The sequence below is a fragment of the Caldicellulosiruptor kronotskyensis 2002 genome (assembly GCF_000166775.1).
Lineage (GTDB): Bacteria > Bacillota > Thermoanaerobacteria > Caldicellulosiruptorales > Caldicellulosiruptoraceae > Caldicellulosiruptor > Caldicellulosiruptor kronotskyensis.
This window is the reverse complement of the sequence record NC_014720.1, coordinates 2383602-2441272: the sequence shown is the minus strand read 5'-3', so window position 1 is coordinate 2441272 and position 57671 is coordinate 2383602. Positions and strand designations below refer to the sequence as shown.

Below are 57671 nucleotides of genomic sequence, written 5' to 3'. Positions count from 1 at the left end.
AAACTACTCAGCGGTTTTAAATGTAGAAAGTTTTATCGATGCCAATACCATGAACTCCAAGGATATTCCAAACGATAGAGTAAAACATTATGAAGTAGAAGATAAAAAGGATTGCAAAAGCTGTATATTCCTTGGCATTACAACAAAGGATAAAAGATACAAAGTGGGAATAGCAAGTTCTACAGAGGTTTTATTAGATAGCCAGAAATGTTATTTTAATAGATTTGTAAAAGATTTAGGAAGCGTTATTACTGAAAACCTTGAGGTTGAAGCAAAAGAAGGAAAAAGTTATGAGATTGTAAAGCTGAGTGTATTGGTGTCCTCAAGAGAAAATGTTGATGATATTTTTAGAAGTTCTACAATCAAGCTTGAAAGAGCAAAAGAATTAGGTGTTGAGAGGCTGCTTTCTGAGCATATAGAAGAGTATGATAAGCTCTGGGATGTTGCCAAGGTTGAGGTAATTGGTGATGAGGTTGCAGATAGAAGTCTTAAATTTAATGTTTTCCATCTACTTAGTATGGCAAATCCAGAAGATGAACATGTAAGCCTTGGTGCAAAAGGCCTTCACGGAGAAGGCTACAAAGGACATGTTTTTTGGGACACAGAGATTTTTATGCTCCCGTTTTACATTTACACAAATCCGAAAGCTGCAAGGTCAATGCTGATGTACAGGTACAATCTTTTGGACGGTGCAAGAGAGAATGCAAGGAAAAATGGATACAAAGGTGCGCAGTTCCCCTGGGAGTCTGCAGACACCGGTCAAGAGGAGACGCCAAAGTGGGGGTACGATTATCTTGGCAAACCTGTTCGAATATGGACAGGGGATATAGAATATCATATCTCAGCAGATATAGCCTTTGCAGTTTTAGAATATGTGCGTGCAACAGATGATATAGAGTTTCTTTTAAACTATGGTGCGGAAATTGTGATTGAAACAGCAAGGTTTTGGGCTTCTATTTGTAAATATAATGAAGAAAAGGATAGATATGAAATAAATGATGTGATAGGTCCGGATGAGTTCCATGAACATTGTAACAACAATGCCTATACCAATTATCTTGCAAAGTGGAACTTAGAAAAGGCTTATGAAGTATTGAAATGCTTAGAGGAAAATTACCCAAGCCATTTTGAAAGGTTAGTAAAAAAAATAAACTTATCAGAAGATGAACCTTTGAACTGGCTAAAAGTTGCATCAAAGATTTATATTCCATACCATCCTGAAACAAAGCTAATTGAACAGTTTGAAGGATATTTTAATCTTAAAGATTTTGTTATTAAAGAATACGACAGCAACAATATGCCAGTCTGGCCAGAAGGTGTTGAGCTTGACAAGCTAAATAGCTATCAGCTCATTAAACAAGCAGACGTTGTGATGCTTTTGTATTTGCTTGGCGACCAGTTTGATGAAGAGGTCATGAAAATAAACTATGATTACTATGAAAAAAGGACAATGCACAAATCGTCTTTAAGTCCGAGCATTTATGCTTTGATGGGAGTAAGAGTGGGTGAGACAAAAAGAGCATATATAAATTTTATGCGTACCGCTTTGACAGACATTGAAGACAATCAAGGCAACACAGCTTTGGGGATACACGCTGCGTCTTTGGGCGGCACATGGCAAGCTTTGATATTTGGTTTTGGAGGTTTAAAAGTAGAAAAGGATGATGTTCTCTCTGTCAATCCGTGGCTTTTTGAAAAGTGGGAAGCTTTGAAATTTAGCATTTGGTGGAAAGGAAACTTGCTGGATTTTGTCATAACCAAGGAAAATGTTGAGGTCAAAAAAAGAGTTGACAGGAGCAAAGTAAAAATCAAGATAAGAAGCAAAGAAGTTGTTTTATAGCTTTTTTTGCTTATAAGGGGCTGTCCAAAAAGATAATTGGATAGCCCTTTTCTCACAATATATAGTTTAATTATTTGATTTTGCCTATATATTGTGGCATGAAATCTTTAAAATTTTGTTTTTAGACAGCTCCTTTGATTTTACGAAAACATTTCGAAAAAAGTTTGAAAGCTTGAAATATATAAGACAGCATTACTTATACTTAATAAACAAAATCTAAAAATTAATTAAAAAACCTGTAGACAAAATTACTAACTTGTTGTATAATAAAATCATCGAAAACATTTCCGAAATATTTAATTCAAAAAGGAGGTTTGTTTTATGAAAAAATTTCTAACAATTTTATTAACGTTAATTTTCCTACTTTCCTTGGTTGCAGGAATAGGTGCTGCGCAAAAAGATGTTTTTGCCACTTCCAAGATAACTTTAAAGCTTGGTGCGTGGGCATCTTCCCCTGCTGAGAAGAAGATTGTTCAAAACCAAATTGCAGCGTTCAAAAAGCTGTATCCAAATGTTGATGTAAAAATTACTGAAATTGTCGGTGACTATAACCAAAAGATGCAGCTTCTCATGGCATCTAAAACAGAACCAGATATCTTTTACATGGATTCAATGCCAGCTTGGCAGTACATTGCAAAGAATGTCTTAGAGCCGCTTGACAGCTGGATGAAAAAGTACAATGTCAAAACAATTGGTTATGAGTCATCACTTCTCCAGCCATTCATATACAAAGGAAAAGTGTATGGACTTCCAAAAGACTACAATACATTAGTTTTGTTCTACAACAAAGAGATGTTCAAACAGGCAGGTCTTACACAGGCACCAAAGACATGGCAGGAGTTGAAAGAGTATGCTAAAAAACTTACAACAGACAAGGTTGTAGGTCTTACAATGAATCTTGAGCTTGCAAGAATTCAACCTTTTGCATATCAAAATGGTGGTAAAGTATTTGACGGTAGTAAGCCAGTCTTTACTGACCCGAAAGCCTTGGAAGGCTTAAAATTTGCACTTGACCTTTTCAAAGAAGGAATATGCAAGACTCCGAAGGATTTAGGCGCTGGCTGGGTTGGAGATGCATTTGCTGACAAGAAAGCTGCTATGACAATTGAAGGCGGCTGGATGATTCCATTCTTAAACGACAGAAAGATACCAAAAGATCAATATGGAATTGCAGAACTTCCCGCAGGACCAGCTGGCAAGTCAACAATGGCATTCACCGTTGCATATGTAATGAGCAAGAATTCTAAGCACAAACCTGAAGCGTTCAAACTTATAAGATTCTTAACTGGAGAAGGTGGTCAAAAGTACGTGGTTGAAGCAGGTTTGGCACTTCCTTCATTAAAGAGTGCAGGTGTAAACTTTGCTAAGACTTATCCAGAGAGAAAAGCGCTTGTTGATGGTGCAAAATATGCACAGGTCTACTTCTATGGTCTGGATGGCACAAAAGTTGTGGATGTCTTCAACAAAGCATTTGAAGACTATGTAATTGGCAAAAAGTATGACCTTAAGAAGAACATTGAGGAAAGAGTAAAGCAAATCATGAAGTAAAATAGAAGATACTACCTGGAAAATAATCAAGGCAGGTAAAAAAGCCTGCCTTGATTTATAAGAATATAACTGTAAGTTATAGGGGGATGTGAATAAAAAATGAGAAATAGAACAAAAACGCAAGAATACTTGACAGCTTTTGTCATGCTGCTTCCTTATATACTGTCTTTTTGTGTATTTTTTGCTTACCCGCTTGTAAAAGCTTTTATGATAAGTTTTCAGAACTTTTCATTCTTAGGAGATGCTCCACCTAAATTTGTAGGCCTTGCTAACTATAAAGAAGCGCTGACAAACAAGATGTTTTTAGATTCTATCCTTAACACACTTTATTATTCGGTTTTAGTTGTTCCTACTCAGCTTATTATTGCTCTCATTTTAGCTGTGATAGTAAATGACAAGGTAAAATTCAAGGAGTTTTTCAGAACAACATATTATCTTCCCACGGTTACATCACCTGTAGCAGTATCGATTATATTTCTGTTTTTGTACAAAACAGATGGGCTTGTGAATCAGATTTTAAGTCATATTGGGATTACTCCTCGAAATTGGTTCAATGAACCTTCTTTTGTGATGCCCGCAATTGTGAGTGTTGCTGTTTGGGGATCTGTAGGGTTTTATATGGTTACATTTTTGTCTGGACTTTCAACAATTCCAGACCAGCTTTATGAAGCTGCAGAAGTTGAAGGTGCAGGAGAATTTATTAAGCTTATTAAAATCACAATACCTCTTTTAAAACCGATGATATTTTTCAACACAGTTGTATCTTTTATTAGTACTCTCCAGATGTTTGATTTGTCATACATTATAGGCGGTTCTGATGGTGGTCCCATGGGAAAAGCAATGACAATGGTTGTGATGATATACAGAACAGCTTTTAAAGAGTTCAACATGGGAGTTGCCTCGGCTATGGCGTTTGTTGTGTTTGGGATTATCTTTGTATTGACATTAATTCAGCGAAAATTTTTTGGCGAGGAAATGTCATATTAAGTAATGATTTTTCTGGATTATCAAAAAAGGAGATGAGAAAAAGGTGTGGATGAAGGAAAATACCTATGGGATTGGAGTCAAAATAGTGCTATATACAATCTGCATTTTATGGGCGCTGATAACCTTGGTACCATACCTTATTGCTGTTATAACTTCTTTAAAACCTGTAGAAGATGTGACAAAATTCTCAGTTGACTTTGGAAAGCTGAGCTTTAGTAGCTATAAATACATCACGACAGAGTTTCCGTTTATGAGATGGCTTTTTAACAGCTTTGTGGTTGCAGTAGCTGTGACAGCTGGCAATCTGCTTTTCAATTCCATGGCAGCATATGCTCTTGCAAGGCTAAGTTTCCCATTTAAGAAGGTTGTTTTTTACATTATCATAGGTACAATGATGATACCTGGGCAGGTACTCTTGATTCCTATTTACCTTATTCTAAACAAACTTGGCTGGATTGATTCGTACAAGGGATTAATTATTCCGTGGCTTGTGAGTGCATTCTATATATTTTTCATGCGCCAGTACTTTTTGACAATTCCTAAGGATTTAGAAGAAGCTGCATTGATTGACGGACTGTCGCGGTTTGGTATATTCTTCAAGATATTTTTACCACTATCGCTGCCGGCTTTGGCAACTCAGGCTATATTCATATTTGTAGGCAACTGGAACAGTTTCATGTGGCCAAGCATCATAGCTTCGTCTGAAGAGCTGTATACCCTGCCGGTAGGCCTCAACTCGTTTTACGGCCAGTATTATCAATTTTGGAACCAAGTTTTAGCAGGAGCAATTCTTCTTTCTTTACCAACCATAATAGTTTTCGTAGCATTTCAGAAATATTTCGTCAGGGGGATAGTCACAACAGGGCTTAAAGAGTAATAAAAATGTTGAAACAGAAGACAAAGAAAGTGTATAATTAATTTCAAGGTTTTAGTGAAATATTTCAAAAACAGAAGGTGAAAAGAAAGAATGAGAAAGAACAAGAATGTGACAATAAAGGATATTGCAAAAGCTTTGGGACTGTCGCCAAGCACTGTTTCAAGGGCGCTCAATAATTACTCAGATATAAACCCGGAGACAAGAGACAAAGTAATAGAGATGGCCAAAAAACTAAACTACACACCAAACATCTTTGCAAAAAGCCTTGTCACAAACAAGACAAAAAGAGTTGGACTGTTCATTGAAGACATGGAGAGAGAAGGCATATACGGTGTTTTCTATTATGAAATACTTATAAGTTTTAGGAAAGCTGCAATGGACAATGGTTATGAGGTTGTTTTGCTCTCAACATCTTCAGAGGAGCAAAAAAGAATCTCTTTTGATGCAGTTATGCAGGAAAAAGGGCTTGAAGGTGCATTCATTATGGGACTAAAAATGGACGATGAGTATCTGAATGAAATACAAAAAAGTACCTATCCTGTTGTTTTGCTTGACATTCCAATAAAAAACTCAAATGTAGGTTATGTGACAACAAACAATCTAAAAGGTGCACAGCTTGCAACAGAACACTTGATTAACCTTGGACACAAAAGAATAGGGTTTTTGAATGGTCACAAAAAAGCATATGTCAGCCAAGAAAGATTAAACGGTTATATATTGGCACTGAGCAAAAACGGACTTCAGGTTGACAGTGAACTTATTTACGAAGGTGATTTTACAGAGGCAAGCGGGTTTAAGGCAGCAGACTATTTTGTCCAGAAGGGTGTCACAGCAGTTTTTGCTGCATCAGACATGATGGCAATCGGTCTTATAAAAAGATTAAAGGAACTTGGTGTGGATGTGCCTAAAAAAGTTTCGGTTGTGGGATTTGACGATATATCCTTGGCACGTTACATCACCCCCACTCTTACAACAATAAGACAGAACAAGAGTGAGATGGGCAAATCAGCCTTTTATTTGCTTTTGAACCTGATTTCAAAGCAGCCAATAAACCACATTATTTTAGAGCCAGAGCTTGTAAAAAGAGAATCAACAGCAAGGCTGCGCTAAATATCTTTTTGTAAGCTCAACAAAAACGGCTGTGAGGAGAAAACACAAATCTTCTCACAGCCTTTAAAATTTTAATTGACAAGGATAAATTCTTTAGTCTGTCCTCTTTTCAATTCAAAACTGCTACCATGGTGTGAAAGCTGAATACTTTCACCATCCAAAAGTGTATAGGAAGCTATGCTTTTTGTTATTTCCACTTTCAAAACTTTTCCTTTGTATCTTACTTTGAACGATAAATATTCAAGTCTTTCAGGAAGCTTTGGAGCAAAGGAAAGTACACCTTTGTTTGTTCTCATTCCACCAAAACCGAATACCAAAGCTTGCCAAGCACCGCCCATACAAGCAGCGTGAATTCCATCTTTTGTGTTGTCATTTAAATCGTCAAGGTCCATTCTTGCTGTATATACAAAGTATTCGTATGCTTTGTCTAAGTACCCAAGCTCTGCTGCAAGGATGCTAAAAATTGCAGGTGAGAGTGATGAGTCATGTGTTGTGATTGGTTCATAATATTCATAGTTATTTTTTAAATCCTCAAATGAAAAATTTTCTCTCAAAAGGTAAATGAGCAAAAGAACATCTGGCTGTTTGCAAACTTGATATCTATAAATGTCTAAATAATGCCAGTTCAAAAGAAGAGGAAACTGATTCTCTGGGATTTTTGACAAATCAAGCCTCTTTTTATAGATGAATGAATCGTCCTGAGGAATAATTTTCAGCTCTGGATTGTACGGCAAATACATGTTATCAGCAATGTTTTTCCACAGCAAGACTTCATTCTGTGAGAGCTCAATTTTTCTGCAAAGCTTTTCAAAAGCATCGCTGTCTTTTTCTTTCAAGAGAGTATAAAGATTTGTAGCAAACTCAAGGGTCATCTTTACCATGTAGTTTGTATAAGCGTTGTTGTCAACAAGTGCAGTATACTCATCAGGGCCGGTGACACAGAATATGCAGAACTTTCCGTCCTTTGCTTCACTGAAATGGCCAAGTTCTGCATAGAATCTTGCAACTTCAAATACAATTTCTGCACCATAGTTTTTTATAAATTCTAAATCATCTGTTGCCTCAAAATACTTTTTTATGGCATACACAATATCAGCGTTTATGTGGTATTGGGCAGTCCCTGCGGGAAAATATGCTGAACACTCTTTTCCTGCAATTGTTCGCCAGGGATATAGTGCTCCTCTGTGGTGAAGCTCTCTTGCTCGCTTTCTTGCTGCATCTAAAATGTTGTATCTGTACAAAAGTAGCATTTTTGCAATTTCTGGCTGAGTATATATGAAAAACGGCATTATATAAATTTCAGAGTCCCAGAAATAATGTCCACCGTAACCTTCGCCTGTGAGACCTTTTGCGGCAATATTTGAAATACCGTTTCTACCTGTTGATTGAAGCAGCGAAAATAGACTAAATCTTATAGCTTGCTGAATCTTAGGATCCCCTTTTACCACAACATCAGCATTTTCCCAAAAGGTTTCTAAAAATTCTCTTTGTTCTTTCAAAAGGTTATTAAAACCTATCTTTTTTGCTTCAAGTATTTCAGCAGCGCAGTGCTCTTCAATCAAATCTTCTTCAACATCTCTTTGTGTAAAATATGAAAAATATTTTGTCAAGCTATATTCCATATCTTGTTTAGCATCAAATTCAATTTCAAATATAACAAGATTTTTCTCTTTGTCGGCAAAAGATTTGCAGAAAAATTCTTTGATGCTCAAAACATGATCTACCATGCAGCCATACGAGAGTATACTCTTTTTAGTTTTCTGCATCAAAAAACCATTAAGTTTATTACAGTAAGCTTTAATTGTCTCAAAAGGAAATTTTTCTATTCCAGAACCAACCCTCACATCTTCTGTCTCAAGCAGATTTGAAGAGTTTCCATCTATTTTACTTACAATTTTTATTCTGCCAGAAAAATTGAGAAGTTTTATTCTAATATTAATTGCTCCTAAATGCTGCCTTTTAAAACATGCAAGTCGTTCAAAAGATATATAAATTTTTCTGCCACGTTCAGATTCCCAGAGTATTTCTCGTACTACCGTTCCGCTCTTCATGTCAAGTTTTCTAATATGTTTATAAATTTTTCCACTGAATAAATTGAATTTTTCACCCTCAATCATTATTTCAAATGTCTTCACATCAGCAACATTTACCATTGCCTCGCCACGCTTTGCAAATCCATATCCACCCTCTGGATAGGTAATATCATACTCTTCATAAAAACCGTTGATATAGGTTGCTTTAAAGCTCTGGCTTTTGTCAGGGAAATCTTCATCCAAGTTTCCTCTCAGGCCTAAATATCCATTTGCAACTGTAAAAATGGTCTCAAGCATAAAATTCTTTTCAGGATGAAATCCATCTTCTATTATGTTCCACTCATCTGGCAAAAATATAGCTTGCTTTTTGGGAAGCCTTCTCAAGCTGTATTCTCCTTTCGCAGCAAAATCTTTTTTATGTAATCATACCTTAATATAATTTTACAGTCAATGGCTGGAAGTTACTTTTTAAATATGTTTTGGGAATGTTACCGAAATATTTTCGGTAAAATTATGTTCAAATAAAGCACAGAAAAAATATTCTTGCTTGTGAGCTACTATATTTGACATGGGAAATAATACAAGGTTTACTTGGTAGCCACCGAGGTTTGCTTATGTTTAATTATGAAAGCGAGAGAAAATTGAAGAAATTTCAAGATATTTGGAGAAAGAAAAATTTTATATTGAAAAATTAAGTTTTATGTCAAGAAATTAGTTAAAAAAAAGGTTGACAGTATAAAGATGCGTGAGATAAGATTTACACATAAATTCCAGTGTATAGGTTAACAAAAAGAAAAGTTTTAGTACAAAATTTTATAAAAAAGATGGTAACTCAATTAAAATACTAATGAATAAATTGATGGACGAAATGATGAAATATGACATGGAAGGGTAATGGTGAGATATTAAGATGTGTGGCAAGGAAATAGAAATTGGTGGCAAGAAGTTAGTGGTTACGAATGAGATTTTGAGGAGTCCAGAGGGTAAGATATACTTTATTGTAGATTTTGAAACCAAGTTTGAAGAGCCTGGCATATCTAAAATTCCTGTGAGAGCAGTTGAGATTAAGACAAAGGAAGAGGAGTATTTATTGAGGAGATATAATATTGTAGTAGGAGAGATAGAGGGGCAATGCTAAAAATAGGTTTTAATGGCAAGTATAAGGTATTACATTTTACCAATGAGATAGGTGGTTATATTATAGGTGGGATTGCTACATTTATAGAACAGTTATATAAGTTTCACGAGGCAGATGAGGGGTTTGTACATATTTATGATGGAGACATATTGGATGAAATAGATATAAGAAGATATTCTGGAGATAGAGATATATTAGCTATTGATTATAGGGAGATAGGGAAGCTAAGTAGATTTGAGTTTGATATAGGAGTAATTCACTTTTACGGGTTAGATTACATAATGGATAGTGGGATATTTAGGGATAAAAAGATAGTATATGTAATACATTCTGTTCCAACTCCTGAGCCATATTTTTTAGACAATCCATTTGGGGGGCATATTGAGGTACAAAGGAGTTTTGAAAGGCTTTGCGAGGAGGCAGATATATTAGTGTGTGTGTCCAATTGTGAAAGAGAAAAGTTGATTAGATTGTATCGCCGATATGATAGCAAGACAAGGGTTATATACAATGGGATAGATATGACGGCAGGTGAAATTAAAAGAGATATAATGGGCGAGAGGAAGATTTTTGGTTTTTTAGGGAGATTAGATTACAGGAAGGGGTTATTAGAGTGTTTGAAGGAGTTTAGGGATGTGGAAGGCAAGTTGATGATAGCATGTGATAATCAGGACATAGCATATATGGGGGAGATAATAAGTTTTATAGATGGAGCGAAATTATGGGATAAGGTAGAATTTATAGGTTGGGTGAGTGGGAAGAGGAAGGAGAATTTTTTAAAGGCAATAGATGCATTAATAGTGCCATCGTTATATGAACCGTTTGGGTATGTAGTTTTAGAGGCAGGGAGATTAGGTACACCAGTGATTAGTAGTTGTAGGGGAGGGATATATGAGATAGTAGGAGAGGAGTACAGATATGTTTTTGATCCATATGAGAGAGGGGAGCTGGCCGAATGTGTTAAAAGATTTCAAAGAGATTCTGTAGATGTAGTGAAGAAAGAGGTAGATAAACTTGCCGAAAGGGTAAGGATGTTTAATGCAGAGAGGATGGCAAAAGAATACAGGAAATTGTTTAATGAAATATCAAATTAGCAAATGAGAATGAGAGGAGGAAAGTTGATGGTACTGAATAGTGTGTTATATAATGGAGTAGAATATGAGAGGCAAAAGGGGTTATTAGTAGGGATTGGTGTGAGCACAGCAGTAAATGGGAGTGGGAGTTTGAGGCAAGAGAATGCGAAGAGTGGTACTGATGAAGATATAGCAGTTGTGTACAGTAAGGGTGGAGGCAGTGGGAATGAATTTTATGGTAAGGTAGTGTATACTCCACCGAATACCTATTTTGGGTACAAGATAGGTGGATGGACGAGCATAGCAGGAAGTGGTAGTATGAGTTTGAGTATTAGTGGGAGTAATGCAACAAGGAATAGTGGGGGATTAGGGAGTATATTAGGTAATGGGAGTGGGAGTTTGCCAAGTGGTTGTGTGACGTTATACAGGAGTGATATAAGTTGGAATGGGTATTATACACCGAAGGTGGCAAGTGGAGGTTCAATAACTTTAAAAGGTAATAGTGAGGCAAGCAGGAAAGAGAGTAGCAGTGCGAGTATAACACCGGGGTATTCAGACAGTTTTGTATGGGGTGATAGAGGTTATTCAGGTGGAATATCAGCAAGTGTATCGCCGGTGAGGACAGGTGGATGTTATACGCCTAAGATAAGCGGAGGAGCTTCTTCAACACCAAAGCCGTCAGGTTCTAAAACTCCAACTGAAGTGAAGAAAATAACTTCCAATATGAATGCAGCAATAAAAAGATTAGAACCAAGCGATGCCATAGTTGAATTTATTAAAATATATGAATACAAGGGAGAATATTCAAAATTTGCTTATAGTGACAAAGATGGTGTTTGGACTATCGGATACGGACATGTATTAAGAGGCAAAGAATTAGAAGAATATGTTGACCTTAAAACTCACAAACCTAAGAAAGCAATAATTGAAGAAAAAGCAAAAGAGTTTTTAAAAAATGATATCAAAGCTGCAGCCGACGCAATCAATGAGTTTATGGAAGAAAATAAAATTCAACTTTCACAAAATCAATTTGATGCTTTGGTTAGCTTTACTTTTAATGTTGGTTCGGCATGGACAAAAAATAAAAGTTCTGAAACTCGAAATGATATAATTAAAGCTGTTAAAAGCGGTATTGACTCTAATTTAGAAAGAAAGCTTAGAGACGATTTTCTTTCTTGGACAAAAGTTCAGGGAGAAGTTTGGGAAGGTTTGCAAAGGCGCAGATATGATGAATGGGAGATGTTTGTGAAGGGAGATTATAAGGTTATAGGCGTTGATGCTTGGAGAAAAATAAAAAAGGAAATAAGTCTCTAAAGTATTATCAGTTTTTGGGCTATAAAAGAAATGAATAGAAACTTCTTTTTGAGTAAATTTTATTTTTATGTTTTAAGCAGAGATAAGCTAAATTAGAGAGGTGTAATTTTATGAAGTTTTTTAAAAATGTTATTGCAGCATTTTTAATCATGTTTTTAATTTCGCCTGCTCTAATTGTATTAAGTAGCGCTAAAATTGAGGATGCTGAAATTGAAAAAGGTTATTATGATTACATTGGTAAAAAAGGGAAAAAGGATATAGTGATGAGTATATATATTGACAATCCGAAGGTTAAAGGTTTATATAATTACAAAGGTGTAAGAAAGTATATAAAGGTAGAAGGAGTAATAAAAGGTGATAAAATAAAGTTAAATGAGCTTGATTCAAAAGGTAAAGTAGTTGGAACATTCAATGGCATTATAAAAGATAAAGTGATTAAAAAGAGTGATGGTCGGCTAATAAGACCAGTAGATACAATTGAGGGTACTTGGAGTGATGGCAAAATTAAAATGCCTTTTAAACTGGGAAGGGGTATATTTGCTGGCGTATCACCTATGCCTTATGGTGAAAAATTCAGCTTTGTTGGTTTTCCGGATGATGAAGTACTGAAATTTGCTACTAACATTCAAGAATATTTGATAAAAAACGACAAGAAAGCACTTGCAAAACTGATAGCATATCCAATTGAGGTCAAAATAGACGGTAAAAAGAGAAAGATAAGAAATGAAAAAGAGTTTATCAACAATTTTGATAAGATATTTGATGCCAATTTGAAAAAAGCGATAATAAATGCTGAGCCTTTGATTATGTTTTCGAATCAATATGGAGCTATGTTAGGAGACCCCACATATAACATCTGGTTTACAGGAATAGTAAGGAAGGGTAATGTCTATTTGTTAATTCATACTATTAACGAATTTATACTAAGAGATAGTTTGTTGTATGATAATAATATATATGGTGATAATAAATAATTTTTTGGAGACTATAAATAATTTTGTGTAAAGTATAAGGACCTCCTTCTTGGTAAGAATCAGAATATAAACAAAAATATCCAAGAGACAAACGGTATAATGTCAAGGGGGTTTTTTAAAAAATTTTTTTAGATAATTAGGGCAAAAAAGGCAATAGAATATCGAGCCGCTCAGCATGGAAAAATTTAACTGGCAGCTTGTTTGGGAAAGATTATTAAATTAAAAAATTGGGACTAACTAAGTATTGTAAACATCACCTCTTTCTTGATATATTTGACCAAGGCTAGAGCATGGCAAAGATCAGAGGAATTAATCGTCTTGCGGTGAGGACGAGGGCACGTTTATGCTGATGACAGGTCCACCTCTGAGAACTTCTTGTTGTAGAAAGCTTTGTAACGTACTGTGTGCTACATCACACAGTTAGCAGCCTCAACAAGATAGTATTCTGAGAATATTGGTTACCACACTTAGCTAATGCTGCATCTTGGGCATTGAAATTGTCATATTGATATTGAGTCCAAACGAGGCCAGAATATTTAGCCAAAGCAGCTTTGTTTTTGAAGTGCTTGATATTACAAATTTTATTGCAGATAACAGTTGCAAGAAGGTCGCCTATACCAAGGATGGTTGTTAATGTTTGAGAGAGAGGGAGGTCAATTTTAAGTTTGGTGTGGTAGAATAATGCAATAATAATATCAAAAAAATAGTTTGTTTAGATAGAAAAATTTAAGGAAATCATGATATATTTTGGGAAAATCAAAGGTATATTGAGAGGAAGGTAGATTTTTATAAAAAAATTTCTAATAATAATATTAACAATTGGAATTGTGTTTTTTTCTGGGTGCAAGGTTACTTACAATACAGAAAAAATAAAAAATCCGTTTTTCTTCAATGAAAGTATTCAAAGGATAGAGTATAAAGGGAAGTTTTTGTTCGATGATCTTATTGAAAAAAATGTAAAATTGAATATTGTTAAAAAGGCTAGTTTGAAGTACGGTGAGTTATACGAATTGAAACTTGAACCTATTGAGGGTATTCCACTTGAGCGTTTGAGTTTAGGTTATTTTTACGTGCAGAAAGATAAAATATATAAGATAGTTCCAACTAAAGAAAATCTAAGTAAGTTAAAAACAAAAGATGAATTGCCAAGTGATAGTGTAATTGTGTGCCAAGAGAAAGAACTAAAAGACCCGTTAAGCAGAGACAGGCTTGGATTTCATCATTACATAGTGGTAAATGGAGATAAGCGTGAATATCACTCTTTCAATAATCAAATAGAAACAGGATATTATGAATCATTTACGTGGGAAAAAGATAAGGGACTAATATATTATCGGAGCGGATATGGTGCTGAAAAGGATGCTATTGAGTTGAAATTGAAAGAGAATTGAGAAAAAATAAACAAAAGATTGATACTAATAATTTAATGTACCAATTGAGATATGTGTTTTGATTGATTTGATAATCATATTATGAGAACTGGATATGGTAGAATAAATCAATAATAACAGTATCAAGAACAAAATTATTTGTTTCGATAGCGAAATTTAAAGAAATCGCGAGATATTTTGAGAAAATCAAAAGTATATTGAGAGAGGTTTACTTAGTAACCACCTAGGTTTGCTTATGTTTAATTATGAAAGAGAGAGAAAATTGAAGAAATTTCAAGATATTTGGAGAAAGAAGAATTTTATATTGAAAAATTAAGTTTTATGTCAAGAAATTAGTAAAAAAAAGTATTGACAGTATAAAGATGCGTGAGATAAGGTTTACACATAAATTCCAGTGTATAAGTTAACAAAAAGAAATGTTTTAGTACAAAATTTTATAAAAAAGATGACAACTCAATTAAAATACTAATGAATAAATTAATGGACGAAATGATGAAATATGACATGGAAGGGTAATGGTGAGATATTAAGATGCGTGGCAAGGAAATAGAAATTGGAGGTAAGAAGTTAGTGGTTACGAATGAAATTTTAAAGAGTACAGGGGGTAAGATATACTTTATTGTAGAGGGAGTATATTAGGTAATGGGAGTGGAAGTTTGCCAAGTGGTTGTGTGACGTTATATAGGAGTGATATAAGTTGGAATGGGTATTATACACCGAAGGTGGCAAGTGGGGGTTCAATAACTTTAAAAGGTAATAGTGAGGCAAGCAGGAAAGAGAGTAGCAGTGCGAGTATAACACCGGGGTATTCAGACAGTTTTGTATGGGGTGATAGAGGTTATTAAGGTGGAATATCAGCAAGTGTATCGCCGATGAGGACAGATGGATGTTATACGCCTAAGATAAACGGAGGAGCTTCTTCAACATCAAAGCCGTCAGGTTCTAAAACTCCAACTGAAGTGAAGAAAATAACTTCCAATATGAGTAAAGAAGATTTTGTGGCTACTGCATTTGCAGCTTCAAAAGAAGAAGAAAAGAAAACAGGGATTCCAGTTGCAATTATTACAGCTTAAGCTATACTTGAATCGAATTATGGAAAGTCTGTTCCCGTTGATAAAAAGACAGGACAATATAGTTACGACTTATTTGGGATAAAAGGGGAGGGCCCAGCAGGAAGTGTTACTGTTACTACAACAGAGTATGTCAATGGCAAAAAAATAAAAATTGAAGATAGATTTAGAGCATATAACAACTTTGAAGAATCAATAAAAGATCATAGTGAATTTTTAAGAAATTAAACGATATCAAGAATTATTTATTTAAAACAATGATCCTACTAAATGGGCAGAAGGGTTACAAAAAAGCTGGTTATGCTACCGATCCTGAATATAGTAAAAATTAACCAATATTATGACGACATGGAAACTAATTGATAAAAAGGAGAAGAAAAAATGAAAAAGGCTTTTTGTAGAATAATTGTACTAATTTTAATGTGTATTACTTTGATTTCTTGTTCGTTTACCAAAGGCAATACTACGTCTGAAATAAAGCAAACTGTCAATAAATTTGTGCATGCAATCAAAACAGGAAATATTGAAGAGTTTGTAAACATTGCAAATCCATATGGGATTTTAGTAATAAGAAACTATATAACTGGTGGATATGGCTTGCGAGGGAAAAACATTAGAAACTTCTATAAACCGAATGAAATATCTTCAGGTCTTATTTTTCCAGTAGATGGAGAACTGCCAGTAAAACTTTCGGAACTTTTTCATTCTACAGTTCAATTAGGAGGTAAGATTAATAATATCAAAAAGTTAAAAGGCATTTATTTCACAAATAAGAGAGAATATATCCAATACAATAATATACCATCAACAAAAGAGATTGTTAACAGAATTTATAAAATACTCAATAAGGCAGGTAAAAATTATGAAACGCCTGCAATATATGTACTTGATAATGATGAATTCTTACTTTGTGAAGCAAAAATTATTAATAGTCTACCTGTTGGAAGTTTTGTTTTGTTCAAAAAATTAGAGGGAGATTACAAAGTTATAGCAGTAATTGATTTGAAATAAAATTTTAAATACTTTAACTTTTTCATTTTGTATTTAAATTTAATTTTCTTTTTTCAATATTTGCAAATCAATACAAAGCTATAACAGTATTATAATTTTACAGTCAATGGCTGGAAGTTACTTTTTAAATATGTTTTGGGAATGTTACCGAAATATTTTCGGTATATTTTTTTGTTTAATTATAAATTTGATGGGTAAAAAATAAAAGAAGTAAAAATCAATTTTATGGAGGTAAATACGAGATGCCAAGTTTTGCAAACCCTTTTCAGGGAAATGTGAACAGGAAAATGACAAAACAAGAGTTAATTCAGGCAATTCGCCTTGACATTGCATCAGAGCTTGAAGCTATTTTTATCTATGACGCTCATGTGCAGGCAACAGATGACCAAATAGCAAAAAGAGTAATTGCAGATATCAGAGATGAAGAAAAAGCACATGTGGGAGAGCTAATGACACTCCTGAGAATACTTGACCCTGAGGAAGCTGAACACTTTTTAGAAGGTGAAGAAGAAGTGAAAAATATGCTCAGAGAACTTGGAATTGAAACTGAAGCAAAGCAGGGTGGATTTACAATTGGAAGTTTAGTTGATGAAGGAAAGGAGAAAGATTAAGATGTATTTCATGGGGCGAGAACAATCACCGTTGAAAAGTGAACATTGGAAAGTAATAGATGAGATTGTAATTAATACTGCAAAAAAAGTTTTAGTTGGTCGACGATTTTTGCATCTTTTTGGTCCTTTAGGTCCACAAACACAAACTATCTTTGCCGATGTTGTTGAAGAAGCAGAAAGCAAAAAAGCAGTAAGAAGATATTACCCTTTAAAACAAATTTACGAAGACTTTAAACTTAGCTGGAATGATTTAGAATATATTCTCTCTGGAACAGGACCTTATGATTTTTCTCAAGTTGCAAGAGCTACTTTGGAATGTGCAAAAAAAGAAGACGAATTTATATTCTGGGGTTGTAAAGAACTTGGGCTGGAAGGAATTTTAACTGCAACTGGCACAAATAGACTTAAAAAAGGAAATTGGAACGAGGGAGAGACTGCATATTCTGAGATAGTAAAAGGAATAGAATTGCTACTAAGAAAAGGATATATAGGTAAGCTTGTTCTTATATTAAGTCCAGACATTTATGTTCAGCTTTCAAGAATAAACCAAATGGCTGGAGTGCTGGAACTTGAAAGAATTTCGAAACTGGTAGATAATAACATTTTTAAAACACCAGTACTTGGTGAAGGAAAAGCAGTCTTAGTTTGTGCGGAGTTTTCTAACATCGATTTAACGATAGGGCAAGATATGGTTGTAACATATATGGGAAATGACAAACTTGACCATGAGTTTAGAATTATAGAAACAATTGTACTTCGTATTAAAAACAAGGATTCTATTGTAATATTTGAATAAAATTTGAAATAATAGGAGGAATAAAGATGAGCGTAAAGAATGATATGACAATAGGATTTTTAAGGTCTGCATATGGTGGGGAGAGCATGGCTCACATGAGGTATCTGCTTTGGGGTGACATTGCTGAAAAAGAAGGTTTTCCGAACATTGCAAGACTTTTTAGAGCAATCTCATATGCTGAGCAGGTCCATGCAAACAATCATTTTAAAGTACTTGGTGACATTAAAGGTGGGCATATGGTTGCATCTGATGCAGTGTTTGGAGTTGGCACAACAGTGGAAAATCTTCAAGGTGCAATTGACGGTGAGCTTTTTGAGGTAAACCAGATGTATGATGTTTACTTAAATGCGGCAAGATATCAAAACGAAAAAGATGCAGAAAGGAGCTTTCATTTTGCAATTGAGGCAGAAAAGATTCATGCTCAGCTTTTTAAAATGGCTCAAGATAGCGCAAAAGAAGGAAAGGATATAGAGATTAAAAATGTTTATATCTGCCCTGTTTGCGGACATACAGTTTTAGATGAGGCTCCTGAGTTTTGTCCAATCTGCGGGACAAAGAAGGAAATGTATAAGATGTTTTAAAATAACTTTTTTATGGACTATCCATTCTGGATAGTCCATTTTTATAACAGTAAATTAGTATTGACATTTTGTTTTTTTTTTTTTAAACTTATTATAGAAAATTTTATACATTTACACTTTAAAAGGAGGATGAGGGGTTAATATGAATAGTATTCAAAAAGTAGCTTATCACATTGTAAGTTCTATTGCCAATGATTTACGAGAAAATACGTTGACAAACATAGTATCAATTGCAGCAGGTGGAATAGGTGGAGGAGTGAAAGCGTACAGAGCTGCCACAAGTGGTTTTACAATGCTTGAAAGAAAGGTTGCAAGTAAAACAGTAAGTGGAGTATTGAAAGGTATGGGTGAAGGATATATTTTCGGGAAAGGCACAGTAAGTGTTATTGCGAGTGTTACTAATAAAATAGCGAGTGTAGAAAGATGGTTTGATAATACCAAAGTGGGTAAAGCAATTGATAATGCCATTACTAGAGTAGAGCATGGATTGCACAAACTTATTGGTGGGGGAGCGTATTAAATATAGATAAATAGGGAAGGAAAAAATGTCATGAGTAAAAGATTCAAAGTAAAGGATATTCTTTTTCGGGTATACATAGTATTTATTATTTTCATAACTATTGTGGCAGGACTCATTGTCATACCTATTTTAGGAGGATTAATAAATGTAGCACTAAAAGCCTTAAAAATTGAATGGCTTTGGTCAGTAGCTGCTTTTGGGTTGCTGGGTTATTATGTTTACAAATTCGTATCAAAGAGAATAAATAACAGAAAACCAAGGAAGGAAGGGAAGCAAGATTGAAATTGTTGCAATTTGTTCTTGTAATGGCTTAGACGAGAATTATCAACCAGTGAATGTAAAAAAAGCGTTTAGTGAATTAGATGAATTTATAATTGTGTGGTGTCAAGCTAAAAATATTAAAAAGGAAAGCCAAGTGTCAATGGAATGGTATAATCCCGAGGAAAAACTTGTGTTTACAATAAACATTGATATAAAACCTACAAACAAAGAACATCTTTATAGATATTTTTGGAGTGTTATGAGGTATAATTTTATAAATACAATCAAAGGTAAAGTGTTTGGTATATGGAAAGTAAAGGTAAAACCTTTTGACATTGAATATGAATTTGTAATAAAAGATTTAAAGAGTTATAGCTTATTTAAAGAAGGCAAAACAATTAGTGGAGTATTTGATGAAATAATTTGAAATTTTATATCAATATAGTAACAGAAAATTGATTATTTAAGAAGTGCATAATAAAAACTAAAAAATCAGGGGCTGCCTATTCCAATTGAAGAAAAGCAGCCCATTTCCTTTTAAAAGAAAAATAACGATTATTTCAAAATCTCCTCAATTTCTTTCAATTCTTCTTCTGAAAATTCAAGATTATTAATACAACCCACATTATCTTCAATCTGAGACACTTTGCTTGCACCGACAATTACTGATGCTACAACTTTGTTGCGCAAAATCCACGAAAGTGCAAGCTGTGAAACTGTTTGACCACGTCTTTTTGCAATCTCAGATAACTTTTTAACCTTTTCAATTCTCTCAGGAGTTATATCACTTTCTTTTAAAAATACGCCCGATTTTCTTACTCTTGAATCCTCAGGAATTCCATCTAAATAACGATCTGTCAGAAGTCCTTGAGCAAGAGGAGAATATATCACAGCTCCCATGCCAAGCTCATTTAATGTATCAAAAAGACCATTTTCAACATCTCTTGCAAACATATTGTATCGAACTTGATTTACTATAAGCTTTAGTTCCATTTGTTTTGCAGCTGAATACGCTATTTTAGTTTGTTCAGAATTGTAATTAGATATACCGGCATACAAAGCTTTTCCGCTGTGCACTGCCTGATACAAAGCCTCCATTGTCTCTTCAATTGGTGTTTGAGGGTCTGGTCTGTGCGAATAAAAAATATCAACATAGTCAAGGTTCATTCTTTTTAGACTTTGGTCTAAGCTTGCAAGAAGATACTTTTTTGAGCCCCAATCACCGTAAGGACCTTCCCACATCTTGTATCCTGCTTTTGTTGCAACAATTATTTCATCTCTGTAAGGTTTTAAATCAAGCTTAAATATTCTGCCAAAATTTTCCTCAGCAGCACCCGGTGGTGGTCCGTAGTTGTTTGCAAGGTCAAAGTATGTTATTCCAAGATCAAAAGCTCTTTGAACAATTTTTCTCATGTTGTCAAATGGGTCACCATCTCCAAAATTGTGCCAAAACCCAAGTGAGATAGCAGGAAGTTTTAAGCCACTTTTTCCACAGCGAAAGTAGAGCATATTATTGTATCTGTTTGGATCAGCAATATACATGAGTTTTCAAACTCCTTTTGAAGATTTTAATAATTTGATTTTAACCCCTGAAGGGATATATTTCAATAGAATGTTTTTTATTATCACTAAATGATTAAAAAGATCAATATTTAAACCTTCTTGTAGTACCTCTATCATCATTTGTCATTCACCTTTTTATAATTTTTGAATCAATTCTAAAACTTTATTTACACCTGTAAAATTATATTCATTTAGTTTGGTATGCCAAAAGTGTAATTTTTCTTTAAAATTTGAGTTAGTTAGAATCTCAACAATTTCAGCTAATATATCTGCTTTTTCAATGTCTTCTCTTTTTATAAATTTAGAAACTCCCATATTGGTGCAAATTCTTGCATTATACTCTCGTTCAGTATGAGTAGGTATAATTAATGAAGGTACCTCATACAAAAATTGACCTAAACAACTTCCATGGCCTCCATGATGGATAACAACATCAGAGTTTCCATAAGCAATTCCCATTGGAACCCAATCAATAATGCTAAATTTCTCTTCATCAATTCCGTAAGAGTTTAAAATCTCTTTTGCAATTATCCTGTCCGAATCACTCCCTGTAGAAAAAATAATGTTAGCATCAAATTCTTTTAATGCTGAAAGTAATGTTTTAAAAATAATAATTCCACTTTCACCTACATTGTCATAAAATCTTGCTGTATAGCAAAAAATTGTAGGCTTATTTTTATCTCTGTTAAAGAATTTTATATACTCTTCTTTAGCCATGTCTAATGGATCCCATAATATGGGACCAACATAATATGTGTTAAATTCTGAAGGATTATTTATTGGATCAAATTCAGGAAAACTGGGAATTATGGTTAAACTACCAGTAAAAATTTCTTCAAAAGAATTTAATTGTGAAACACCTTTTTTCTTAAAATAATTATTTAATTTCTCAGTTAATGTAAACTTTAAATTTTGTTCTTCTTCCCACCATCTTATTCTTCCAAAAGCAATGTTAGGATGATAACAACTTTGAGTTATGGCTATCAAAGGTATATCCATTATTCTTGCAGCAATACAACTTAATATACCAAGGTCTGATATTATAAAATCAGGAGAAAAATCTCTTAAATATTCTATTAATTCTTCAACTTTTTTTTCTACCCATTCTATATTACCATATCCTATTATTTCCCAAAATTGTTCTGCACAATACCAATTAGGAGTTTGCACTCCTTTTTTAATATCCTTGATATTAAAATTTTCTGATAACTCTTCAATTCCCATTTTATTCATATATGGTTTTGCATTTTCAAATCCAAAATACTTTACGATATATCCTTCTCTTTGTAACCCTTCTGCTATTGGAAGGGATCGAGACATGGGACCTAACCCAGAACCAAATTGTAAGAATACTTTTTTCATTAAGTTATACCCCCTTGTAAAACTTTTCAATTTCATTCTTAAATTGAGATAGGTCAAATCTTGAGGAGTCAGTTTTTATTTTACTAAAACATGGCATAAAAGTAGTTTTTAATATAAACTTTATTTTTTATTTGAACCCATTATATTGTGTAATTTCTGTTTTAAAAGTGAGAATTTGAAATGAAGTTTTGTGATAAATTTAAAAATCTTACGTCAACAAATTTTATCAATATTATTACCAACCACTACCTTAGGATCAGTTGTTTTCGCAAATTTGAATTTTCCCTACAACATAAGCTTGTATAGTAAAAATTTAGAAAGTAATCAAATATTCTCTGCTGCCAAAACATCTCTAAAACTATTCGGAAGGATTAATATTGGTATTGAACAAACAAACCAAATTTAGAATTAGTAATATTTTCTATATATTTCATCAGTCTTCATTTTAAACAATAAACAGATAAACTAACTTAATATATAATCAAAAATCAATGACGTTATCTACTCCTTTCTATGGATATTATGAAATTGCAATTATAATAACAAAAAAAAAGAAAAGAAGCAATATTTGTTATAACCAAATTTTGTTTTAAATTTAGTGTATTTTTTATAAATAATTTAAAGCTGCTTTTAGATGATAGAGCAGAAAAGAATATAGGCTATTAATCTGATTAGATAGGCCTCAGAAAAAACTATGTCCGGCCTCTTGATGCTATCCTCTCTAAATCTCAATTGCAAATAAAACTAAAAAAATCTATAATATAGATAACAACACTTTCAAAGCTTTTTAAAGGATTGTGAACCGATGGATGAAAATATCAGGAGAGAAGATAATTTGAAAAGAATTGAAGTAAAGATTGCGGGCATGAATTATGTATTAAAAACTGACGAAGATGAAGAATACATAATGAAGATTGCAAATTATATAAACAAGAAGATGTCTGAGGTTGTGACAAACGAGCCGCAGCTTTCTACATCTCTTTCGGCAATGCTCACAGCCTTTTTGGTGGCAGACGAGTATTTTAAACACCTTTTAGAATGTGATGAGAAGCTTTCAAAGATAGGTGTTGAAAGTGAAAAATATCAAAAAGAGGTTGAGGAGTATAAAGAGAAATTAAAAGAGGCAGAGGAAAAGCTCTTGCAGCAAAATCAAGAGATTGAAAAGTTAAATGAAATTATTCAAAATCTTAACCAAGAACTTGAAAAAACAAAGCAGGAACTTGAAAAGACTAAAAAAGAACTTGATGATTTCATAAACGCATTTGATGGTGATAGATAAAATGAAAATGCTTTTTGTATTTTTGGACGGTGTTGGAAAAGGGGAGAAAAATGAATACAACCCCTTTTTTTATTATCATTCAAAAGCATATGACATTTTTTTAAAAAGTGGGAATGTCCGGTTTTTGGATGCCACGCTTGGCATTGAAGGTCTGCCGCAAAGTGCCACAGGTCAGGTTACAATTTATTCAGGCATAAATGCAGCAAAAGAGGTAGGGTTTCATATTAACGGACAGATTACACCAAGCCTCAAGAGAATAATTGACAAACAAAATATATTTACTACTCTTTCCCGAAACGGTTTGAAAGTAGACTTTGCAAATGTTTACAGAAGCGAGTATTTGCAAAAGCTATTAAATGACAAGAATTTTAAGATGTCTGTGACAAGTTATATGGCTTTGACGGCAGGCATAAGGTTCAAAACAGTGGAAGACCTCTTGAAATCTGAGGGAGTTTATTTTGATATTACAAATCACGTTTTGATTGAAAGTGGATATGAGGTACCATTTTTTTCACCTGAGAAGGCAGCTGAAAATCTTTTGAATGTGCTAAACAAAAATGATTTTGTTTTGTTTGAACATTTTAAAACAGACATCATAGGACATTCATGTGATATGGAAAAAGCTTTAGAGCTTATAAAACTTTTAGATGATTTTATGATCAGCTTAATTGAAGATCTTCCTAAGGATGCTTGCCTTGTTGTTACATCTGACCATGGTAACATAGAAGATTTGTCAACAAAGACACATACAAAAAATAAAGTACCTTTTTTAGCATATGGAAATAAAAAAGAAATCTTTGCTATTGAGTCAATTGAACAGATTTATAGTAGTATATTAAAATACTTTGAAATATAAACGCAGAGGGATGACAAAGAAGAATGAAAAAGGTAGAGTTACTGGCACCAGCAGGTGGATTTGAAGAGCTCATTGCAGCCGTAAAAGCTGGGGCTGACAGCGTGTATGTTGGTGCAAAAGAGTTCTCAGCAAGAGCGTATGCAAAGAACTTTTCAGAAGATGAGCTTAAAAAAGCCATAGATTTTTGTCATGAGAGAGGAAAAAAGATATATCTTGCAATAAACACCCTGATTTACAATGATGAGATGCGCAAAGCTTTGAAGCTTTTAGAGTTTGCATATATGGAAGGAATTGATGCTGTTATTGTGCAGGATATAGGTCTTCTTTTCATTATGATAAATGAATTTCCCGACCTACCTATTCATGCAAGCACACAGATGACAGTTCATAACTTGGCTCAGGTAAAGTTTTTGGAAGGCTTAGGAGTAAAGAGAGTTATACTCTCAAGAGAGCTCTCAATAGATGAGATAAAGAACATAAGACAGCAAAGTAGTATTGAACTTGAGGTTTTTGTGCATGGAGCTTTGTGTATTTCATATTCTGGTCAGTGTCTTTTTTCAAGCATAATTTTTAAAAGAAGTGGCAACAGAGGGCAGTGTGCCCAGCCTTGCAGGCTTTATTATAAGCTATTAGATAAGGGAAAAAAAGTAATTGATAGAGGATATCTTCTTTCACCAAAGGATATTTGTCTTATAGAAAACATAGATAAACTAATCGAAGCAGGGGTTGACTCTTTCAAGATAGAGGGAAGATTAAAGGACCAATATTATGTGTACACTGTGAGCTCAATCTATAGAAAATATATTGATATGTATTACGAGAAAGGCAAAATAACAATCGTCAGCGCTGATAAGCAAAAACTTCTACTTGTTTTCAACAGAGGAAACTTCAGTACTGGATACTTAGAAAATACTGGTATAGATAGAATAATCTTCAAAAAAGCACCTAACAATACAGGTCTTTTTATTGGGAATTTTTATTTTGAGAACGAAACCCTTTTTTTGCAGACTTCATATAATCTTTCAAACGGTGATGTGATTTCTTTTAGAAACAAAAATTTTGAAGAGATTCTTCTTGAAATAAATAACAATATTATTAAGAAAGATGACAAAAGATTTGAGGTGAAAGTTGATTTTGAAAGGAAAAAGAGATTGAAAGAATTTTCTCAGGGTCAGGTGTTTATTGTAAGAAACAAAGAACATGAAATTAGGATAGAAAAAGAAATGAATAAGGAGAAAAAATTTAGGAAGGTTGATTTTAAAGTATGGATAGAGAAAGGAAAAAGAATAAAAGCTTTAGCAGCGTGTGATAGATTTGAGGTAGAGGAAGAGGGGGAAGTTGTTCAGCAGGCAAAAGAGAAAAAAGTTACATCTGCTGCTGTAATCAGCAGCTTTTCAAAACTGGGTGGAACAATTTTTGAGATGGGAAATTTTGATGCGTATATTGAAGATGGTTGTTTTGTGAAGGTCTCAGAACTAAACAGACTGAGAAAGGTATTGATTGAAAAGCTTTCTCAAAAGATAATTAGTTTTTACAAGAGAAGTCTAAAACAAGATGTTGAAATTTTAAGGTATTTAGAAGATGGTTGTGCAAGGTCATTTAATAGAAGTCACCGGTTTTCTTTCATGATAGACTCACTCTGGCAACTTGAAAAACTTAAAAAGTGGTGTGAGGCACACAATCTATCTAACTATGAAATCTACATTCCTTACAATGTAATTTTTGAAATAAAGACAGATGACAATATGGTTGTTTATCTTGACAGGATAACACACGATGAAGATTTAAAAAAGGTTGATGTTGAGAAGATAAAAGAAAAGGGTATTAGGAAAGTTTTGGTAAGAAACCTTGGTCAGTATGAGATTTTCAAAAAACATTTTGAAATTTATTTTGATTTTAGTCTTAACATTGCAAACTCTGCATCATTTAAGTTCTTAGAACTACTTGGTGGTAAAAGAATTTGTCTTTCTGTGGAGCTATCTAAAACAAAAATTACAGAAATTTTCAATTACGCTCAAAAAAGTGAGATAGAAATAGTAATCTTTAGTAGAATTCCACTGATGGTAAACAGGCTCAAATTTTTCGAAAAGGGAGACTACTTGCAAGACAGGAACGGTGAGCTTTTGAAACTTATAAAAACCCAAAGCGGGAAAAACGAAGTTTTAAACCCTGCATTTTTGTATATAGACGATAAAGATGTGCCATCTGATGTGCTGAGATTTGATTTCACAGGCATAAATGAAAAAGAAATGGAAAAAGCTTTGGAAGGATATTTTGATAACAAAGGGATTGGTCTAAAAATTACAAAGGGGTATTATTTGTCATGATGAGGGAGTTTACAAAAAATCGGTTTGTGGTTGCTATGATTTATGTTATCATAATTAGCGCTTTTATCTTTTCATGTGCATATTTAATTAAGACATTTGACCTTTTTGTGAGATTTATAATAAAAGCATTCATTCCAGTTATAATAGGACTCTTTATTGCAGTTGTATTTGAACCGCTTTTAAAATATATGGAAAAGAATAAAGTAAACAGGACAATCTCTGCAATACTTATACTTATTGTCCTTAACATAATACTTGGTTTTATGTTTGCAGAGGGCATATATATACTTGTGAATGAGTGCATGAGATTAGTTGCGAGTCTTCAAAATATTGATTATGATAAAATTTATCAGGCTTTAGACAAGCTCTTTTCAAATGTAAAAAATATATACTCAGGATTGCCGGGACCTATTGTAAATTTTATTCAATCAGGTGTTGACGAACTTACAAATGTACTTAACCAAATTGCCACAATGAGTTTAAAGGTAATAAAGGTTATACCAGCAACCTTAAAAGGTGTCACGGTGTGGTTTTTTTCTGTTCTGTCAGCCTTTTTCTTTATGCGCGACAGACACAAAATGAGGTCATGGCTAATTCAAAACTTTTCAGTCCAGATTTACAAAGAACTTTCATCAATTGCTTTTAAAGTTATAGACTCTGTTGTAGACTATGCAAAGTCTCAGATAATTCTGGCGATTTTAATGTTTCTCTCAGGGCTTGTAGGGCTTTCTATAATAAAGGCGCCTTACTTTTTGGTGGTAAGTCTTCTTCTGGGGCTGTTGAGTATAATTCCAATCATAGGTTCAGGCATAATATTGCTTCCGTGGATTGCAGGCAGTTTTATAGCTGGGGATACCAATTTTGGCATAAAACTGTTGATTGTATATCTTATAATTTTAGGCATTCGTGAATTTGCGTCTATCAAGATTGTTGCGAGCCAGGTGGGGATTTCGACCTTTACAACACTTGTTTCTATCTATGCAGGTGTTGAAGTGTTTGGAGCGTGGGGGTTTGTGATAGGTCCGCTTCTGGTTGTGTTTTTGAAAGCAGTGTATGAGACAGGTGCAATTAAAAAGATAAGAGAAAATCTCTTTTTGACAAAAAAGGAGTGAAAATATAGAAAATGCCTGTTTTAAGAATATATACTGAAAATAAATCTGCGATAGAAATAGAAGCAGAAAAAAGATCAAATCTTTTGGATGTTCTTCAAAGAAGCTCATTTGACATTGAAGCAAGTTGTGGCAGCAGAGGCGTGTGTGGAAAGTGCAAGGTGAGAGTCAAAAAAGGTCAAAAACCTTATTTAGAAAATCTTACACCGGAAGAAAGAAGACACCTGAGAGAAGATGAGATATCAAGAGGTGTTCGGCTTGCATGTAAGGTAGAGGTTTGCGAAGATTTAGATGTTTTTTTAGAAAAATTTTCTGAAAAGACAAATGTACTTTCACATTTTACCTTGAATGATTTTGAGTATGAAGAAAATATAATTGTAAAAAAGGTGGTTTTACAGAAACCTTCTTTAGACGACCAAAAAAGTTTTGAACTGAGGCTAAAAGAAGTAATTGGTAATAGCAATTTAAAAGTTTTGCCAAGAACATTGCAAAAGCTTGCAAGACTGAAGGACCAGGATTTTTATGCAGTTATTTATTCAGATGAGATTGTGGATGTGAAAAACTCTTCCCTTGCATTTGGTCTTGCTGTGGATATTGGAACAACTACTGTTGTATGTTATCTTGTTGATATGATTAAAAAAAGAGTAGTGGATTTTTACTCTTTTGTAAATCCTCAGAAGAAATTTGGTGCTGATGTTATTTCACGAATAGATTTTGCAAGAGAAAAAGAAGAAGGGCTTTTTATTCTTCAAAAAGAAATTTTAAATTCACTAAACAGAGCATTAAAAATTCTTACACAGAAAAACTTTATATCTCAAGATGATATATATGTTGCAGTATTTGTAGGTAATACAACAATGTTACATCTTCTTCTGGGGGTTGACCCTCAAACAATTGCAGTTTCTCCATTTGTGCCGATTTTTACCGAAAATATTATTGCAAAACCGAATGATTTGGGGCTCGAAATAAATTCAGAAGGTGCTGTCAAGATTTTAAATAGCATTTCAGCATATGTTGGTGCTGATATTGTTGCTGGGATACTTTCAATTAGAATGCATAAAAGTCCTAAGGTTTCGCTTCTTTTGGACCTTGGAACAAACGGCGAGATGGTACTTGGAAATAATCAATTTTTGATTGCATGTTCAACTGCTGCAGGTCCTGCATTTGAAGGTGTCAATATTTCATGCGGAATTAGTGCTGTTGAGGGAGCAGTTGATAGTGTAAAAATAGAAGAAGGTAGGGTACATTTTACAACAGTAGGGCAAAAACCGCCACTTGGCATTTGTGGTTCAGGGATAGTTGATGCTGTTTTTTATATGCTTAAAGAAGGTATCATAGATGAAACTGGCAGGTTTTGTGTTCAAAATGATACATATAAATCATACATGAAAGAAGTGAACAATCAACAAGCCTTTTTCATCACCGACTCTGTCTATATAACTCAGAAAGATATAAGAGAAATTCAGCTTGCAAAGGCAGCAATCTCAGCTGGAATAAAGACGATGATAAAACATGCTAAAATTAAAGAAGATGATATAGAAAATGTATATTTAGCTGGCGGTTTTGGGAATTACATAAATCCGAAATCTGCTGTTGGAATTGGTATTATTCCAAGGAAACTGAAAGATAAAATAGTTTCTGTTGGGAACAGTGCTGGTGCGGGAGCTTTGCTTGTGCTTTTGGGCAAGAAAATGGAGTTTGAAGCTCAGGAGATAGTAAAGAAAGTAGATTATATAGAACTTTCAAATTCTCAGGAATTTAATCAGTTTTTTGTTGAAAGTATGATATTTGAGAACCTCAGTCAAGAAGGTGAGCAGAAGCAAGATGGTTGAAGAGATAAGAGTGAAAGATAAAATAAAACTTTGGATATTCATTTTTATCATGGTACTTTCCATATTTGCTCTTGTATATGCTGAAAAACAACATCAGCTAAACCCCAAGTTTATAAAACAGTATATCACCCATTTTGGGGTTTGGGCACCAGTTGCATTTTTAATACTCTACTCAGTAAAATCTTTTATAATCTTCATTCCGGCAGGAGTATTTATGCTTGCTGCAGGACTTTCATTTGGCACATTATTTGGGGCACTTATTTTAATTGTAGGTACTCTTCTTTCATCTACCATAGGTTTTGTGTTTGCAAGGTATTTTGGTAAAGACTATGTGCAAAAAAAGCTTAAAAACACAAAGTTTTCTAATGTAGGTAAGAAGATAGCTGAAAAAGGTTTTTTAATCATACTACTTTTGAGGCTTGTGCCAATCCTCCCTTATGATGCTATAAACTATATATGTGGTCTTTCAAAGATAAGGTACAGAGACTTTATACTTGCCACCTTTATTGGAACAGTACCTGCATGTTTTTTGTACGCTTATCTTGGTGAAAATATCTTAAGACCGTTTTCTAAAGGATTTTATTTAAGCTTGTGTTTAGTAATTGTTATATCCCTCACGCCAGTTCTTTTTGCAAAAACAATAAAAGAATTTTTGCAGGATGATAAAGAAGAAGAGAATTAGCATAAAATTTAATTATGAAATGGGAAATAGAGATAAGGGAAGGAATAAAAAGATTGAAAAATAAAAAATTAAAGCTATTTTCAGTTTGCACAGCGTTTTTAGCTTTTATAGCTTTCACAGTTTTTTTGTTTTTAAATACCAATATGTTAAAAGTTGTTGAGATATTTAGTGAAAATAATTGTCAAGCAAAAAATCTTGTTGTTGTTGACCCGGGGCACGGTGGGTTTGACCCGGGGGCAGTGAGTGGTGATATAAAAGAATCTGTGATAAACCTTCAGATTGCAAGAAAATTGAAAGAATATTTTGAGATGTTTGGTTTTAAAGTTCTTCTTACACGTTCAACAGAAGAAGATTTGAGCGAATATGATAAAAAGGCGCATGACCTAAAAAAGAGGAAAGAGATTGTTTTAGAAAATAATCCTCAGGTTTTTATCTCTATTCATTTAAATAGCTTTCCGGTGAGTAAGTACTTTGGTGCGCAGGTGTTTTATGACAAATCGAATGAGGAGGCGAAAAAACTTGCTTTGTTTGTCCAAAATGAACTGAGATATATGCCAAATGGACTTGTAAATAGACGACAGCCAAAACCAATAGATGTATATATCCTAAAAAACCTAAAAATTCCTGCTATATTGATAGAGTGTGGTTTTATGTCAAACAAAATGGAACTGTCTTTGCTCCAGAACCATCAATACCAAGACTGGCTTTCATACTCAATATTAAAAGGAGTTTTAAGCTATTTAGACCAAAAAAAGGAGATGGTAAAAAGTGAATGATGTAAAAGTGATGATAAATAAAGAAATTGAAAATTTAAAAGATGAAATAGTGAATACTACTTTAAAGCTTATAAAAATCAGGAGTGTTGAGGATACACCTGCACCTAATATGCCTTTTGGCAAGGGAATTAATGATGCCCTGCTTGTATGCGAAAATCTATGCAAAAGCTTGGGATTTGAAACAAAAAACTATGATGGATATGCGCTTGAGGCGGTCTATGGAAATCAGGATGAAGATGTGTGTGTTATAGGTCATTTAGATGTTGTACCCGAAGGGGAAGGATGGAGTGTGCCACCTTATGAAGGGGTTGTAAAGGACGGTAAAATTTTTGGGCGTGGCGCGATTGATGACAAAGGTCCGACTGTTGCGGCTCTTTATGGCATGTATGTGGTTAAAAAGCTTGCCCAGGAAGGGAAGATTTCTCTTAAAAGAAAGCTAAGGTTTGTTTTTGGTACAAACGAAGAGGGTGGCTCTAAGTGTCTTCAGTATTATTTTGAAAGAGCAAAATATCCAACTGTTGGATTTACTCCAGATGCTGATTTTCCTGTCATTCAAGGTGAAAAAGGTTTTCTGGTGTTTGAGCTTACAAAAGATGTGGAAGATACCTTTGAGATTGAAGGAGGACATCGACCTAACATGGTGCCTGACAGGTGCAGGTTCGAAGGCAGTTTTGATGTCCAAAAAGCTAAAGAAATTATTAGTATAAAAGGGCTGAATGATAAGGCAGAAGTTTTTGAAGAAGCTGGTAAGACATGTATAATTACAAAGGGAGTTTCTGCTCATGGGAGTCTGCCTTTCAAAGGTGAAAATGCAATATCGTATATGTTTGATATTTTAAATGATCTTTGGACAAAAGAGGATGAGTTTAGAAGATTTATTGACTTTTATAATAATCATATTGGATTTGATGTGTTTGGAGAAAAACTTTCAATAGGGTTTGAAGATGAAAAGTCAGGCAAGCTTGTGTTAAATGTCGGGATGATACGGAAAGAAAAAGGCAGACTTGTCCTTACAATAAATGTTCGCTATCCAGTTGACACCTCATATGAGGAGATAGAAAATAAAGTAAAGGAAGTGCTGCAGGATTATAATATTGAATATCGTTTGGTGACAAACGTTCCCCCTCTTTATTTTGAAGCTGACCACTTTTTAATCAGAACCTTGCTTAAGGTCTACAGAGAATTTACAAATGACGATACACAGCCGCTTGTGATTGGCGGTGGAACATACGCAAGGTGGGCAAAAAATGTGGTTGCTTTTGGTCCAAATATGCCGGGTGATGAAGAAGTTGCCCATCAGAAAGATGAATATATCCTTATAGATAGGCTAATCCTTTGCAGCAAAATCTATGCAAATGCTATTTACAGGCTTGCAAAAGAATAGTAAAAAGCAAAGAGGCCGTGGTCTTGTTTTTGAACAGGACTTTTCAGCCTCTTTGTCTTTTTTAAAATAGGTTGTAAATTCCAAGAATAATTAAAACAATTCCGGGGATGTAATTGGCAATAATTGATTTTTTGAAGGGTTTAAAAAAGTAGGCAAAGACATTTCCTACAGAGATAGCTATAAATTGAAATACTGGTATAAGAAGTATTTGATATATATTTGCAAGGTTTGAAAGACCCAATGAGAATGAAGCAGAAAGGCTATCAAACGAAAGCGCAAGAGCGACTAAGAGAGCTTCTGCAGGTTCAATTGACCCTGAACTATCAATGTCGGATAGTCCAGGTTCTTTTATGATTTTTATAGTAAGTCCGATCGATTTTAAAGAGAGGTTAACAAGTGTCTTGGGTAAAGGGCTGTTGTTCTTTTCAATAAGTGTTCTAATTACAAATACTATGCCGATTATTATCATAAAAATAGCGCCCAAGTGTGAAGAAAGTTGAGGTTCAAGAAATTTACCACAGCCTTTTCCCATGAAAAATGAAATTATGGTGATACTCATAGATGTAAAAAAGATGATTAACTTTGACTTTGTAAGAATTTTAATTCCTTTTGCAGCAAATGCAACTCCAAAGAAGAGTGCGTCAAGGTTAAGCGACAAAATCACCACGAAGATCTGGTATATATTCATTCTAAAATGTGTGCACCTGCCACCTTTTAGTCTTTATTATTATACGAACAACAAGTTATTTTGGTAACGAAACAAAATTTTTGCTTTTCGCGTTATAATAAATATAGTAAAATTTTAGGTGTGTGATAAAAAATAAGCAAGAGGGGAATAAAAGTAGACAATGGATGAAAGAGAATTGGTGGAAAAAGCAAAGAAAGATAAGAAATACTTTGAAAAGTTATATGAGATGTATTTCGACAAGATTTACTCTTACATATACTATAGAACCTTCAACCATCTTATTACAGAAGACCTGACAAGCGAAACCTTTATAAAAGTGCTGAGGTCACTTGACAGGTTTGAATGGAAAGAAAATGGTTCTTTTTCAGCATGGATATTCCGTATTGCCCAGAATGTTGTAAATGACTATTACAGGAACAAAAAAGAATTTGTTGATATTGAAAAAATTTCAGACAGTACATGGATGAAAAATCCAGAGGATGAGCTTTTAGATAAAGTTGAGAAAGATATAATTAAAAGTGCACTTAAAAAGCTTACAAAGGACCAGCAGGAAGTTGTGATTCTGCGGTACGGTGCTAACATGAAATTTCATGAGATTGCAAAGATAAAAAACAAATCCGATGTAGCTGTTAGAGCCCTATTTTTCAGAGCAATACATTCGCTCAAAGAAATGCTTTTAAAAGAGGTGCATGAAAGTGAATGATGAAAAACTTGACAAAATTTTTGAAGAGGCTTTTAAAGTTGAATATCGCAAAGAATTTAAACAAGAGCTGAAAGATTTGTTGTTAAAAGAATATGATAAGAGAAAAAAAGGAAGATTTTTCTTTAGGATATCAACAGTTGTTGCAGCATGTATAATTTTAGCTATTGTTGTTTTTGGGGCTGTTAAATTTGATTTGATGAGATTGAATATTCAGGACACCTCGTTTGTAAAGACGGAGATGGAAAGAGTTTTCCAACAGCAGGATACAAGTACAAGACAAGAGACAGAGCAGAATGATAACAATAGCAAAAATAGCAATCTTTTTACCAAGCAAGAGACTTTACAAAAAAGTGATAATCTTGGGAAAAGTCAGACGCAGAGCACAGAGCAAAAGCAAACTTCAAATGATGATAAAAGGATGAGCAGTGACAGTAAAGGGACATTTGTAACATCATTTTCAACAAAATCAGAGTCTGAAAAATCTTCTGAAGTTACAAAAAAATCAAGTTCTACTATAAATGGAAACAAAAATAATACAGACAAAAAAGTTCAAAATTCAAGTGTATCTTTGCAGAATGCTGAAAACTCCAAAATTGTTAAAAGTGATTTTGAAAGTAAAACAAAGCAGAGTATAGAGAAAGATTCTGATTCAAATTCTAAAAATGAAAGTTCAGATACATCCGTAATTGTTACAAAACAGAGTAAAGAAGTTGAAAAAGAAAAGCAAGATATGATAGTAAAAGTGCAAGAAGAGAATGTTTTGGAAAGTGTTTATGTTTTAAAAGAGGAGGAACTTAAAATAGACAAAGAACATGTTTTGGATATTTTATCAACCATTGTGTCATCTGGTGTGTATGAAAAAGTGTATTTTACTCCCCAAAATATTGTTCAAGCTGATGTCTATGATGGTTATTTAAATTTTGTGGTAGCCAAAAGAGATATACAGGTTTCAATTTACCGTTTCTCAGAGTACAAAGAACAAGAAGAAGTTTTAAAGAGTGTTTATAATAAGACTGACCTTATTTTACAAAAACTTGGTATAAAGGATTACAAAATATCTGTCTTTCCCAAAGAGGAGGGCTACAGGGCGGAGGTTGTCTTTTATTTTAACGGATACAGGATATTTGATGTGGACAGTTTTATTGATTATTCAAACAATGCAGATGTTATTGGTGGTAGGATTTATCTTAAAAACTTTTCAAAATTTAAAAGTATGAAAATAATAGATGTAAAAACGGCTGTAAAAGAATTTGAAAAAAGATATAACCTTAAAGATGTAGAACCATCTGATATTGATATTGTATATAGGAAAACAGGAGAACTTTTTATTCCAGTATATATTTACATTTATGAAAACAAAATATACTGGTTGGAAAAGTAGATTTTAAAATGGTATAATAAGATATACAAAAATATTTACGGAGGTTTTTGTTATGAACCTTGATTTAAAAGAGAAAATTTCTGAAAATGGTGTTGTGATAGAGCTTAAAGGTGAGCTTGACATATTTTCTTCACCAACTTTGAAAGACAAGCTTTATTCATTGATTGATACATCATCAAGTGATGTTATTATTGATATGAACGATGTAAGCTATATAGACTCAACCGGGCTTGGTGTATTTGTAGGTGCTTTGAAAAAATCAAAGCAAAAAGGTACAAATATTGTTCTTAAGAACTTAAAACCCAACGTAAAGAAGGTTTTCACTATCACCGGGCTTGACAAGGTGTTCAGAATTGAATGAGGGGGCAAAAGTCGAATATGGACCAAATTATGTTAACAATTCCGCCAAAAGCTGAATATATTATGGTAGTAAGATTAACACTATCTGGGATAGCAGCGCGAGCAGGCTTTGATTTTGAAACAATAGAAGATTTGAAAATGGCCATATCAGAGGTTTTCAACCTATTTGAAATAGAAAAGCTAAAAGGGAAAATATCTGTGGAGTTTAACATTGCAAGTGAGTTTTTGGACATAAGAATTGATGTGCCCAATGGTGAGCTGAGAGACAACGAGCTTGCAAAGATGATTCTTCAAACTTTAATAGATGAAGCAGAATTTGAAAAAACTGAGGATGGTCATAGAGTAAAACTCAAAAAATATCATCGAGGGGTCTGATTTGATGGTTGATGAAAAAAGGACATTAGAGATTGATGATGAAAAAATTGATAGACTCTTCGAAGAATATCAAAAAACAAAGTCTATTGAACTTAGAAATGAACTTGTAAACAGGTACCTTTATATAGCCGAGATTATAGCAAAAAAGTTTGTTGGAAGAGGAATAGACTATGAAGACCTTTATCAGGTTGCATGTATTGCACTAATAAACGCTGTTGAGAGATTTGAACCCAACAAGGGCTATAAATTCACAAGTTTTGCAACCCCGACCATAATGGGAGAGATAAAAAGATATTTCAGAGATAGAGCTTCAATCATCAGACTTCCAAGGAGAATCTATGAAACTTCTGCCAAGATAAAACTTGCAACAGAAGTGCTTTCAACAAAATTAAAAAGACCACCGAAGGTAGAAGAGATTGCTCAGCATCTTAACATGAGTACTGAAGAAGTTTTAGAGGTAATGGAAGCATCTAACAACTATCTTCCCCAGTCTTTGGACCAGACCATGTATGAGGATGAAGAGATGACGCTTGGAGATGTTCTTGGCAAGAGCGATGAAAACATCTTGCAGGTGGAAAATGTTGAAGCTGTAAAAAAGGCGATTGAAAGGCTTTCGCCTTTTGAGAGAGAGTTTGTTCAAAAGCGGTTTTTTGAAGAGAAGACTCAAAAGGAAATTGCTGAGGAGATGAACGTTTCGCAGATGTACATTTCACGCCTTGAGAAAAAGGTGCTAAAAAAATTAAAGGATTTCATTGAAGAGAAAAAAGAAGAATAAGCAAACATACAAGACTGCCGTTGTAGGCAAAAACCAATTTTTTCTGCGCGGCAGTCTTTTTTATCATCCTTTTTCTAAACATTTTCCAAAAAACATGATATAATACCTTATATAAATGCTGTGAAGAAATGCAAATATTGATCAAAGGAGAGAATAGCAATGAATAAAAGTTGGGGTAAGAAACTTTTTGCCTTTTTGAGCTTACTGAGTTTATTATTAAGCTTTTTGGTAAATACTTCATTTTCTCAAAACCTTTCATACTATCAGCAAGCAGCACAGGTTTTAAAGGAAAAAGGAATAATGACAGGTGACACAAAAGGAAATTTGAATCTTGACAAACCTCTCAAACGTTCAGAGATTTCCAAAATGATTATCATGCTGCTTGGCAAAAAGCCTTTAGCTGATTTTTATGCAAATCAGAAAAAGTCTTCTTTTAAAGATGTTAAGACAAATTACTGGGGACTTGGCTACATAGAAGCTGCAAAAGCAATAGGATTGATTTCAGGGTATACAGATGGTACTTTCAAGCCAGAGCAATACTTAAAAGTTGAGGAGTTAACTGCCATAGTTGTAAGGGCACTTGGTGTGAAGGAGGGAGAACTCAAAGGCAAGTGGCCACTAAATTATATCCAAAAAGCATATTCGATGAACATTTTTTATGGGATAGAATCCGAGATTGAGATAGGAAAGCTTGTCACAAGAGGGCAGACGGCAGCTATACTTTACAATGCGTTTTTGAATGAAAGTCTGAAAGCTGCAAAACCTGTCGGGCTTGAAATAATTGATATGCAAACTTTAAAGGTGACATTTGATAAGGAGCTTTCTTCAATTGTTAAATCTGACTTTTCGTTTGATGGAGGACTTTATGTTTTGGATGCAAAGTTTGCAGACTCAAGCAAAAGGGTTGTTGAGATAAAAACATCTTTGCAGCAAGAGGGGAAAGAGTACACGCTTTTTTACAAAGGGCAAGCTACAACTTTAAAGTTTGTGGCAAAGACAATACCTTTTTCACTTGCAGAGGATATCAAAATAGAGAGTTTAAAGAAAGTGAATTTGAAGTTTACAAAGGCCATTTCAAAAAGCCAGCAGGATAACCTGCCAATAAAAATCTATGTCAATGGCAAAGAAGTTACAGATGTAAAAAAGATCATTTCAATAGATTTTAAAACTGTGAGTATAATCTTCCAAAACAAATTAAATCAAACTGACAAATTGATGGTTGAGATTTCAAACCTTCTTTCAGAAACAGGCCAGAGCTTAAGCACAACAAAAGAGTTAACAGTTATTGATGCAACCCAGCCAAAGGTTGTGGATTTTAGGCTCATTAACAGCAAAAAGTTTAAAGTTATCTTCACTGAGCCTATGAATATTGATTCTGCAAATGCTTACAAGGTATGTGATTTATCTTCGGTTGGAGCAAATATCAGAATTGACTCAAATTATGTGTATGCAAAAGTTACACCAAAACATCAAGAGAATGCTATTGATATTGAACTTTTATATCCTCTTGCTGATGGGAATCACATAATTGAAATAACAGAAGCGAAAGACTTTGCAGGATATAAAGCTCCTGACTTTAGAGCAACATTTACAACAGTGCTTGAAAAAAATCCACCAAAGCTTGTGTCCTTAGAACTTGTTTCAAATAATCAAATAAGGCTTGTATTTGATGAAGAGATAAGAAGCTTAGATGGTTTGATTCCAACAGGTGAGTATGAGGTTTATCAAGCACAGGACAGTACTAACCATGCAATTGGCGCAAAAATAACACTTCTTTCAGATGAAAAAACAATTGACATTCAGTTAAATCCACAATTGAAGCTTGATAGCAGGGCACTTGTTTCATTTGAAGTGAGGTTCCGATACGTTGAAGACCTTCTTGGCAACAAGGTATCAGATTGGGTATCAGTAACATCCAAAGCTCAGGATGATACTACAAAACCGTCAGTCAAAAGTATCGAAGTCTTGGATGGGAATATTATAAAAGTAACATTTACTGAAAACGTAAATGCTACTGATAAGGTTCAAAGCTTTTCCCTTCTTTCAGGAGATGGCACACAAATAGTGGAAGCTTATGCAAAAAGCGTAAAACCGCTTAAGGAGGAAGATAATTCAACATTTGCTGTTGAGTTTTCGACACTTGCAGCAATAAATGGTGGAAGATATACTTTGAAGATTTCAGGCATCTGTGATACATCTGTAAGAGAAAATGTTATGGACAGCAGCACATATGCAATAGATGCAAAAGACACACTTGCACCAACCATAACTGCTGCAATTGCCAAGTATGATTCTTCTTCGGATGTAGACAAAATAGACATATTTTTCTCAGAACCTATGGATGTTGAAAAATTAAAAAATTTGAGCAGTTATTTTGTAGGGGCATCAAGTGCAACAATTCCACTTTCGAGCGTAAAAGGAGCAAAAATTGATTATATCTCACCAAACGGCGACAGAATCACCCTTTTAATTCCAGGGGCAGACGATTCAACGCCTGGCAGATGGAGTCAATCTGGAGCTGTAGTTGACAAATTGGCAGCTCCTACCCTCACTGACAAAGCAGACAACTTTATAGCAAATGCTACAATTGCAATGCCGGTTTCTGTGTCGGCAAACTTTAGAGGAATATCTGCGCAAGACATAGAAATTGTTGCTATTGATAAAAACACAATTGAGCTTAAGGCTTTGAATGGATACATCTTTGCATCGTTTGACCCTGCAGCGATAATGTTCAGAAACGCATATTCGACTTCAAGTTTAAATGGAAATCCTGACAACGATAAAGTGGTTAGCCTTGGAATTGTAAGTTATACAATTTCTCAAGATAAAAAGACCATTACTTTAAAAACATCAATTTCTTTGACCTCAAGCGCTATGGCTGATACAAATGATTCCGGTCAAGATGCTGAACAGCTGAAAATATTTACAGTAAATTCGAATATAAAAGACCAGTTTGAACAGAGCCTTGTAATTCCGCCAACACTTGATATTAACTTTTATCCGTCGATATTACTCAAAGACAAAATTTCTCCACAGCAGACAGGGGTTTCTGTTGGAAGTGGAAATCAATCAGACACAATAGCTATTACATTTGATGAACCAGTTTTTGCCTTGCCAGGTATAAATAATACAGTTTTGGCTGCAGGAATTGAGCTAAAGGTTGGAGGTACTACTTTAATTCCTGATGTTGACTACACAGCTTACATCCAAAACGGTATAGTTTATGTGAAAGTCAAAAAGCCGGGGATTGTGGATAGCAAGGTAAGCTTGGAGATAAAAAGACCAGATTTAATAGTAGATAACAATGGAAATCCTTCTATTGTCTTGAAAGCTCAAACTGTTGAGCATGTGACAGAAAGGACTTCACCTGATGTCACAGCAGAGTTTTCTTCGACTGATACAAGAAAAGTCAAACTCATATTTTCTGAACCTATGGATGCTTCAACACTAATTGCTCAAAACTTCTCATGCGTTGCAGGCGGCAGCATTGTAAACTTTGTAAAGTCTTCTGACAACAGAGTTGTTGAAATCACATTCACAAACCCGCTTCCAGCAGGAAGCATTGTGAATATATCACCGAATGTCAAGGACTTGGCTGGAAATTCAGTGTCAGTTCAGGCTGTGAGAAAATAGTATAAAGAATTTGGAATAATAAATTTTGAAAGTAATTGATATATATGGGGTGATTTGTGATGATAATAGATGCGGATAAGATAATTCCTGATGTAGATAAATATATAAAAATAATAGAATAAGAAATTATTTTAGAAAAAATGGTCAAAAAATTGCAAAAATTATTCCAATCAAGAAAAGAAGAAAAAAGAAAAAATCTCAAGAGGAAATTCTCAATGTAATCAAGGAGTTAGCAGGAATTGCAAAGGAACTTAATATGGATGCAGACTCGATAAGAGAGGAGAGAATTTTAGGAAAAGACAAAGGTTGTAATTGAACTAATGTGGTGTTAGATTGGATACTTGGAAGAGAGTCATTTAAGTATGCTGCAGAGAAAATGTTTGAGATTATAGCATTGAGAGAAGATATAAAAGCATATATAACTTCAAACAGTGTTACTGATATATTCTACATTGCTAAGAAGATATTAAAGAGGAGAAAATTGGAAAATTATTACTCATAATGTTTAAAAAAATTGATATTGTGAGTGTTTTAAAAAGTGATATAATAAAATCATTAAAGACATTAAAGAGCGGGTATAAAGACTTGGAAGATGCCCTGCAAATATTTTGTTCAAAGAGAGTACATGCGGATTATTTTGTTACCCGTGATGAAGGCATACAAAGTGTTGATATAAAAATAAATACTCCAAAAGAGTTCATTCACATCTTTTCTGCTTAAGAACTTTAAAAGAGGCTGTATTTTGGGTCTTGAAGAACAGCCTCTTAAATTTTTTCGTTAGCTTTCATAAAAGGGAGGATTTAATCATGCTTCTTAAAAAAATTTTCAAATTTGATGCAGCGCATAATCTTACAAAGTACAATGGAAAATGTGAAAACCTTCACGGGCACACATACAAGCTTGCTGTCACAGTAGAAGGAAAACCCGATAACCAAGACATGGTGATAGACTTTATGCTTTTAAAGAAGATTGTACAGGATGAAGTGATTGACATCTTAGACCATGCGTATATAAATGACATTATTGAAAATCCTACTGCTGAGAACATTGCAAAGTGGATATGGGAAAAACTGAGCAAAAAAATAGAAGAACAAGGCGTCAAGCTTTATGAAATTGAAGTGTGGGAGACAGAGGACAGTAGCGTCATATACAGGGGTGAAGATGAATGATTGATGTTCAGAGCCAGAAAGACCTTCGTGGTATCAGTATTCAAAAAGTTGGAATAAAGGATTTAAACTGGCCAATTGTTGTAATGGATAGAGAAAACAAAACTCAGACAACAATTGCAAAAATCATCGCTGCAGCAGAGCTAAAAGGTGATATCAGAGGCACGCACATGTCCAGGTTCATTGAAGCGATAGATGAGCTGAAAGTTGTGGGACCTAAGGAGATAGAAAAGCTTTTGGATAGAATAAAAGAGAAGCTGAATTCAGAAAAAGCCTATATAAGGTTTGATTTTCCCTACTTTATCAACAAAAGAACACCTGTGACAGCAACGCTTTCTCCACTTAAAGTTGACTGTTATTTTGAAGCTGAAAAAGACCAGAAATTTGACCTTAAAGTGGGTGTGATTGTTCCTGTTCACACTCTGTGTCCATGCTCAAAAGAAATTTCGGAGTATGGAGCTCACAACCAGAGAGCTTATGTGACGATAGAAGTGAGGATGAAAAAATTTATGTGGATTGAGGAACTTGTTGAGATTGCAGAAGCTTCTGCGTCATGCCCTCTTTATTCTATTTTAAAAAGACCTGACGAAAAATGGGTAACAGAGAGAGCTTACCAGAACCCTCGCTTTGTTGAAGATCTTTTGAGAGAGGTTGTTTTGAAAATAAAGGAAGACAATAGAATAAAGTGGTATAAGGTTTTTGTTGAGTCAATTGAGAGTATTCACAACCACAATGCCTTTGCGTATATTGAAGGTGAAATAACAAAATGATACAATTAAAGTAACAATCTGCTTTGAAAAAGCGAGGGAAGGTTTTAAAAAACCGATTGTTATGAAAATTAAGATCTATACAAAAAGACTTGGAATAAGCATTGCAGCGTTTGTATTTGGAATTTTGTTTATAATCCTTTTAATCAGAAATTTTACGGTCAAAAATACACCATCCCAAAATGACAACATAACCTATATAAAAAATATGTTTGAACTGAAAAATGCAAAGCTTGTTGAGGACAACATTATCATTGAAAAGTTACCGGATGATACCTTTATGTTCAAATATCTTTTTGAAGACACAAAATCAAAATATGAAATATATATGAAAGAAGACCAGTCAATAGTTTTTTTTAAGAAATTGACTCCCTCAGATACAGTTAACAGATTTTCGATAAGTGATGTAAAAGCAAAAGCTTTCAAGCTTTTGTATAAATTTGCGCCGTATACAAAAGGGAATGTTGAGATTGAAGTAGCGTCAATGCCAAACGCTTATGTTTGTGTTTTTAATCGATACGAAGGAGACAAAAAGGTTTTAGGAAACTGGGCAACAGTTGTACTTAACAGAGATAATGGTGAACTTTTAGAATTTAATATAAACTGGTATATAGATATTAACTTCAAAAGTGCAGCCAAAAAAGGAAATGAAGAGAGCAAAATTTTGAGTAGCATAAAGGTTGTACCTGTTTTGAGTAGTGATTCTTTTTTAAAATATACAACAATGAACAATATACTTGGATTAAAGGATGTCTACTATGACTTTGTCGATGGTAAGGTGTATCCACAAATTAATCTACCTACAAACACTTTAAGCATTCGGTATTACAATAGCTATGTTGATTATGCTCAAAAAAGAGCCAAGGTTGACTACGTAAAGCTGAAATTTGGAAAAATTTTAGATCTGCTTTCTTCTCAGGCAAGACATATTTCTTTTTCTGCTTCTGAATTTAGTGTATCTTCAGGTGGAGAATACTCATACACTAAAAAAAGTTTTTTTGGCACTGTAAGTATAACTGCTGACAAGTACGGGAATATATTAAAAGCCATGGCTAATTTAAAATCATCTGGTGAAATAAAAAAGGTTGACTCTAAGATTTTAAATGACAAAGCAGAACAGATTATGCAGCTGCTTGTTGGCAAATACGTTGTAGCTAAATCTTATATATTTGAAAATGACAATCAACACACTGTAAGTTATAAACTCTATATAGGAAATGCCTACATAATGAATGGAAAACTTGAAATTACATTTGATAAACTTTCTGGCGAGGTCTTAAAACTTGATTTTGATTTAGGCATAAGACCAGAATTTATGGAAAAGGTGAAAACTCTAAAAAGTACATCTGAGTATATAAATCTTATAAAATCAAGTGGATTTGAAGAGGTTTATGTTTTGACAAAAGAATATGGGAAAGTATATCTTTACCAGAAACCTGTTGAGGCGCACTTAGCGCTAAAACCCAAATTTGATATGACATATCTTATGCATGCAACCAAATAATCTTGCAATACATTTAAAGGAGGAAAATCAAGGATATGGACATCATAATAAAAAATGCAAAAATCTATACAATGGATGAGAAAGGAATACTTGAAAAAGGCGATATTTTGATAAAAGATGGGAAAATAGCACTAATTGATGAGAATATACATAGTCAAGATGCTCATGTAATAGATGCAACAGGCAGGCTTGTCTTTCCAGGGTTTATAGATGCGCACTCACACATAGGAATGTGGGAAGACTCTGTCGGGTTTGAAGGAGCTGATGGGAACGAAGACTCAGACCCTGTCACGCCACACTTAAGAGCAATTGATGCTATAAATCCATTTGACAGAAGTTTTGAAGAAGCAATTGAAGGTGGCGTTACATGTGTTGCAACAGGGCCAGGAAGTGCCAATGTGATAGGTGGGCAGTTTTGTGTCATCAAAACTTTTGGCAAGAGAATTGACAAGATGGTTGTGAAAGAACCTGCTGCAATGAAGGTTGCTTTCGGTGAAAATCCCAAAAGCGTTTATCACGAAAAACACCAGATGCCTCAAACACGCATGGCAACTGCTGCAATCTTAAGAGAGGCACTTTTTAAGGCAAGAGAGTACTTAAATAAAAAGCTTGAGGCTCAGCAGGATGAGGAAAAAGATATGCCAGAGTTTGATATGAAAAGTGAAAGCCTTATAAAGGTTTTAACAAAAGAAATTCCGCTGAAAGCACATGCTCACAGAGCAGATGACATATTCACGGCAATAAGGATTGCCAGAGAATTTGATGTGAATCTCACTCTCGACCATGTCACAGACGGATATTTGATTGTGGATGAGCTAAAACAAGAAAATATTCCATGTATTGTTGGACCAAACCTTACTGATAGGTCAAAGGTTGAGCTTAAAAACCTTGATTTCAAAAATCCAGGAATACTTTCTAAAGAAGGCATTCTTGTTGCTATTATGACTGACCATCCTGTCATTCCGCAAAAATATCTTGTTTTATGTAGCGCGCTTGCGTGCAAGAGCGGAATGGATGAGATAGAGGCTCTAAAAGCAATTACTATAAACCCTGCAAAGATTTTAGGAATTGATAACAGAGTTGGGAGTATAAGGGAAGGCAAAGATGCTGATATTGTAATATACAAAGGTCATCCTTTTGATATATTTTCCGAGGTTGAATATGTCTTGATTGATGGCAAAGTTGTATATCATCGCAAATAAAAAGGGGAAACTATGAAAAATGAAGGAGATAATGTCTTATTCGTATGATGAGACAGTTTCGATTGGATATAACATTGGAAGAAATCTTTTCAAAGGTGCAATTGTTACCTTAGAAGGAGAACTTGGTAGCGGAAAAACTGCACTAACATCTGGAATTGCTAAGGCTTTTGGGATTGAAGATATTTCAAGTCCAACGTTTACTATATTTCATGTGTATGAAGGAAAAGATGGCATTTTAATTTATCATTTTGACATTTACAGAATTGAAGAGACAGAGCTTGAGGATATAGGGTATGAGGAGTATTTTTATGGTGATGGTATAGTGATAATTGAATGGGCTGATAAGTTAAAAAGGCTTCATCCCAAAGAATATTTAAAGGTTGAGATTCAGAAGATAGATGAGGATATTCGAAAAATATTGATAACAGGTGTTGGGGAAAAGTACAAAAATGTTGAGGATGTGATAGAAAAAGATGAAGATATTGGCGATTGAGACGTCTGGCAAGGTTGCAAGCGCTGCTTTGCTGGCAGATTACAAGGTGATTTCTGAGATAGTTCTTAACACAAAACTTGTTCACTCTGTGATGTTAATCGATTTAATTGATCAGGTATTAAAAAATGCATCAATTCAAATAGAAGATGTTGACCTATTTGCAGCATCGGTAGGACCTGGTTCTTTTACTGGGCTCAGAATAGGTGTTTCAACAATAAAAGGTTTTTGCTATGCTACTTCAAAGCCATGTATAGGTGTTGATACTTTGATGGCTCTTTGCTATAACTTCTGGGCTTGTTCGGATTTTTTAATGCCCGTTTTAGATGCAAAGTCACAAAAGGTATTTACTGGAATTTTCAGATTCGAGGAGGACAAACTCAAAACATACCATCCAACTTCGATACTTGATATTGAAGAAGCAAAAGAACTTGCAAAAAAATATAACCCCATTTTGCTTGGTGAGGGTTTGGATATTTATGATTTTTCTGAATTTAGAATTTCGCCTAAGTTTTTGCAATATCAAAAAGCATCAAATGTTGGAGTTTTAGCTTATGAAATTGCCCAAGAAGGCAAGATTTGTTCGCACTTTGACCTTGTTCCCATTTATCTAAAAAAGTCATATGCAGAGAGGGAACAAAATATATGATAAAAGGTAGAGTAAGAAGAATGGCAGAAAAAGACATTGATATGGTGCATGAGATAGAAATTTTATCGTTTTCTGTGCCATGGAGCAGAGAAAGCTTTGAATATGAGCTTAAAAATGAGTTTGCTATATATTATGTATATGAAGAAGATGGCAGAGTATGGGGTTTTGCAGGAATGCACCATATTGTGGATGAAGGTCATATTACAAATATTGCTGTACATCCTCAAAAAAGAGGGCAGGGGATAGGAAAACTTCTTCTTTCTGCCCTCATTTCATATGCAAAAGAAAATGGTTTGGTTGGTCTCACACTTGAGGTAAGAAGCAAAAACCATGTTGCTATTTCGCTTTACAAGAGCTTTGGATTTGTCCAGGAGGGTATAAGAAAAAATTACTATTCTAATCCCCCGGATGATGCCATAATTATGTGGCTGTGGCTTTAGAATTTTATACTATTCAAAACCTCTTTGCAAACTCTATAAATTGGTCTTTTGGAAGAGGTTTTCCAAACAAATATCCCTGTCCGAAATCACACTTAAATGCTTTTAGTATCTCAGCCTGCTGACTATCCTCAATACCTTCTGCTACAACCTTTAAATCTAAGATGTGAGAAAGGTCAATCAGGCTTTTGGCTATTTTTTGTTCTTTTGTGTCAGTGCTCATATTGGCTATGAAACTTCTATCAATTTTAACAACATCAATGGGAAGCTGTTTTAGATAGTTTAAAGAAGAGTAGCCTGTTCCAAAGTCGTCAAGAAAAACTTTAATACCTTTTTCTTTTAAAGTATTGAGTGACTTTATGGTATTTTGAGGGTCTGCCATTGCAACTGATTCAGTAATCTCTATTCCCAAGGAATTTGAGTCTCCTTTTAAGGCTTCAATTGTATGAAGTACGTTACCAACAAAATTTGCGCTTGAAAACTCTCTTAAAGACGCATTGAAAGAAATATAAAAGTTGTGATTTGTTACATCTCTGATGCTCTTCAAATCCGATATGACCTTTGCCAATACCCATTGACCAATTTGTGATATGAGCCCTGTCTGCTCAGCAATTGGAATAAAAGACATGGGCGGTATAAGCCCCTTTTGTGGATGTATCCAGCGAATAAGTGCTTCTGCTCCACATATCTGCATTTTTTCGAGGTCCACAATAGGCTGATAATACAAAACGAACTGGTCTTTTTCAATCGCCTTTTTTAAATCTGATTCGAATTCAAGCCTCTGTTGAAGTATATTATCCATTTCCAGGTTGTAAAAACAAAAAGTATTTTTACCTTTTTCTTTTGCAAGTTTTAAAGCTTTGTCGGCGTTTTTCAAAAGTGATATCCCATCCTGCCCATCTGAAGGATATATAGCAATCCCCATACTTGGTGTAATGTTAAAATTATATTCCATTATTTCCCATGATATTGAAAATAAATTAAAAATTTTATAGATAAAGTAATTCAAGACGTTAAAATCAAGAAAATTATAAATTATTATTCCAAACTCATCTCCTGTTAGTCTTGCAACAAACCCGTTATTACCCACCGCTTCTTTAAGCCTTTGCGCAATTTCTTTTAAAACAACGTCACCAGTCGCATGACCAAGAGTATTATTAATTTTACTGAAATTATCAATATCGATACACATCAGAGCAAGTTGCTGCCCTTTGAAATGAGCATCCCTGATAGCCTTTTCGAGAGCTAACATAAAATGATTTCTATTTGGCAGATTAGTTAGCTGGTCAAAGTAAGCAAGCTCTTTTATCTTTTCTTGATTTTTTGCAAGTTTTTTGTACTGGATAACAAGCTTTTCCTGTGTTTTAGAAAGTTCATCATTTGTCTTTTGAAGTTCTTCGATAGCATTTTGGAGCTTATTTTCGGAAAGGTAAAGCGAATAGATTTTTTTGCGAATCATAAAATACAAAAGGCTTGCAGTGATAAGCACAAAGAGCCAGCCTTTAATTACTGAAATGAAAGTAACAAGCTCTTTTTTAGCAAAGAAAATTGTTGTTAGCATATCAGAGATTAAAATCCAAATTGCGCTCACAACTGCATATATTATTGATATTTTAGCTGCATAATTATTTGCTTTACAGTTTAAGTCTTTATTTTTTTCAGACATTTTTTAATCACCACTGAATATGTAGAAGATTTTTTTCTCATATTATATACCCAGAAAAAATAGACTAAAAACATCTTTTACATATGTATTCTTAAGCTACAATTTTTTTTACTTTAAAAAAGGGTATAAATGATATATAATTTCAGAATATTGCATATCCTATTCTTTAGAAAAAGATAGGTGGTTTTAATGTTAGTGAGAGCATATATAGATGATTTTAACGAAATAGTTGTAGTACTTTCCCAAATGGTTCACCCTGTAAAGAAAGAAGATTTTAAAGTGTTTCTGAATGAAGAAGAAATAAACATAGAAAAAATAGACAAGGTAATTCCTCACTCTGACAATCCAGTTGAAGCAGAAGCAAGAGGTTATGAAATATGCGAACAAAAAGGAAAGATAAGGTTTGTTTTAAAAGAAGGACATTTTGACTATCATAGAAAACCATACAAAAAACCAGTTTTCGTAATTGGTGAAATGAACGACTGGCAAATTTCACCTGAGTGGGAGATGACATACTCTAAATTGAGAGGCAGATATGAGCTTATAAAGGATTTAAAAGAAATAAAGATAGGACAAAAATTTAAATTTGCAGAAGGTGCGAGCCAAAAACTTTGGTATCCACCAGGATTTGGTAACGATATTGTTATAACTGAATACTTTAACAGAGAAACGGCTTTTACAAATATAATAAGAATTACCACCTCAAATAGATTATTGCCAAATTTAAAATACAAGGTTGTCTATAAATCAGAGCATATCTGGGCAAGACCAAGAGAAATTCTAACAAGGCCTGAGTTTTTTTACCCAGGTGAGCTTGGAATAAAGTATGAGCCATACGGCACTTACTTTAAACTGTGGGCACCCACAGCATACAAAGTAAAGGTTAAGGTATATGATGAGAGTGAAAATTTCAGGTTCGAAAAAGAGATGGCACGTTCTGAGAATGGTACATGGAACATATATCTTACAGGAGACTTGAAAAACCACTACTATCTTTATGAGGTTTGGCATTACAATTATGATGAAGACGAAGGGTTTATTGTGTATGAGGTTCCTGACCCTTACTCGAAAGCTTCTTCCTCAAACTCTCAAAAATCTTTCATATTTGACCCAGCAGATACTATTATTGAAGGCTGGCAGCAGGATGAGTTTGTGAAAACGATAGAAAAACAACAAGATGCTATCATTTACGAGATGCATGTGCGAGACTTTACAATTGATGAAACCTCAGGTGTAGATGAAAAGTTTAGAGGAAAGTTTTTAGGTCTTTGTCAGAAGAGTTTTTACAAAGAAAAGTTTTCAACAGGGCTTTTACATTTAAAAGAGCTTGGAATTACACATATTCATCTTCTTCCTATTTCTGATTTTGGGAGTGTTGATGATAAAAATCCTGATAAAAAATACAACTGGGGATATGACCCTGTTTTGTATCAATGTCCTGAGTACTGGTATTCAACAAAAAGTGGTAGAATTGAGGCTTTAAAAGAACTTAAGACCATGATTAAAACTTTGCACCAAAACGGCATAGGTGTTGTGATGGATGTTGTTTTCAACCACACGTACCATATAAAAGGTGGCAAGTTCTCTATTTTTGACAAAATTGTTCCCGGCTATTTTTACAGAATAGATGACTATGGCGACTATTCAAACGCAACAGGCTGTGGTAATGAGATTGCGACAGAAAAGCCAATGGTCCGAAAGTTTATACTTGATACAATTATATACTGGACAGAAGATTTTCACATAGATGGCTTTAGATTTGACTTAATGGGGCTTATTGATACACTTACCATGAGAATGATTGCAAAAGAAGTGCGCAAGCGAAATCCGTATGCCCTTATTTATGGTGAAGGATGGGTGATGGGAGATAGTGTGTGCCTTTTAGAAGAGAGGGCAACAATTGAGTCAACAGCGCACCATGGATATTCCATTGGACTTTTTAACGATAGAATAAGAGATAGTATAAGAGGTGACCTTGACGGATTTAAAACAGGGTATATGCATGGAAATCTTTCTGATGTTGAGAGATTAAAACAAGGTATAAAGGCAGCTATTGACGATTTTGCAAAGGAACCAGATGAATGTGTTAATTATGTTTCATGCCATGATAATTTAACTCTTTTTGACAAGGCACTAAAGACAATGGTTGGCGAAGATATATTCTGGATTGACCGGGTATGCCGCTTGGCGAATTCAATAATTTTAACATCTCAGGGCATTGCGTTTTTGCATGGTGGAGTTGAGTTCAATAGGAGCAAAGGAGGACATCCGAACACATACAATGCAGGGGATAGTATAAACAAGATTGACTGGAGTTTAAAAGAGAAGTTTTATGACACTTTTAAATTTTATTGTGACCTTATAAAACTGCGAAAAGAACATGTGGCGTTTAGAATGCGTTCATCAGGTGAAATAAGAAAATATTTAAAATTCTTGCCAGCACCTGATGGCATTGTGGTTTTTTTGATTTCGTATCCCTATGATGCATGGAAAAAAATAATTGTTGCATATAATCCTTTTAAAGAAAAGAAGGTAATTACACTTCCTGAAGGAGTATGGAAGATAAAAGCAAATGATGGTATAATATTTTCAGAAGAAAATGAACTGGAAGCAATAGGCAGTTTTGAAATTTCACCTGTCAGTCTTTTTATAGCATATCAGAAATAAAATCTTTTTGAACTTACTCAAAGAATTCAAGCCGCAGGTACAATAAAAAAGAAGAACCTGCCTGCGGCTATTATTTAAGTTCTAACATTTTCTAAAAGATGCTGTTTTGCCAGAAAAATTCTTACATTTTCTGATTCTAATTTGAAAGGTTTTTCATCATATTCAAGAAGAATAATAGTAAACTTAACTCCGAGTGAGGAATAAAGAAGGATAGAGTTTTCCATCTCCTTGTTAACAAAAGAAGTTATTATAAAAAGCTCACGAAAGTTGTAACTTCTTAAAACTTGATAAAGAAAAGCTTCAAAGTATTCGTTTACCTGAATTTTAATGTGTGCAAGTGTTTCGAGAATTTTTAAAAGCTGATTTGAATCTTGTGATGGCAGCAAGATTTCAAGCGGCTCAAGAGTCTCTTCATCTATGCCATTGCAAACAAAACCAACTGGAATGTGATTATCTAAGCATTCTTTTGTCAGGCTTGCTGCAATCTTTATTCCAAGTTCGATTGCGTTTTTGTTGAAAACCTCTTTTCTTTCATACTCTGAACTTTGGACATTTAAAAGTATTAAAGCATCACCTGACGAGGTGTATTCATACTTGTTTACCATCAAAGTATTATATTTTGCAGTTGCGTTCCAGTTTATTCTGTTGAAAGAGTCAAAAGACTGATACTCTCTTATCCCTGCAAAGTGAAATATATCTTCATAATAATGCCTTTTTACCACAACTTCGCCTGAGAGGCTTGAACGGGGCAGAAGGTGTTTTTTCAGGTCCAAAAATGCAGGGTAAATGGTAATATTGGAATTTACATAGTAACACCTGTCATCCATTGAAAGACCGAAAAGGTCACCAGTGACAAGATAAATTTTGTCAAGCTTATAAAACCCTCTTTTTGTTGCAACAAATTTATGACGCCTAATTATTTGCTGGTAAGGTAGAAGAAAGAAAATGCTGATGTACCTTAATTTATCTCCCACTACATAATTTTTTGCATTTTCCATGAAAAATGATGCTGATACTTCAAATTCGGATTTTACCCATGGAAGTGGCAGAGCTTTACCGTTGTAAATTCTTTCAACAATATGAATCTCATCACCTTCAGTTTTTTTATTTTCTTCAAAGTAGATTTCATACTCAACGTTTTTTAGTCCAAATTTTTTAGTAACGAAAAAATTTAGAGCAAATAATAAAGAGCATATTATAAACAGCCAAAAGGTTTCCATACAAATAACCTCTCGCTTTTTTTAAATTTTATTTCTATTATATCCTAACCATTTGAATATTAAAATTAGAAATTTTCACTTTTAGACCCTTGACTTTTTACCTTGAAAGAAGATAAAATGAAGTTAGTAATTCAGTCTACCGGCAGAATTTTATCAAAATCTTCGGCTTTGACAATCTCAAAAATTTATGATATAATCAATCTTGCTTAAAATTCAAAAAGAAAATGTGCCGAAGTGGTGGAACTGGCAGACGCGCCGGACTCAAAATCCGGTGGCCGCTGAGGCCGTGCGGGTTCGACTCCCGCCTTCGGCACCAGAAGAGAAAAAAGTAAAAAACCCCTTTTTAGACCTTTTAATGGTTTTAAAAAAGGGGTTTTTATTTTTGCTGTTTTTAAATAAAAAATAAGGGGTAATAAAGAATTAAGATGGTACTAAACATGGGAGAACAATATATGATAGTTAAAAATGTGTTGATTGCAGATGAAAATGAATACATAAGAAAAGCAATAATTGAAAAGTTTGAAAATTCTTTTGATTCAGTACATCACTTTGTATTTTTTGAGGCTGCTGATGGTGAAGAAGCTTTGAACAAAATTGGTGAGAACAGTATTCATGTTGCAATAATTGATACAAACTTGCCTAAAATTAGTGGATTTGAAGTTTTGAGAACTATCAAAAAAAGTTCTGTTAAAGCTCACATTCCAGTAATTTTGCTCAGTAGCAATATTCATCGTGCAACAAGAGCAAAGGCATACGAGCTTGGAGCTATTGGAGTTATTCCAAAGCCTTTTTCAACTTTAGAAGTTTACAATATGGTAAGGTCACTTTTGTACACTCAAGATGAATATTTACATATTAATGAAGTTGTACATCTTATTTCTTTTTTGAATGAAATGGCAAATGAACATATCATTGTAGTTCCCAAAATTATAGATGAATTTTTATCAGAATATTTTGTTTCATATCACTTCTTGGCTTTAAATGATACTACAAAAGAGGTGATTTATAACAGAGGTTTTGATGAATATGAAATTAAAAAGGTTATTGGCTGTTTAAATGATGAGGACAGAATAAATTCAAGCAGTTATTCGATTATAAAACTTAACAATAAGGAAGAAACTTATTACTTTATATTCAAAATTCTGAATGATAATAAAAGATTAATTCTTCTAAAGAAAGTTTTAGAACTTTGGAGTGAATTAAATGATAGATAATATAAATTTTGTTATCTTGTGTGTTATTATTATTGTTATTCTTTTAGTTATAACTTCGGGAGTTGTTTTTTTATACAAAGTTATTAATAGTATCCGTCAAGAAAAAATAAAGCAGATTTTTAAAAATAACAGTGAAAATGTCTATGATGTGATAACAGGAAAGAAAAATGTTATTGATTCTTCAAACATTTACATTCTGAGTGATGTTATAAATATATATTATTCATGGGTAAATGGAGAAGAAAAAAAACAGCTATATATAGCTTTAAAGAAATTGAACTTTTTTGATATTGCTATTAAGATGGTTCAAAAAGGGAATAAAGTTCAAAAACTTAGGTTTGCAAAAGTTATTAGTATAGTGGGCGAAGAAGATGAGCTAAAAACGCTTTTAAAAATTAGCATTAAAGAGCCGTATCTGATAGATACAACTGCCGAAGCCATTTTCAAAAACATAGATGAGATACAGAATTTAAATGTTTTTAAACCTTATTTAAAAACTATTTTTTTAAACATTGATAAATATACAGATTCGGTTAGAAGAAGAATAGAATTTTTTGCAGTTTATGGTGGCGAAAAAATAAAAGATATAATTTTATACGTGATAAAAGAAAACCCGTCGGATAAAGTTCTGATATCATGTTTGAATATATTTTCAGAGATTGCGGCATTAGAAGATTTAGAACACATTGATTTTCTTATAAATCATCCATCACCAGAAGTCAGATCAGCTTTCTGCAGAGTAATTGAAAAAGTAGGATGTAGAAACTGCAAAGAAAAACTTGAAACTCTGATAAAAAACGAAAAGATAAATTTTGTGAAGTTACGAGCCTTAAGGGCGTTGAGCAATGTTTCACCTAAGGGTTCTTTAAAATATTTACTTGCCTCCCTTGAAGATGACTGGTTCTACATGAGAGACTTTGCAAGAAAGATGCTATCTGAGTTTGGACCAGTTATTTTAAATGATCTTCTAAAATTTTACTATACAACAAATGATAAATTTGCAAGGGACAAAATAAGAGAAGTTTTTTATAGTCCAGTGAATTTTGATTATATTATCAAGAGTGCTTTGAATTACAGAAATGAACAGGAGAAAGATTTAGCTTTAGAAATAATTAAAATACTTAAATCGTCTAACCCCCACTGTTTTTATCAAAGAATGAAAGATGAAGGATTTGAATATCTTATAACCGAGAAAGAGGTAGTGAATAACGAATGCGACATATAATAAACTGGTTTTCATGGTTTGTATCTTATTATGTTTTAGTTTTGAATACTATTTATGCTATTTTAATTTTAATATCTTTTTTTGGTATTGTTAGTTACTGGAGAAATAAGATAAAAGGAAGGATTGTGGAGATTGTCTCATCAGACTTTGCACCACCTGTATCACTGCTGGTACCGGCATACAATGAAGAAGAAACAATAGCAAAATCTGTAAAATCTTTTTTGCAGATTGAATATCCAGAATATGAAGTAGTAGTAATTAATGATGGGTCAAAAGATGGGACATTGGATGTATTAAAAAACGAATTTGACCTTTACATTGTAGATAGGAAATTTAGAAAGATTTTGTCAACAAAAGAGATAAAGGCCATATACTATTCCAAAAAGTATTCAAATTTAATTGTAGTGGATAAAGAAAATGGGGGAAAAGCTGATGCTCTCAATGCAGGGATAAACGTATGTACATACCCATATGTTTGTTCACTTGATGCCGATTCAATTTTAGAAAGAGATTCAATAGCCAAGGTTATGCAACCATTTTTTGATAACCCTTATGAAGTTGTAGCCACAACGGGTATTGTTAGGATTGTAAATGGATCCGAATTGGATTCCTTTGGCAATATAAAAAAATTAAAGCTACCAAGTTCAAGTCTTGCAAGATTTCAGATAATAGAATACTTGAGAGCTTTTTTGGGTGCGAGAAAAGGTCTTTCTATGATAGGAAGTCTTGTTATTGCATCTGGAGCCTTTGCAGCATTTAATAAAAATGCTATTATAAAGGTTGGAGGGTTTTCTGATAGAACTGTTGGCGAGGATATGGAGATTGTTGTAAAGCTCAGAAAAAACTCTTATAAAGAAGGCGCACTGGGAAGAGTTGAATTTGTACCAGATCCGATTGTATGGACTCAATGTCCAGAGACTTTAAAAGACCTTTCAAAACAAAGAAGAAGATGGCAAAGAGGTCTTTGCCAAGTTATTTTCATGCACAAAGATATTCTATTTAATCCTAAGTATGGCATATTAGGTCTTTTTGCTATGCCATATCAGCTTATGTTTGAACTATTGGGGCCATTCGTGGAGATGTTGGGTTATATTTTTATACCTATATCGTATTTTGCTCACATAATCAATTTAGAAGTGGCCTTATTTTTCTTTGCAGTTGAGATAATGTACGGAATAGTTATTTCGATTTTAGCAGTTCTTCTTGGAGAATTTTCTGATAGAAAATATGAAGGGTGGAGAGAGTTCGGTATACTTGTATTGTTTGCGATATTAGAAAATTTTGGCTACAGACAGATGACAGTGTTATTCAGAATTGTTGGTACATTTGAAGCTATACTTAGAAAGAAAGGTTGGGCAAAGCCTGAGAGAAAGAAGTTATAATGTGTTACTTTTTAATTAATTGGGGTATATAATATTTGAATATAACTTCAATTTGAAAGGAGTGAAATAATGCCGCAAATAGAGTGGCTTGACCAGTACTCTGTTGGAGTTGAGTCAATAGACAATCAGCACAAAGAGCTTTTTGAAAGAATAAATAGACTTTTGGATGCTTGTGCTCAGGGTGAGGGGAAGAAGGTATTGCCAGAAGTTTTAGACTTTTTAGGTGATTATGTTGTTTTTCATTTTTCAACTGAGGAAAAATACATGAAAGAGTATCTGTACCCAGAGTATCTATATCATAAAAAAGAACATGACAACTTTGTTGAAAACTACAAAAAGTTTCGAGAGGAGATAGAGAAGGAAGGAGCAGGAGTTGCAGCAGTTATAAAGACAAACAGACTTGTTGTTGACTGGCTCAAAAATCATATCCTTGGAACAGATAGAAAACTTGGAGCTTTTTTGAAAGAAAAGATGCAATCAAAATAGATGAAAGGTTTCGGAAATTGCAAAAAGCTGTCCACCGCAACGGTAGACAGCTTTTTTATTTATATGCTAACAAGCTTTTTCTGCTTTGTTCTTCCAATTGAGCTATTGTCTTCTTTTCTATTTCTCAAGCTTTCAACTGGGTGTGGAGCCATCTCCCACCTGTAATCTTCACCTTTTACCGTTTTGTGCTTATCAATCACCACATGGCTTGCAACCAAATTTATATCATGGTTCACTTTATTCTGGAACCAGAAAAACGTATGATTTTCTGGTAGATCATTTACATTTTTTAAATCCTCTTTGTCAGCAGTTATTTCAACCATCTGTGAAATAACTTTGCGTACATATTCACGCGTATCATGGAACAGCAAAAGATTTGGGAACTGCCCACCCGGGATAACTTCATACCAAGATTTGTTCTCATATTTTTGCAAAAGTTCTGCAGCTTTATGAAGATGGGCAATTTCAGCATCAAGGTGCATCTCCCATATAGATTTTACATTTGGGTCAACCTCAGATTCATAGAATGAGTAATACAGATAGCATTCGGTGTATTCATGCAAAAGAAGACTTTCGAACCATGTGAGTCTCGGGTCAATCAACGAACCATACTGGGTTACGTGTTCTTCTTCCACTAAGGCTATTTCTAAGTAGAGCTGTCTTCCAAGGTCGTTGTAATAGGTGTTACCAATGTTGTTATAAAAATTCATTGTCTGCTGCTCACCGGCTGTTATGATGAAAATGTTTAACTTTGTTCTAATATCTGCTTTTTTAAAATCAACGCATCTGCTGACAGTATCATAAGGATGTCTGTGATGGGCAATTGTCGGCCGACCAGGGATGATTTCAACATAGTTTTTTACCAGATTGTTTGCTGGGATATTCGAGTCCATGTCAAGAAGGTTTGCATAGCGGTAAAGATGGTCAAAATCTTCAAGCAAAATAAAATCAAGAGTTTGTTTAACATAAGGGTCAGGTTCGTTTTGAGCAAGCCAAGCGGTAAGGTCTACAGCCACATGCTCATATCCTATTGTAGTTTCAAGAGGTGTCTCATCAATTGGCTTTAACCAGTTGATGTGTTTTTGTTGCATTTGCTCAATTCTTCTCATCATTGCTAAATCGCGTCTTACGTTGTTGTCTATACAATGGCGGTGAAACTGATGGAAAAACATCGAGGCTTCAACTTCAATCCCGTTCATGAGAATTATTCTTGTCTTTGTATAAGGGTCAACTTCATTTTTGCAGTACGACTTGGGGTATATTGTTTTCCAGTCCATAAGAAAATTTTCAATCGGCTTTGGCTTTTCTTCAAACGGGTTGAACAATTTTTTTAAACCTCCTTTTGATTGAATGTCTTATGAACAGTAGCTTTTAGA

At 33.9% G+C, this 57671-nt stretch carries 55 protein-coding genes, 1 tRNA gene and 1 pseudogene (1 of these 57 only partly in view); 49 read left to right on the top strand and 8 right to left on the bottom strand.

Features of this window, described 5'->3' with window-relative positions; translation table 11 throughout:
- The 5 genes from CALKRO_RS11295 to CALKRO_RS11275 all read left to right on the top strand — a co-directional run.
- A protein-coding gene (locus CALKRO_RS11295; RefSeq protein WP_013431144.1) for a glycoside hydrolase family 65 protein crosses the window boundary here: on the top strand, positions 1-1840 show its 3' portion. It extends 428 nt beyond the left edge of the window; only the last 1840 of its 2268 coding nucleotides appear in the window; its start codon lies beyond the left edge, outside the window; its stop codon occupies positions 1838-1840.
- 321 nt (positions 1841-2161) lie between these two features.
- Positions 2162-3388 carry an ABC transporter substrate-binding protein gene (locus tag CALKRO_RS11290; protein ID WP_013431143.1) on the top strand — a complete coding sequence of 409 codons (1227 nt, stop codon included), beginning with the start codon at positions 2162-2164 and terminating at the stop codon, positions 3386-3388.
- A gap of 99 nt (positions 3389-3487) precedes the next feature.
- Positions 3488-4375: a carbohydrate ABC transporter permease gene (locus CALKRO_RS11285; RefSeq protein WP_013431142.1), complete on the top strand. Its 888-nt coding sequence runs from the start codon at positions 3488-3490 to the stop codon at positions 4373-4375.
- Between the two features lie 43 nt (positions 4376-4418).
- A complete protein-coding gene (locus CALKRO_RS11280) occupies positions 4419-5252 on the top strand; it encodes a carbohydrate ABC transporter permease (RefSeq protein ID WP_013431141.1) in 834 nt (277 codons plus the stop codon).
- A 90-nt stretch (positions 5253-5342) separates the two neighbouring features.
- Positions 5343-6362 (top strand): LacI family DNA-binding transcriptional regulator, encoded by a 1020-nt coding sequence (locus CALKRO_RS11275; RefSeq protein ID WP_013431140.1) that lies wholly within the window; start codon positions 5343-5345, stop codon positions 6360-6362.
- A 71-nt stretch (positions 6363-6433) separates the two neighbouring features.
- Here CALKRO_RS11275 and CALKRO_RS11270 read toward each other — a convergent pair whose 3' ends face one another.
- Positions 6434-8779, bottom strand: coding sequence for a glycoside hydrolase family 65 protein (locus CALKRO_RS11270; protein ID WP_013431139.1), 2346 nt, complete (start codon positions 8777-8779; stop codon positions 6434-6436).
- 526 nt (positions 8780-9305) lie between these two features.
- On the opposite strand from CALKRO_RS11270, the gene CALKRO_RS11265 reads away from it, so the two are divergent.
- The 4 genes from CALKRO_RS11265 to CALKRO_RS11250 all read left to right on the top strand — a co-directional run bounded on the left by CALKRO_RS11265 (position 9306) and on the right by CALKRO_RS11250 (position 12894).
- Positions 9306-9533, top strand: coding sequence for a hypothetical protein (locus CALKRO_RS11265; protein WP_013431138.1), 228 nt, complete (start codon positions 9306-9308; stop codon positions 9531-9533).
- Positions 9527-10627, top strand: coding sequence for a glycosyltransferase family 4 protein (locus tag CALKRO_RS11260; RefSeq protein WP_013431137.1), 1101 nt, complete (start codon positions 9527-9529; stop codon positions 10625-10627). The genes CALKRO_RS11265 and CALKRO_RS11260 overlap by 7 nt, the downstream gene beginning before the upstream one ends.
- Before the next feature lie 27 nt (positions 10628-10654).
- Positions 10655-11920, top strand: a complete 1266-nt coding sequence (locus CALKRO_RS13130; protein ID WP_013431136.1) for a lysozyme — start codon at positions 10655-10657, stop codon at positions 11918-11920.
- 110 nt (positions 11921-12030) lie between these two features.
- A complete protein-coding gene (locus tag CALKRO_RS11250; RefSeq protein WP_013431135.1) occupies positions 12031-12894 on the top strand; it encodes a hypothetical protein in 864 nt (287 codons plus the stop codon).
- 237 nt (positions 12895-13131) lie between these two features.
- Here CALKRO_RS11250 and CALKRO_RS14230 read toward each other — a convergent pair.
- A pseudogene (locus CALKRO_RS14230) lies at positions 13132-13537 on the bottom strand (transposase); the annotation flags it as partial.
- Positions 13538-13823: 286 nt separating this feature from the next.
- On the opposite strand from CALKRO_RS14230, the gene CALKRO_RS11245 reads away from it, so the two are divergent.
- The 11 genes from CALKRO_RS11245 (at position 13824) to CALKRO_RS11200 (ending at position 19562) form a co-directional block, all read left to right on the top strand.
- Complete coding sequence (locus CALKRO_RS11245) at positions 13824-14285, top strand: hypothetical protein (RefSeq protein WP_237699080.1); 462 nt, start codon at positions 13824-13826, stop codon at positions 14283-14285.
- A 656-nt stretch (positions 14286-14941) separates the two neighbouring features.
- Positions 14942-15130: a hypothetical protein gene (locus CALKRO_RS13925; protein ID WP_013431132.1), complete on the top strand. Its 189-nt coding sequence runs from the start codon at positions 14942-14944 to the stop codon at positions 15128-15130.
- Positions 15131-15157: 27 nt separating this feature from the next.
- Positions 15158-15358, top strand: a complete 201-nt coding sequence (locus CALKRO_RS13920) for a hypothetical protein (RefSeq protein WP_041741751.1) — start codon at positions 15158-15160, stop codon at positions 15356-15358.
- A gap of 3 nt (positions 15359-15361) precedes the next feature.
- Positions 15362-15583, top strand: coding sequence for a glucosaminidase domain-containing protein (locus CALKRO_RS14165; protein ID WP_083789262.1), 222 nt, complete (start codon positions 15362-15364; stop codon positions 15581-15583).
- Between the two features lie 153 nt (positions 15584-15736).
- The gene (locus tag CALKRO_RS11230) at positions 15737-16366 is read left to right on the top strand and encodes a hypothetical protein (RefSeq protein ID WP_013431131.1); all 630 of its coding nucleotides are present in this window, start codon (positions 15737-15739) and stop codon (positions 16364-16366) included.
- A 242-nt stretch (positions 16367-16608) separates the two neighbouring features.
- The gene (locus tag CALKRO_RS11225; protein WP_013431130.1) at positions 16609-16977 is read left to right on the top strand and encodes a ferritin family protein; all 369 of its coding nucleotides are present in this window, start codon (positions 16609-16611) and stop codon (positions 16975-16977) included.
- Positions 16955-17773, top strand: a complete 819-nt coding sequence (locus CALKRO_RS11220; protein WP_237699079.1) for a family 1 encapsulin nanocompartment shell protein — start codon at positions 16955-16957, stop codon at positions 17771-17773. The genes CALKRO_RS11225 and CALKRO_RS11220 overlap by 23 nt, the downstream gene beginning before the upstream one ends.
- Before the next feature lie 26 nt (positions 17774-17799).
- Positions 17800-18354: a rubrerythrin family protein gene (locus tag CALKRO_RS11215; RefSeq protein WP_013431128.1), complete on the top strand. Its 555-nt coding sequence runs from the start codon at positions 17800-17802 to the stop codon at positions 18352-18354.
- Positions 18355-18496: 142 nt separating this feature from the next.
- Complete coding sequence (locus CALKRO_RS11210) at positions 18497-18874, top strand: hypothetical protein (RefSeq protein ID WP_013431127.1); 378 nt, start codon at positions 18497-18499, stop codon at positions 18872-18874.
- 30 nt (positions 18875-18904) lie between these two features.
- The gene (locus CALKRO_RS11205; RefSeq protein ID WP_013431126.1) at positions 18905-19156 is read left to right on the top strand and encodes a hypothetical protein; all 252 of its coding nucleotides are present in this window, start codon (positions 18905-18907) and stop codon (positions 19154-19156) included.
- Between the two features lie 49 nt (positions 19157-19205).
- Positions 19206-19562 carry a hypothetical protein gene (locus tag CALKRO_RS11200; protein WP_013431125.1) on the top strand — a complete coding sequence of 119 codons (357 nt, stop codon included), beginning with the start codon at positions 19206-19208 and terminating at the stop codon, positions 19560-19562.
- A gap of 128 nt (positions 19563-19690) precedes the next feature.
- On the opposite strand, the gene CALKRO_RS11195 is transcribed toward CALKRO_RS11200, so the two are convergent.
- Positions 19691-20677, bottom strand: coding sequence for an aldo/keto reductase (locus CALKRO_RS11195; protein WP_013431124.1), 987 nt, complete (start codon positions 20675-20677; stop codon positions 19691-19693).
- Between the two features lie 156 nt (positions 20678-20833).
- The gene (locus tag CALKRO_RS11190; protein ID WP_013431122.1) at positions 20834-22060 is read right to left on the bottom strand and encodes a glycosyltransferase; all 1227 of its coding nucleotides are present in this window, start codon (positions 22058-22060) and stop codon (positions 20834-20836) included.
- Positions 22061-22865: 805 nt separating this feature from the next.
- Here CALKRO_RS11190 and zapA point away from each other — a divergent pair.
- From zapA to pepV, 8 genes are read left to right on the top strand one after another with little or no spacing between them, the layout of a single operon-like run.
- Positions 22866-23339, top strand: coding sequence for a cell division protein ZapA (zapA, locus tag CALKRO_RS11185; RefSeq protein ID WP_013431121.1), 474 nt, complete (start codon positions 22866-22868; stop codon positions 23337-23339).
- Positions 23326-24195, top strand: a complete 870-nt coding sequence (locus CALKRO_RS11180; RefSeq protein ID WP_013431120.1) for an alkaline phosphatase family protein — start codon at positions 23326-23328, stop codon at positions 24193-24195. The genes zapA and CALKRO_RS11180 overlap by 14 nt, the downstream gene beginning before the upstream one ends.
- A gap of 23 nt (positions 24196-24218) precedes the next feature.
- A complete protein-coding gene (locus CALKRO_RS11175) occupies positions 24219-26522 on the top strand; it encodes a U32 family peptidase (RefSeq protein ID WP_013431119.1) in 2304 nt (767 codons plus the stop codon).
- The gene (ytvI, locus tag CALKRO_RS11170; protein WP_013431118.1) at positions 26522-27634 is read left to right on the top strand and encodes a sporulation integral membrane protein YtvI; all 1113 of its coding nucleotides are present in this window, start codon (positions 26522-26524) and stop codon (positions 27632-27634) included. The genes CALKRO_RS11175 and ytvI overlap by 1 nt, the downstream gene beginning before the upstream one ends.
- Positions 27635-27645: 11 nt before the next feature.
- Complete coding sequence (locus tag CALKRO_RS11165; RefSeq protein WP_013431117.1) at positions 27646-29463, top strand: ASKHA domain-containing protein; 1818 nt, start codon at positions 27646-27648, stop codon at positions 29461-29463.
- Entirely contained in the window at positions 29456-30145 is a 690-nt protein-coding gene (locus tag CALKRO_RS11160) for a TVP38/TMEM64 family protein (protein WP_013431116.1), read from the top strand. The genes CALKRO_RS11165 and CALKRO_RS11160 overlap by 8 nt, the downstream gene beginning before the upstream one ends.
- 14 nt (positions 30146-30159) lie before the next feature.
- Positions 30160-30921: an N-acetylmuramoyl-L-alanine amidase gene (locus CALKRO_RS11155; protein WP_013431115.1), complete on the top strand. Its 762-nt coding sequence runs from the start codon at positions 30160-30162 to the stop codon at positions 30919-30921.
- Positions 30914-32305: a dipeptidase PepV gene (gene pepV / locus CALKRO_RS11150; protein WP_013431114.1), complete on the top strand. Its 1392-nt coding sequence runs from the start codon at positions 30914-30916 to the stop codon at positions 32303-32305. Before CALKRO_RS11155 ends, pepV begins: the two co-directional genes overlap by 8 nt.
- 61 nt (positions 32306-32366) lie before the next feature.
- On the opposite strand, the gene CALKRO_RS11145 is transcribed toward pepV, so the two are convergent.
- The gene (locus CALKRO_RS11145) at positions 32367-32993 is read right to left on the bottom strand and encodes a manganese efflux pump (RefSeq protein ID WP_013431113.1); all 627 of its coding nucleotides are present in this window, start codon (positions 32991-32993) and stop codon (positions 32367-32369) included.
- A gap of 160 nt (positions 32994-33153) precedes the next feature.
- On the opposite strand from CALKRO_RS11145, the gene CALKRO_RS11140 reads away from it, so the two are divergent.
- The 15 genes from CALKRO_RS11140 (at position 33154) to rimI (ending at position 46438) form a co-directional block, all read left to right on the top strand.
- On the top strand, positions 33154-33696 hold the full coding sequence (locus tag CALKRO_RS11140) for a sigma-70 family RNA polymerase sigma factor (protein ID WP_013431112.1): 543 nt from the start codon (positions 33154-33156) through the stop codon (positions 33694-33696).
- Positions 33689-35077 carry a hypothetical protein gene (locus tag CALKRO_RS11135; RefSeq protein WP_013431111.1) on the top strand — a complete coding sequence of 463 codons (1389 nt, stop codon included), beginning with the start codon at positions 33689-33691 and terminating at the stop codon, positions 35075-35077. Before CALKRO_RS11140 ends, CALKRO_RS11135 begins: the two co-directional genes overlap by 8 nt.
- Before the next feature lie 52 nt (positions 35078-35129).
- Positions 35130-35438: an STAS domain-containing protein gene (locus tag CALKRO_RS11130; RefSeq protein WP_013431110.1), complete on the top strand. Its 309-nt coding sequence runs from the start codon at positions 35130-35132 to the stop codon at positions 35436-35438.
- A 17-nt stretch (positions 35439-35455) separates the two neighbouring features.
- Entirely contained in the window at positions 35456-35812 is a 357-nt protein-coding gene (locus CALKRO_RS11125) for an ATP-binding protein (RefSeq protein ID WP_013431109.1), read from the top strand.
- A 4-nt stretch (positions 35813-35816) separates the two neighbouring features.
- Complete coding sequence (locus CALKRO_RS11120) at positions 35817-36587, top strand: SigB/SigF/SigG family RNA polymerase sigma factor (protein WP_013431108.1); 771 nt, start codon at positions 35817-35819, stop codon at positions 36585-36587.
- A 159-nt stretch (positions 36588-36746) separates the two neighbouring features.
- Positions 36747-40220 carry an Ig-like domain-containing protein gene (locus CALKRO_RS11115; protein ID WP_013431107.1) on the top strand — a complete coding sequence of 1158 codons (3474 nt, stop codon included), beginning with the start codon at positions 36747-36749 and terminating at the stop codon, positions 40218-40220.
- Between the two features lie 322 nt (positions 40221-40542).
- On the top strand, positions 40543-40722 hold the full coding sequence (locus CALKRO_RS13620; RefSeq protein WP_041741748.1) for a hypothetical protein: 180 nt from the start codon (positions 40543-40545) through the stop codon (positions 40720-40722).
- Positions 40722-40940 carry a hypothetical protein gene (locus tag CALKRO_RS11105; RefSeq protein WP_049775624.1) on the top strand — a complete coding sequence of 73 codons (219 nt, stop codon included), beginning with the start codon at positions 40722-40724 and terminating at the stop codon, positions 40938-40940. Before CALKRO_RS13620 ends, CALKRO_RS11105 begins: the two co-directional genes overlap by 1 nt.
- An 86-nt stretch (positions 40941-41026) precedes the next feature.
- The gene (gene queD / locus CALKRO_RS11100) at positions 41027-41389 is read left to right on the top strand and encodes a 6-carboxytetrahydropterin synthase QueD (RefSeq protein ID WP_013431106.1); all 363 of its coding nucleotides are present in this window, start codon (positions 41027-41029) and stop codon (positions 41387-41389) included.
- The gene (gene folE2 / locus CALKRO_RS11095) at positions 41386-42156 is read left to right on the top strand and encodes a GTP cyclohydrolase FolE2 (RefSeq protein WP_013431105.1); all 771 of its coding nucleotides are present in this window, start codon (positions 41386-41388) and stop codon (positions 42154-42156) included. The genes queD and folE2 overlap by 4 nt, the downstream gene beginning before the upstream one ends.
- A 61-nt stretch (positions 42157-42217) precedes the next feature.
- Positions 42218-43657, top strand: a complete 1440-nt coding sequence (locus CALKRO_RS11090; protein ID WP_013431104.1) for a hypothetical protein — start codon at positions 42218-42220, stop codon at positions 43655-43657.
- A gap of 35 nt (positions 43658-43692) precedes the next feature.
- Entirely contained in the window at positions 43693-44859 is a 1167-nt protein-coding gene (locus CALKRO_RS11085; protein ID WP_013431103.1) for an amidohydrolase, read from the top strand.
- A 19-nt stretch (positions 44860-44878) separates the two neighbouring features.
- Entirely contained in the window at positions 44879-45352 is a 474-nt protein-coding gene (gene tsaE, locus CALKRO_RS11080) for a tRNA (adenosine(37)-N6)-threonylcarbamoyltransferase complex ATPase subunit type 1 TsaE (protein ID WP_013431102.1), read from the top strand.
- On the top strand, positions 45333-45998 hold the full coding sequence (gene tsaB, locus CALKRO_RS11075) for a tRNA (adenosine(37)-N6)-threonylcarbamoyltransferase complex dimerization subunit type 1 TsaB (protein WP_013431101.1): 666 nt from the start codon (positions 45333-45335) through the stop codon (positions 45996-45998). The genes tsaE and tsaB overlap by 20 nt, the downstream gene beginning before the upstream one ends.
- Complete coding sequence (gene rimI, locus CALKRO_RS11070) at positions 45995-46438, top strand: ribosomal protein S18-alanine N-acetyltransferase (RefSeq protein ID WP_013431100.1); 444 nt, start codon at positions 45995-45997, stop codon at positions 46436-46438. The genes tsaB and rimI overlap by 4 nt, the downstream gene beginning before the upstream one ends.
- Positions 46439-46451: 13 nt before the next feature.
- On the opposite strand, the gene CALKRO_RS11065 is transcribed toward rimI, so the two are convergent.
- A complete protein-coding gene (locus CALKRO_RS11065; RefSeq protein ID WP_013431099.1) occupies positions 46452-48101 on the bottom strand; it encodes a putative bifunctional diguanylate cyclase/phosphodiesterase in 1650 nt (549 codons plus the stop codon).
- A 189-nt stretch (positions 48102-48290) separates the two neighbouring features.
- Between CALKRO_RS11065 and pulA the strand changes: the two genes are divergently transcribed.
- Positions 48291-50768 carry a type I pullulanase gene (pulA, locus tag CALKRO_RS11060; protein WP_013431098.1) on the top strand — a complete coding sequence of 826 codons (2478 nt, stop codon included), beginning with the start codon at positions 48291-48293 and terminating at the stop codon, positions 50766-50768.
- Positions 50769-50842: 74 nt separating this feature from the next.
- Here pulA and CALKRO_RS11055 read toward each other — a convergent pair whose 3' ends face one another.
- Positions 50843-51988: a DUF58 domain-containing protein gene (locus CALKRO_RS11055; protein WP_013431097.1), complete on the bottom strand. Its 1146-nt coding sequence runs from the start codon at positions 51986-51988 to the stop codon at positions 50843-50845.
- A 228-nt stretch (positions 51989-52216) separates the two neighbouring features.
- Here CALKRO_RS11055 and CALKRO_RS11050 point away from each other — a divergent pair.
- The 5 genes from CALKRO_RS11050 to CALKRO_RS11030 all read left to right on the top strand — a co-directional run bounded on the left by CALKRO_RS11050 (position 52217) and on the right by CALKRO_RS11030 (position 56295).
- Positions 52217-52304, top strand: a tRNA-Leu gene (locus tag CALKRO_RS11050).
- A 136-nt stretch (positions 52305-52440) separates the two neighbouring features.
- The gene (locus CALKRO_RS11045; protein ID WP_013431096.1) at positions 52441-53202 is read left to right on the top strand and encodes a response regulator; all 762 of its coding nucleotides are present in this window, start codon (positions 52441-52443) and stop codon (positions 53200-53202) included.
- On the top strand, positions 53192-54427 hold the full coding sequence (locus CALKRO_RS11040; protein WP_013431095.1) for a HEAT repeat domain-containing protein: 1236 nt from the start codon (positions 53192-53194) through the stop codon (positions 54425-54427). The genes CALKRO_RS11045 and CALKRO_RS11040 overlap by 11 nt, the downstream gene beginning before the upstream one ends.
- A complete protein-coding gene (locus CALKRO_RS11035) occupies positions 54415-55809 on the top strand; it encodes a glycosyltransferase family 2 protein (RefSeq protein ID WP_013431094.1) in 1395 nt (464 codons plus the stop codon). Before CALKRO_RS11040 ends, CALKRO_RS11035 begins: the two co-directional genes overlap by 13 nt.
- Before the next feature lie 69 nt (positions 55810-55878).
- Positions 55879-56295, top strand: coding sequence for a bacteriohemerythrin (locus tag CALKRO_RS11030; protein ID WP_013431093.1), 417 nt, complete (start codon positions 55879-55881; stop codon positions 56293-56295).
- Positions 56296-56354: 59 nt separating this feature from the next.
- On the opposite strand, the gene CALKRO_RS11025 is transcribed toward CALKRO_RS11030, so the two are convergent.
- Positions 56355-57620: a hypothetical protein gene (locus tag CALKRO_RS11025; RefSeq protein WP_013431092.1), complete on the bottom strand. Its 1266-nt coding sequence runs from the start codon at positions 57618-57620 to the stop codon at positions 56355-56357.
- Positions 57621-57671: the final 51 nt, after the last annotated feature.

Excerpts from the sequence above, each read along its gene's own strand:
- CALKRO_RS11290 (WP_013431143.1), top strand. The coding sequence starts at position 2,162 with ATGAAAAAATTTCTAACAATTTTATTAACGTTAATTTTCCTACTTTCC.
- CALKRO_RS11285 (WP_013431142.1), top strand. The coding sequence starts at position 3,488 with ATGAGAAATAGAACAAAAACGCAAGAATACTTGACAGCTTTTGTCATG.
- CALKRO_RS11275 (WP_013431140.1), top strand. The coding sequence starts at position 5,343 with ATGAGAAAGAACAAGAATGTGACAATAAAGGATATTGCAAAAGCTTTG.
- CALKRO_RS11265 (WP_013431138.1), top strand. The coding sequence starts at position 9,306 with ATGTGTGGCAAGGAAATAGAAATTGGTGGCAAGAAGTTAGTGGTTACG.
- CALKRO_RS11260 (WP_013431137.1), top strand. The coding sequence starts at position 9,527 with ATGCTAAAAATAGGTTTTAATGGCAAGTATAAGGTATTACATTTTACC.
- CALKRO_RS13130 (WP_013431136.1), top strand. The coding sequence starts at position 10,655 with ATGGTACTGAATAGTGTGTTATATAATGGAGTAGAATATGAGAGGCAA.
- CALKRO_RS11250 (WP_013431135.1), top strand. The coding sequence starts at position 12,031 with ATGAAGTTTTTTAAAAATGTTATTGCAGCATTTTTAATCATGTTTTTA.
- CALKRO_RS13920 (WP_041741751.1), top strand. The coding sequence starts at position 15,158 with ATGAGGACAGATGGATGTTATACGCCTAAGATAAACGGAGGAGCTTCT.
- CALKRO_RS11230 (WP_013431131.1), top strand. The coding sequence starts at position 15,737 with ATGAAAAAGGCTTTTTGTAGAATAATTGTACTAATTTTAATGTGTATT.
- CALKRO_RS11225 (WP_013431130.1), top strand. The coding sequence starts at position 16,609 with ATGCCAAGTTTTGCAAACCCTTTTCAGGGAAATGTGAACAGGAAAATG.
- CALKRO_RS11220 (WP_237699079.1), top strand. The coding sequence starts at position 16,955 with ATGAAGGAAAGGAGAAAGATTAAGATGTATTTCATGGGGCGAGAACAA.
- CALKRO_RS11215 (WP_013431128.1), top strand. The coding sequence starts at position 17,800 with ATGAGCGTAAAGAATGATATGACAATAGGATTTTTAAGGTCTGCATAT.
- CALKRO_RS11210 (WP_013431127.1), top strand. The coding sequence starts at position 18,497 with ATGAATAGTATTCAAAAAGTAGCTTATCACATTGTAAGTTCTATTGCC.
- CALKRO_RS11205 (WP_013431126.1), top strand. The coding sequence starts at position 18,905 with ATGAGTAAAAGATTCAAAGTAAAGGATATTCTTTTTCGGGTATACATA.
- CALKRO_RS11195 (WP_013431124.1), bottom strand. The coding sequence starts at position 20,677 with ATGTATATTGCTGATCCAAACAGATACAATAATATGCTCTACTTTCGC.
- CALKRO_RS11190 (WP_013431122.1), bottom strand. The coding sequence starts at position 22,060 with ATGAAAAAAGTATTCTTACAATTTGGTTCTGGGTTAGGTCCCATGTCT.
- zapA (WP_013431121.1), top strand. The coding sequence starts at position 22,866 with ATGGATGAAAATATCAGGAGAGAAGATAATTTGAAAAGAATTGAAGTA.
- CALKRO_RS11180 (WP_013431120.1), top strand. The coding sequence starts at position 23,326 with ATGGTGATAGATAAAATGAAAATGCTTTTTGTATTTTTGGACGGTGTT.
- CALKRO_RS11175 (WP_013431119.1), top strand. The coding sequence starts at position 24,219 with ATGAAAAAGGTAGAGTTACTGGCACCAGCAGGTGGATTTGAAGAGCTC.
- ytvI (WP_013431118.1), top strand. The coding sequence starts at position 26,522 with ATGAGGGAGTTTACAAAAAATCGGTTTGTGGTTGCTATGATTTATGTT.
- CALKRO_RS11165 (WP_013431117.1), top strand. The coding sequence starts at position 27,646 with ATGCCTGTTTTAAGAATATATACTGAAAATAAATCTGCGATAGAAATA.
- CALKRO_RS11160 (WP_013431116.1), top strand. The coding sequence starts at position 29,456 with ATGGTTGAAGAGATAAGAGTGAAAGATAAAATAAAACTTTGGATATTC.
- CALKRO_RS11155 (WP_013431115.1), top strand. The coding sequence starts at position 30,160 with ATGAAATGGGAAATAGAGATAAGGGAAGGAATAAAAAGATTGAAAAAT.
- CALKRO_RS11145 (WP_013431113.1), bottom strand. The coding sequence starts at position 32,993 with ATGAATATATACCAGATCTTCGTGGTGATTTTGTCGCTTAACCTTGAC.
- CALKRO_RS11140 (WP_013431112.1), top strand. The coding sequence starts at position 33,154 with ATGGATGAAAGAGAATTGGTGGAAAAAGCAAAGAAAGATAAGAAATAC.
- CALKRO_RS11130 (WP_013431110.1), top strand. The coding sequence starts at position 35,130 with ATGAACCTTGATTTAAAAGAGAAAATTTCTGAAAATGGTGTTGTGATA.
- CALKRO_RS11125 (WP_013431109.1), top strand. The coding sequence starts at position 35,456 with ATGGACCAAATTATGTTAACAATTCCGCCAAAAGCTGAATATATTATG.
- CALKRO_RS11120 (WP_013431108.1), top strand. The coding sequence starts at position 35,817 with ATGGTTGATGAAAAAAGGACATTAGAGATTGATGATGAAAAAATTGAT.
- CALKRO_RS11115 (WP_013431107.1), top strand. The coding sequence starts at position 36,747 with ATGAATAAAAGTTGGGGTAAGAAACTTTTTGCCTTTTTGAGCTTACTG.
- CALKRO_RS11105 (WP_049775624.1), top strand. The coding sequence starts at position 40,722 with ATGTTTAAAAAAATTGATATTGTGAGTGTTTTAAAAAGTGATATAATA.
- queD (WP_013431106.1), top strand. The coding sequence starts at position 41,027 with ATGCTTCTTAAAAAAATTTTCAAATTTGATGCAGCGCATAATCTTACA.
- folE2 (WP_013431105.1), top strand. The coding sequence starts at position 41,386 with ATGATTGATGTTCAGAGCCAGAAAGACCTTCGTGGTATCAGTATTCAA.
- CALKRO_RS11090 (WP_013431104.1), top strand. The coding sequence starts at position 42,218 with ATGAAAATTAAGATCTATACAAAAAGACTTGGAATAAGCATTGCAGCG.
- CALKRO_RS11085 (WP_013431103.1), top strand. The coding sequence starts at position 43,693 with ATGGACATCATAATAAAAAATGCAAAAATCTATACAATGGATGAGAAA.
- tsaE (WP_013431102.1), top strand. The coding sequence starts at position 44,879 with ATGAAGGAGATAATGTCTTATTCGTATGATGAGACAGTTTCGATTGGA.
- tsaB (WP_013431101.1), top strand. The coding sequence starts at position 45,333 with ATGAAGATATTGGCGATTGAGACGTCTGGCAAGGTTGCAAGCGCTGCT.
- rimI (WP_013431100.1), top strand. The coding sequence starts at position 45,995 with ATGATAAAAGGTAGAGTAAGAAGAATGGCAGAAAAAGACATTGATATG.
- CALKRO_RS11065 (WP_013431099.1), bottom strand. The coding sequence starts at position 48,101 with ATGTCTGAAAAAAATAAAGACTTAAACTGTAAAGCAAATAATTATGCA.
- pulA (WP_013431098.1), top strand. The coding sequence starts at position 48,291 with ATGTTAGTGAGAGCATATATAGATGATTTTAACGAAATAGTTGTAGTA.
- CALKRO_RS11055 (WP_013431097.1), bottom strand. The coding sequence starts at position 51,988 with ATGGAAACCTTTTGGCTGTTTATAATATGCTCTTTATTATTTGCTCTA.
- CALKRO_RS11045 (WP_013431096.1), top strand. The coding sequence starts at position 52,441 with ATGATAGTTAAAAATGTGTTGATTGCAGATGAAAATGAATACATAAGA.
- CALKRO_RS11040 (WP_013431095.1), top strand. The coding sequence starts at position 53,192 with ATGATAGATAATATAAATTTTGTTATCTTGTGTGTTATTATTATTGTT.
- CALKRO_RS11035 (WP_013431094.1), top strand. The coding sequence starts at position 54,415 with ATGCGACATATAATAAACTGGTTTTCATGGTTTGTATCTTATTATGTT.
- CALKRO_RS11030 (WP_013431093.1), top strand. The coding sequence starts at position 55,879 with ATGCCGCAAATAGAGTGGCTTGACCAGTACTCTGTTGGAGTTGAGTCA.